Here is a 45059-nt window from a genome sequence, read left to right on the forward strand (position 1 = left end):
CATGAGGATCTGGCATCGCGCAGCTGACGAAGAAGTTCGCCGCTTATCGCGCCCCGTATGAGAACACGGAAGTTAAGCTCGAGCGCCGATGGTAGTTGGGGGATCTCCCCCTGCAAGAGTAGGACGTAGCTGGGCAATGAAGAGAAGCGAGAGACCTGTGGGTTTCTCGCTTTTTTGTATGGTTTTTTTACGTTCGCGGAATTAATCTCAAATTCGCGGAATTATTTAAAATATCGCGGAATAATCGCATGCGAGTAAGCATTTTAATTCTATTTAGCCAGAACGTGGTGCTTAACAAGAATAATTAATTGAAAATTTCGAACCGTATTTCTTGAAATTACTCTCTAGAACACGTACAGTTAATGAAAAAGAATTTTATTAAGGGGAAGGGGAAAATAAATGGATTTTCATTTTGATACAAAAGCAGTACGTTTTCCACGAAAGACGAAAGCAGATACAGTTAGTAAGGTTCAACCGATTTATCAAACCTCTGCCTTTGTGTTTGAAGATCTCGATGATTTGGAATCTTTTTATGAAGGTAAAAAAGACTATTTGTATACGCGTGTTAGCAATCCGAATACAGATGATCTTGGAATGGGTGTAGCAGACCTTGAGGAGGCTCCTAAAGGCATTGCAACTTCTTCAGGTTTATCTGCTATTCTTGCAGGAGTACTTGCTGTTGTTAAGGCTGGCGACCACATTGTGGCTTGTGAAGATCTATACGGAGGTACATACTCTCTTTTTAATGAAGAACTCCCTGACTTCGGCATAGAAGTTTCTTTTGTTGATTTTACTGACATAGAAAAAATTGAGCATGCCATACGTCCAAACACAAAGTTACTTTATACGGAATCAGTAACAAACCCACTATTAAGAGTAGAGGATCTAACCCTTCTTAAAGAACTTGGTGAAAAGCACGAACTAATTACAATGATAGATAATACGTTTGCTACTCCGTATCTTCTTCAACCTTATCAAGTTGGAATTGATCTGGTTGTACATAGCGCAACAAAATACATTGGCGGACATAGTGATGTAACAGCAGGCGTACTAGTAGGCAGAGAAGATCTTATGGCTAAAGCAAAAGCCAAAGTGATTAACCTTGGTGCTAACCTTAGTCCATTCGAAGCGTGGCTAGGGTGCCGTGGGTTAAAAACGATGAGTGTACGAATGGAACGGCATGTTAGGAATGCTGCATTTCTTGCAAGCCAACTGAAAGACGTTAAAGGCATAAAGAATGTATATTATCCAGAATATGTAGCTGAAAGAGGATCTGGGGCAATGGTTTCCATTGAATTAGAGGATGCAACCGATGTGAAAACGTTCTTCAAGTCACTAGGATGGGTGAAGATTATACCGACTCTGGCTGGATTAGATACCACCGTTTCTTATCCCATTGCCACCTCCCACCGAACAGTACCTGAAGATACTAGACAGAAGCTGGGGATCAACAAGCAGCTCGTCCGTATTTCTGTAGGAATTGAAAACGAAAATGATATTGTAGAAGCATTCAAAAATGCTGTGGAAAAATCCCTCTAATAGGGGGTTTTTTTCTTTTTCTCCTAAAGGTTGCATTCATTACATTTATCTGGTATAGTAGTACTTGTGTCCGAGAGACATATTAAGTTCTTTTTTATCGTCGCGGGGTGGAGCAACGAGCGTTACTTCAATGAGACAACATCGAGTTGTTTCGACGGATACGCATCGTAGCATAATCTTGCAGAGGAAGAAACAGTGCACTGTATAAAGAAGCAGGCACAAATTATTTTTTTATATCGTCGCGGGGTGGAGCAGTTCGGTAGCTCGTTGGGCTCATAACCCAAAGGTCGCAGGTTCAAATCCTGCCCCCGCAACCAAAAATTTACCTACGTCGATTAATCTTCCTTGTTAAATTTTTATTGTAGTCCCTTTAGGGGCAACCTAAACTGATAACTTGGTATTATTTCTCACAATCGTAAGTGTATATTGTTCAAACATTGCATAACTTGGTCTCGTGGTGTAGCGGTTAACATGCCTGCCTGTCACGCAGGAGATCGCGGGTTCGATTCCCGTCGAGACCGCCATTTCTAATAGAGCGATAGAATCGCTTTTTTTTTATACTCTAAAATCGTTTTTTTTCTATAAACCTTAGGAAAAATAGAAGTTTTTCTAAACAAACATGTGAATTTGTCGTTAAGTAAGATAAACTGATAGAAAAAGCACCTTAGGATGAAATTCCTAAGGTTTTTTTATAAAATAGAAAGAGAGATGAGTTTGGTGAAAGATGAATTTGCATTTATTCAATCCATTAAGCCAGCTTATACATTTCGTGAAGAATTGATTCAAGGGATTGGAGACGATGCTGCTCTTTATCGTATTGGATCAGACTGGGATGAAATCGCCTGTGCAGATACAATGGTGGAAGGAATCCATTTTAAAAAAAGTACGCTCTCCCCTTTTCAAATTGGCAGAAAAGCGCTTGCCGTCAATATAAGTGATATCGCTGCTATGGGCGGAATTCCGATGTTTTACCTTGTATCGATATCAGTACCTCAGACAGGCTGGTCGTCTAAGCAGCTAAAAGAAATTTATAAAGGTATGAAAGAAATTGCTGATGATTATGAAATAGATATGATCGGCGGAGATACAGTCTCGACGCGAAGCGATCTTCACATTGCAATTACTGTGATTGGTAAAATCGAGAAAGGACGCAAACTTCTGAGAAGTAATGCGCGAGCTGGAGATATTGTCTTTCTTACTGGACCTGTCGGTGGGTCTGCAGCAGGACTTTCTTCTTTGCTTAAAGGGGAAGGGAATGAAGCCCCTTATGTAAAATATCATCAAGAACCTAGTCCACGAATAAAGCAAGGACGTATTCTCGCAAAAAGTGGGTACCGGATTTCATTAAATGATGTTAGTGATGGAATTGCAAGTGAGTCCCATGAGTTAGCTGAAGCAAGTGGCGTTTCTATTATATTGAATCAGGATACGATTCCGGCTCCTGAGGGCTTCGATGCTTATTCTTCCTTTCAGCGGTTAGAATGGATGTTAAATGGTGGAGAAGATTATGAACTTATCGGAACGGTTGCTGAGGAGAATTGGGAAAAGGTTGTAGAACTTTTCGAGGCGCACGATGAAGAAATTTATCGGATTGGTTATGTAGAGGATAAGCGAACAAGTGTATGGATGAATTATAAAGATCAAAAATTCAAACTGGACAAGAAGGGTTACAATCACTTCTCGTCTAAGGAATAGGTGATGACCATGAGTGGATATGCTTTCATCATGAAGTCTCCAGATGAAACGATGGAGTTTGGTAAAAAGCTTGCAGAAAAGCTTAAGCCAGGCAGTGTATTAACACTTGAAGGAGATCTAGGTGCTGGCAAGACAACATTTACAAAAGGAATCGGAAAAGGACTAGGCGTTACGAAAGTGGTAAACAGCCCGACTTTTACGATTATCAAAGAATATGAAGGTACAATTCCTCTGTTTCATATGGACGCATATCGTCTAGAAGAGAGTGATGAAGACCTTGGTTTTAGCGAATACTTTGAAGGTGAAGGGGTCACTGTAGTGGAATGGGCAAAATTCATACAGGATATGCTTCCAAAAGAACTTCTCAGAGTTGAAATTTATCATCAAAGAGAATCAGAACGTCGGCTAATATTGAGACCCTTTGGTCCTTTTTATGAGTCGTTATGTAAGGAGTTGCAACATGAGAGTACTAGCCATTGATTCTTCGAATTATTGTATGGGTGTCTCCGTTATGGTGGAAGGCACGATTGTTGGAGAAATCATAACAAATATAAAGAAAAACCATTCGGTTCGGTTGATGCCTGCTATTGAGCAATTGCTAGAAGAGGTTCAATTAAAGCCTACTGACCTTGATCGTATTGTAGTAGCTGAGGGACCAGGTTCTTATACAGGTCTTCGTATTGGCATTAGTATTGCTAAGACGCTTGCTTGGACATTAAACATTCCACTTGTGGGTGTTTCAAGTTTAGAAGTCCTGGGCCAGAACGGCCGTTATTTTTCTGGAGCCATTATTCCCTTTTTTGATGCTAGACGAGGACAGGTCTATTTGAGCGTATATCGAGCAAATGGAACAGAAGTCGAGAGAGAAACCGACGATCATATCGTCCTATTTGAAGACTGGTTGAAAGAGAATAAAGATCGCTATGAGCGCTTCTTATTTATTAGTGGCGATTTAAATCTGCACAAGGAACAAATCGAAGCGATTTTAGGAGAGAAAGCAACTTTTGCACCGAGTAGCAGTTTGAATGCTCGTCCTTCTGATCTTGCAAGATTAGGGTCTTGTAAAGAACCGGTAGAAGATGTCCATCAGTTTACACCAAACTATGTAAGAATGGCTGAAGCTGAAGCGAAATGGCTGGCTTCACAGAAAAAGTAGGGGATTAACGATGAATGAGACGGTATCGTTTCGATCGATGACGATTGAAGATATAGAAGCTGTCATGCGAATTGAGCATGCAACGTTCCCTACGCCTTGGAGCAAATCCGCTTTCTATAATGAAATTGTAATTAACCATTTTGCTACTTATCTATTGCTCGAGGTTGGGGAAGAAATAGCGGGATATTGTGGTGTGTGGGTCATCATCGATGAAGCGCATATTACAAATATAGCGCTTCATCCGGACTATAGGGGAATGAAGCTAGGAGAAGCACTACTTAAGAAAGCCATTCATTTTGCGAAATTACGCGGAGCGTTGACCATGACTTTGGAAGTTCGCGTATCTAATAAAGTTGCGCAAAACTTGTATCGGAAATTTGGATTTGAAGAAGGCGGCATCCGCAAAAATTATTACACTGATAATCATGAGGATGCGCTAGTTATGTGGGTGAATTTTAATGGAAAATAAAAATGAATTAATACTAGGTATTGAAACGAGCTGTGATGAAACGGCAGTAGCGATTGTAAGAAATGGGAAAGAAGTTTTGGCCAATGTCGTGGCTTCTCAAATTGAAAGTCATAAACGGTTTGGTGGGGTTGTACCAGAAATTGCTTCAAGACATCATGTGGAGCAGATGACGCTGATTTTAGAAGAAGCATTGGACGAGGCAGACGTTACGATGGACGATATTGATGGAATTGCTGTAACGGAAGGCCCAGGACTAGTGGGGGCACTCTTAATAGGTGTGAATACAGCAAAAGCACTTGCTTTCGCTCATCAAAAACCACTAATCGGTACTCATCATATTGCTGGGCACATATACGCAAATCAGCTTGTAGCAGAGCTAACATATCCATTGCTTGCTCTCGTCGTCTCTGGGGGCCATACAGAGCTTGTTTATATGCCATCTGAGGGTGAGTTTGAGGTAATAGGAGAAACGCGTGATGATGCAGCGGGTGAGGCCTATGATAAAGTAGCAAGAACGCTTCAGCTACCTTATCCAGGCGGACCCCATATTGATCGACTAGCTGCGGAAGGCGAGGAATCCGTCCCTCTTCCTCGTGCCTGGCTTGAAAAAGGTTCTTATGATTTTAGTTTTAGTGGCTTGAAATCCGCGGTTATCAATACTGTTCATAATGCAAAGCAAAGAAACGAAGAGTTAAAGCCTGAGGATCTTGCGGCAAGTTTTCAAGCTTCGGTCGTAGAAGTTCTTGTAACTAAAACTTTACGAGCAGCAAAGGAGTATGGAGTGAAACAGGTTGTACTTGCTGGTGGTGTAGCTGCTAATAAAGGACTTAGAAGTTCTTTAACAGAAGCATTCAACGACAGTGAGACAGAGCTTGTGATTCCGCCACTTTATTATTGTACTGATAATGCAGCTATGATTGCAGCGGCTGGAACGATAGCTTATCGGAAAGGGAAGAGATCTAGCTTACAACTTAACGCAAATCCGGGATTAGAACTGGAAATCTAATCCCGGTTTTTTTATTTGAAGAAAAGTCATCCATTTATCAGAAAGCTAAACAGACGTTTTTTCATGTTTAAGGAGAGGTATTTTAATAAGAACAGTTATCCACATGATAGTGGATAATGTGGATATAAGGAGAGGAAAGGGGTTCTTTCGCGTTTTTTTGGGAAGTGGTCATTTTGTGGATAATTGGTTATCGTCCTGTGGATAATGTTGATAGTTTTTACGAAATTAGTCATAACAGGTGATTAATTGTGTATAAGTGTGTGGATAGTGTGAATATGTCGGAAAATTCTCACCTAATAAAAAAACAGTCCACTGTGGACTGTTTTTTATTATGCTTCTTGTAATTGCTCCCATTCTTCCATGAGAGTTTCCGTTTGATGACGAAGATGATCCATTTCTTCATTTAATTTCATTACTTTTTCATGATCTTCAAAAATTTCAGGAATGCAAAGCTCTTCTTCTATTTCTGCGATGCGAACTTCAGCATTGTCGACCTCTTTTTCAATTTCTTCAATTCGTCTTTGCATTTGTCGTTCCTGGCGCTTCGTTTCCTTATCCTGTTGAAAGGTTGATTTAGCAGATGGAGCATCTTGTGTGATATTGTTCTTTTGTTGCTCAAGCGCTGCTAATTCAGCAAGCTCTTGCTTTTTCTCAACATAGTAATCGTAATCACCTAGATAAGGTGTTACGCCATCAGTTGAAAGTTCAATGACGCGCGTCGCGATTCTGTTAATAAAATATCTATCGTGCGAGACAAATAGAATTGTACCAGGAAATTGAATAAGTGCTTCTTCAAGAATTTCCTTACTATCTAGGTCAAGATGGTTTGTTGGCTCATCCAGTATTAGTAGATTTGATTTTTGCATCATCAACTTGGAAAGCGCTAGACGCCCTTTTTCGCCCCCACTTAAATCAGAGACATTCTTCAAAACGTCGTCACCAGTGAAAAGAAAACGTCCTAAAACTGCTCTAATATCTTTCTCATCTGTTAGTGGGAAGTCATCCCATAGTTCTTTCAACACGGTTTTATTCGAGTGAAGATTGGTTTGTTCCTGGTCATAGAAGCCAATTTGAACATTGCTACCATAGTGAATATCACCATTGAGGAGAGTTTCACCTGATACGATCGCTTTAAGTAGAGTTGATTTCCCAATTCCGTTTGGCCCTACAAGCGCAACACTCTCTTGGCGCTTCAAATCAAATGTTAGGTTTTCGTTTATGGTGTTATTTGGATAGCCTATCGCTAGTTCTCTCAGCGTTAAGACATCGTTACCAGTTTGCTTATCGATCCCGAACGTAATATTAGCAGATTTCTCGTCGCCTTTTGGTTTATCTAGTCGCTCCATTCGATCAAGTTGCTTGCGACGACTTTGGGCTCGTTTCGTAGTTGAGGCGCGAACAATATTCTTCTGAACAAACTCCTCAAGCTTGGCAATTTCTTTTTGTTGCTTCTCAAACTCTTTTAATTGCTGTTCATACCGCTGTTCTTTTTCATCAAGGTAGTAACTGTAATTACCTTCAAATCTCTCCGCACGATGACGTGATACTTCATAAACTTTATTTACAATTTTATCGAGGAAATAACGGTCGTGAGAGACGATTAATAAGGCCCCAGAATAGTTTTGAAGATAGCCTTCAAGCCAAGTAAGTGTTTCGATGTCCAGGTGATTAGTGGGCTCATCTAGAATTAGTAATTCTGGTTTTGTTAGTAAAAGCTTACCAAGCGCAAGGCGTGTTTTCTGACCACCACTTAACGTTGAAATTTTTGTGCTGTAATCAAAGTCTTTAAAGTTGAGTCCGTGTAAAACCGTACGAATGTCTGCTTCGTATTTGTAACCGCCCTGATCTTTAAACGCCACTTGAAGTTCATCGTATTCTTTTAAAATTCGTTCGTATTCAGTTTCATTCTCGTAAACATCAGGATTGCCCATCTTCTGCTCGTAACTCCTGAGTTCAGATTCCATTTTCCGCAAACGATTAAAGACGCCAAGCATTTCTTCCCAGATTGATAAATTTGATTCTAAACCTGTATCCTGCGCCATATAGCCGATGGAAACACCTTTCGGCTTAATAATGTCTCCTGAATCATAGGAAAGCTGACCTGTTATCATTTTAAGAAGGGTGGACTTGCCTGCGCCATTACGTCCGACAAGTGCTACACGGTCTCGTGATTGTACTTCTAATTTAATATTCGATAAAATGGTATCAGCACCAAATGATTTGGTGAGTCCATTAACTTGCAATACGATCATGTTCTTTCACCTCTATTTCCTTCCTTAAATCCGTGAAAAACGGTTAGTAAGGAAAGGTTATTTCCTGGTGTATCACCGATAGTTCGGCATTATCCGAGTTTCCTTTAAGTTTACCGCAGAGAGGACGAGCTGAGCAACTAAAGGAATGTGCATGAGTTAACAAAAAAAGTCATCAAAAAAACAGCAAAATCGAAAGAAATGGTGTATAGTCACAAGTAGCAGCATTATCCTTCTATCATCTTCGGATGAGGAAAGGGGCAAATATGAGTTCATTTACTCACTTTAATGAAGAAGGCCGCGCAAGAATGGTCGACATTTCTGATAAAACTCCCTCCGTTCGGACTGCAACAGCACGAACGAGCGTAAAGGTGAGTGAAGACATCTATTCTGGTATTCAATCAGGAACGATGAAGAAAGGCGATGTGCTTCAAGTCGCTCAAATTGCCGGAATTATGGCAGCAAAAAAAACATCTGATCTCATCCCCATGTGTCATCCGATAGCGCTTTCTGGCGTTGACCTTCATTTTAACTGGCAGGAGAAATCGCAAGCCTATGAGCTAATTATTGAGGCTCATGTGAAGACGAGCGGAAGTACTGGCGTTGAAATGGAAGCGCTGACGGCAGCCTCGGCAGCAGCATTGACGGTATATGATATGTGTAAAGCGGTGGATAAAGGCATCGTTATCGGGGAAACCTATCTTGTTACTAAAACAGGAGGTAAAAGCGGGGATTATGCGCGCGAATAACGTGACGATGGAGCGCGGAGATCAATATGGAGGTAGTGTATGGATATTGATCAGACAAAAATTCCGCAGGCGACAGCAAAAAGACTGCCGCTCTATTATCGATATTTAAAAAATTTAAGTGCATCAGGTAAACAACGCGTTTCGTCAGCAGAGCTTAGCGATGCCATCAAGGTCGATTCTGCTACAATTCGAAGAGATTTCAGTTATTTTGGTGCTCTTGGTAAAAAAGGCTATGGGTACAATGTTCATTATTTGTTATCCTTTTTTAGTAAGACGCTTGATCAGGATGAAACGACAAAAGTCGCGCTTATTGGTGTAGGTAATCTTGGAACGGCTTTCCTGCACTACAATTTCATTAAAAATAATAATACAAAGATCGAGCTTGCTTTTGACGCAGACTCTGAAAAAGTAGGACAGGAGATTGGTGGCGTTCCAGTCTATCATATCGACGAGTTTCAAAAGCGGCTGAGAGAAAATGACGTTTCCGTCGTTATCTTAACCGTACCAGTTCATGTTGCTCAATCGATTGCCGATCAGATGGATCAAACAGGAATAAAAGGAATATTAAACTTTACGCCGGCGCGATTAACGGTGCCGGATCACATTCGAGTGCATCATATTGATCTTGCAGTTGAGTTACAAGCACTTGTTTATTTCATGAAACATTATCCAGTATAACGACATGTTAAGGAGGTGACACGCATGGGAATGGGTGGCGCAAGTATCGCTTTAGTTGCTGTGGTTGCTTTAATTATTTTTGGACCTAAGAAATTACCTGAACTCGGTAAAGCTGCAGGAAATACGCTTCGTGAATTTAAAAATGCAACAAAAGGTTTAGCGGATGATGATGATGAACCAAACGAAAAGAAAAATAACGACAAGTAATCGGTTAGGACGGATAGTGAATGGAGGATCAGAAGCAATCCATCTATGATCATTTAGAAGAATTAAGAAAACGGATTATTATTACAGTCGTTTTCTTAATTCTTTCCTTTATTGCGGGGCTGTTTCTGGCTAAGCCAGTCATTGTGTTCTTGCAACATGCTCCTGAAGCGCAGGGTATACCGATGAACGCGTTTCATCTGACTGACCCGTTGAAAGTGTATTTCAGCTTCGCTTTTTTAATTGCTTTTATTATGACATCTCCACTGGCGCTTTATCAGCTGTGGGCATTTATTTCACCAGGATTATTTGAACACGAACGGAAAGTGACACTATCGTATATTCCCGCAGTGTTTATTTTGTTTCTTGGTGGTGTATCCTTTTCCTACTTTGTTTTATTTCCTTTTGTCATCGATTTTGTAGGGAATCTTGCTCAAAGTCTTAACATACAAGAAATGTACGGAGCGAATCAATATTTCAGCTTCTTGTTTCAATTAACGCTCCCATTTGGGTTTGTTTTTCAGTTACCAGTCATCGTTCTTTTCTTTACAAGGCTTGGTATGTTAAATCCAGCTATGCTTGTACAGATTCGAAAGTATGCCTATTTTGTCCTTCTTGTTATAGCGGGGATGATTACACCACCTGAAATCATTTCACATCTTATGGTTACAGTACCGCTGTTACTTCTGTATGAATTTAGTATCATTGTGTCACGATATGGCTACCGTAAAAGATTGCAGGCTGAAGCAAAACGGATTCTTGAGGAAGCTCAGGAAGAGAGCAATAATTAAATGCAAATAAAAAGCGATAGGGGAAGCCCTATCGCTTTTTGTTATCATCTTTTTTCTTTAGTTCCGTTATCCTTCTTTTCAAGACGAAGAAACGAATAGCATAAACAAAATCTACTGTAGCGAGAACCATCAGCAGAATGGTATAAAAACTCCATATTTCCCCGTTACTACTAGCGCTTTGAATCGCCAGGTAGGTGAAGAGGGAGCCAAGTCCCAAGTAGAAAAAACCCATTACAATTGGTGAAAGTTTCATGAAAAGAGTCCTCCAATAAACGATTGCATCTCGTTCAGCTGCTTTTCCATCTCCATAATATCATCAGCAAAATAGACGTTAATTAATACAACAAATGTATTCATCGTCATATGAGCAATGATTGGTACAATCAGACGCTTCGTTTTTACATAAAGAAAAGCGAAGGTGAGTCCCATTGCCGAATAAATAAGAATATGAGAAAAGTCAAAATGAATCGCTGCAAAAATAACAGAGCTGAGTATGCCGGCAATCCAAAAATTAAATCGTTTGTATAACGAACCGAAAATAACTTTTCGGAAAACAATTTCCTCAAGAATTGGTCCGATAATTGATGTCACAATAATAAAAACAGGTGCCGCTTTTGCGACTTCTATCAGCATTTCTGTGTTTTCAGAACCAGGATCAATCCCAAATACGTTCATTTCGATCATTGCAGCAATAATTTGGGAAGCATAAGCCATGAATACGCCTAGAATGCTCCATCCAACCGCCTGACCAGGAGAGACGCGCGTTGAGCGTTCAAAAGGGACGTCCGGAGTGAAGCGGAGAAGAAATAGCATGATAATCAGTGCTGTCAGAAAACTAAACACAGACCAAGTGACGACTGGATCAGGGATGTTTAACTCCTGAAGTAGGGGAACGCCTACTAATCCTGAGAGCTGCATTACAATATAAGTAATCAATATAGTCCAATAATGTTTGGCCAAGAAGCATAACTCCTTTTAATGGTTTGCATGCCGTAAATGGCATTTTGCATACTCGTATTAGTTTAACACACTTTCTTAAGGGAATGCCGTTCATAAGACTTCGTATAACTATTTCATATAGCTATATCGAATATAATCGAAAAACAGGCCATAAGTCTTATCAGTTTATGTCACATGGTGACGAGTTAAGGAGAAAAGAAAAAACTGAAAAAAAAATCAACTTAAGTACTTGCAAAAGAATAGTGAATTATTTATTATATACATGTGTTAGCACTCGACGATGGTGAGTGCTAAAAAACGAATCAAACCATAATTTCCATCTGAGGAGGGTGTTTGAGTTGTTAAAGCCTTTAGGTGATCGAGTAGTCATCGAACCAATTCAATTAGAAGAAAAAACGTCTAGTGGGATCGTACTTCCAGATTCTGCGAAAGAAAAGCCACAGGAAGGTCGCGTCGTTTCTGTAGGTAGCGGTGCACTAACTGATGGTGGAGAGCGTGTAGCTCTTGAAGTATCAGAAGGCGACGCTGTTATTTACAGTAAGTATGCTGGTACTGAAGTGAAGTATGACGGTAAAGAGTATTTGATTCTTCGTGAGAACGATATTCTTGCAGTCGTAGGTAAGTAAAAACAAAAATAAAAAGCACTACATACATTTAGGAGGGTAACAAATGGCAAAAGATATTAAGTTCAGTGAAGAAGCCCGTCGCGCAATGCTTCGCGGTGTTGATTCTCTTGCGAACGCAGTTAAAGTTACACTCGGACCAAAAGGACGTAACGTTGTCCTCGAGAAGAAATTCGGATCTCCACTTATCACGAATGATGGTGTAACGATCGCGAAAGAAATCGAGCTTGAAGATGCATTCGAAAACATGGGAGCAAAGCTTGTCGCTGAAGTAGCTAGCAAAACGAATGACGTTGCCGGTGACGGTACAACAACTGCAACCGTTCTTGCGCAAGCTATGGTACGTGAAGGTCTTAAAAACGTAGCATCTGGTGCGAACCCAATGGTTATCCGTAAAGGAATTGAGAAAGCAACTAGAGCTGCTGTTGAAGAGCTTAAAAACATTTCTAAGCCAATCGAAGGCAAAGAGTCAATCGCACAAGTTGCGTCAATCTCTGCTGCTGACGAAGAAGTAGGTCAATTGATCGCTGAAGCAATGGAGCGCGTTGGTAACGACGGCGTTATCACTGTTGAAGAATCAAAAGGATTTGCTACTGAGCTAGAAGTAGTAGAAGGTATGCAGTTCGATCGTGGATATGCATCTCCTTACATGGTTACAGACTCCGACAAAATGGAAGCTGTCCTAGAAGATCCTTATATCCTTATCACTGATAAGAAAATTGCAAGCATCCAAGATGTTCTTCCAGTACTTGAGCAAGTGGTTCAACAAGGTAAACCACTTCTTATGATTGCTGAAGACGTTGAAGGTGAAGCACTTGCAACACTCGTTGTGAACAAGCTTCGCGGAACGTTTAACGCAGTAGCTGTTAAAGCTCCTGGCTTCGGTGACCGTCGTAAAGCAATGCTTGAAGACATCGGTACACTTACTGGCGCAGAAGTGATCACAGAAGATCTTGGTCTTGACCTTAAGCAAGCGAACATGACTCAGCTTGGTCGCGCTTCTAAAGTTGTTGTAACGAAAGAAAACACAACAATCGTTGAAGGCTCTGGCGAAACAGACAAGATTGCTGGTCGCGTAAACCAAATCAAAGCTCAGCTAGAAGAAACAACTTCTGAGTTCGATAAAGAAAAGCTTCAGGAACGTCTTGCTAAGCTTGCTGGCGGCGTAGCTGTCATCAAAGTTGGTGCGGCAACTGAAACTGAATTGAAAGAGCGTAAACTTCGCATTGAAGATGCTCTTAACTCAACTCGCGCAGCGGTTGAAGAAGGAATCGTATCCGGTGGTGGTACAGCGCTAGTGAACGTCGTTAAGGCTGTTCAAGCTGTAGAAGCTTCTGGAGATGAAGCAACTGGCGTTAAGATTGTTCTTCGTGCACTAGAAGAGCCAATCCGTCAGATCTCTCACAACGCTGGTCTTGAAGGATCTGTTGTGGTTGAGCGCCTTAAAGGCGAGAAAATCGGTATTGGATTTAACGCCCTTACTGGTGAGTGGGTAAACATGGTTGACGCTGGTATCGTTGACCCTACAAAAGTAACTCGTTCTGCTCTACAAAATGCAGCATCCGTATCTGCTATGATTCTTACTACAGAAGCAGTAATCGCTGATAAGCCTGAAGAAAATGCAGGCGGCGGTGGCATGCCTGATATGGGCGGCATGGGTGGAATGGGCGGTATGGGCGGCATGATGTAATCATCCGCTCATAATCCCCTTTATAATAGGGTTTGAAAGGTCTTATACCCCTTAGATATCAACTAGGGGTAACGAACGAGTAACATTTTCTTGAATAAGGACCTAAAATTAGAGGTTTTCCATGAGTTCTCTGAACTTATGGGAGGCCTCTTTTTTCATTTTTTTTGTTACGTGTAGGTAAACATTTTTTGTCGTCGATTCGTCTTTATGCCCTAACCGCTCCATGATTTGCGGAAGACTTACTTCTGCCTCGGCTAAAAGAGATGTGTGAGTATGTCGTAATGAGTGAGGAGTAAGATCTGTATTTAATCCAGCTAGTTTTAACAATCTCGTCATACGGTTTTCCACTTTTTTAATATAAAGCGGGTAACCTGGCAATTCATCATCAACACTTGCAAAAACAAAGCCTTGGTCATGGTATATGTCTCTATGCAACATGATTGTTTCCTTTTGAAGTGCTTTATGCTTTTTTAATTCACTAATCACAGTTTCATCAACATCGATTACACGAACAGATGTGGTAGTTTTAGGTGGTAGCAGCTTATATTCCTTTCTATTATTAGTGGGGTTGTAATAAGTTTTAAAGATACTGATAGTTTGTTCTTCCATATTAATATCTCGCCATTTTAAGGCACATAATTCACCAGACCTCAATCCCGTATAGCTTAGTAATAGGAAGATAGGATAGTCTTGATCTAAACCCAATTTGTCTGCAACTTGAAGAAAATGCTTTAGTTCTTGTTTTTCAAGATATTTCGGTAAATCCTTTTTTCCTTCCAATTCCTCAATTGTCTTCTGATATCTTGGAACATGGGTGAATTCTGTAGGGTCTTTTTTCAAAGTCCCTAATTCTACAGCCTTTCTAAAAATCATTCTACCTGTACGATGTGCTCCGTCTATGGTGTTTTGGGCATATCCTCTATTCTTTAAGTCATTTATAGCGTTTTGGTATTGCTGTCTGGTAACTGTTTTTAATTTTAATTTGGAAAAATAATCTAAGAGACGCTTGATTTCATGTTTACGTATTCGAACGGTACTCTCTTTTACATTCCCGCTTCCCTCATAGATAGAAAGCCACTCATAAGCAAAATCCTTAAATGTCATGTTGGATTCTTCGATATATGTCCCCTGATTTAATTCATTCTTAAGAATTGCAGCCGCCGCTTCGGCTTCTTTTTTTGTACGGAAACCACTTTTTTTCTTTTGTTTTCTTTTTCCGGTTTTTGGGCCGATACCTATATCCTCGATGTATGCCCAGCTTGCTCCACACTTACATTTCTTACCCTTGCATTTACACCGTGGTCTATAATAATGAGTCATAGTCTATCCCTCCGTTTGCTGTTTAACCGCTCTCTGTACGCCTCTTGCTTACAAGCATCCGAACAATACTTTTTACGTCTAGATTTGATAAAGGGTAAGCCACAGCTTTTATTTCCGCAAATAAATATATTCTTATCATCGTTAATCTTCTGCCACAAATCGTAATAGATTGCTGCCAACAAATAAGGTGTATATCTTTGTTCAAGAACTTTAAAACCTTTGGTAGAAGGATTACGAATTAGATCTCCAACGCCTAAATGAATTCCATCTGATATGTGGGAAGCCAATACCTTAGATAAGGTGTATTGTCCGATTTCTAACATTGACTTTTCCTCCATATCTTCCGGTAGCATAAGAATTTGCTCACCTTCCGTCCAATAGACAAAATAACGATCCATCGTTGTTCTATCTTCAGCCAGTGAGCCAAACCTTCCACTGTGCTCTTTAATTTCAATTAACTCATCAACCCGATCATCAAAGCTTTTTCTTACAACATCATATAGCTTCAAGATTTGGCGAACTTCATTTATATGCCAAAACCACAAATCGACAGGTTCAATTACGCTAAACCCGTAAGCGTTGTAAATGAAATGAGGTTGGAAGATAGTCCATACTAACGAGCTTTTGCTGTTTACCTGTTCAGTGTCCGGGGGTTTTACTCCCAACAACCCATACTTTTGTGAGAATGCTTCAATATCTTTTATGTTTTTTAAATGTGAGAATTCATTTATAAGACCATCGATATTAAATACAATTTGATGTGATTCTCTTTCTGTTCCTGCCAGCTTTAAAGCTAACGACAATTCATGTTCCATACCTCTACTCATAGCCTTACTCCAATTATTCACACTGTTTCTTAAGATTTCTTCAGAAGCGTGTCCCACTTGTTCTTCTTCAATAATTAAACGTTTAACGTTGACCAATTCCACAGGATATACATTTATTACTATATTTTGATCAGTAAGTGGATATTGATAGTCCGACAAATTAAATCCCACCTTTTTTAAAAAAGTTACGTTTTGTTACGATATATAGGTTAATAAACAATATTTAACGTAACAAAATGCGTTATGATGATTATATCACCACCACCAACACATAACAACGTAAGGAGGAAAAAAATGAATTATTTCAAAAGAAATTTAGAGATAAGAGAAGCTAAAGGGTCTATCCCTAATTGGTTAGTAGCTGAAAAGTTAGGGATACATGAAAATTCATTTTACCGACTGTTAAGGCAAGAACTACCTGAAGAGAAGAAGGAAGAAATTTTAGGTGTAATCGAAAAAATAAAGTGGGGTCAAGAGGATGAGTGAAAGAGTGCTTTTATTTTTTGAAATTAATTCTTAATAGGAGGTGTGAATTAATGGGAGAACCTAAGCTGCCAGAAATTTTAACGGCTAAAGATATCGCTCTTTATTTAGGGATTTCTAGACGCCGTGTTTATGAGCTTTTACGTATGAATGAAGAAGCAGGCGGAATTAGATGTATTCAAATTGGTTTAACCAAGCGGGTTGAAAAAAAGGACTTTTTTCATTGGATTGATCAGATGAAAAATAAAGAACCGCAGTAATTTGCACATGATTATAAATGATGGAGAGAGGAGGAGGATAAGTTGACTACAGACGTTATGTCACGAAATGGAAAAACCGCTCAAGCATACGCCAGTAAACTAGGCTGGGCAGTTTTCCCGCTTCATACACCTATTGATAAAAGCTGTTCCTGTAATAATCCAAATTGCAGGAGTATAGGGAAGCACCCCCGAATAAAAAACGGTTTAAAGGCTGCGACAACCCAAATAGATATTATAAGAAAATGGTGGAGGCAATGGCCATCCGCTAACATTGGTGTAGTCACAGGAGGGGATAGTGGTTTTGTTGCGTTAGACGTTGATCCCAGGCATGGTGGCGATGATTCACTACGTAAGCTTAATGATAAATACGGTCAGTTTCCTGCCACAATTGAAGCTATTACAGGAGGAGGCGGAAGCCATATATTATTTAAGAATATAGGATATATCAAAAACCGAACCAATATATTACCTGGCCTAGATATTCGAGGGGATGGGGGATATATAGTTGTATCTCCTTCCCTACATCTAAGCGGTAATAAATACGAGTGGGAATTATCAAGCCGACCACTTGAAGTACCGTTAGCAGAAATGCCCAATTGGCTGTTACAGAAAATAACTGAACCAATACAGGAGCCGAAAAGAAAGCCTGATTGTTATTGGTTAGAAGTCATCCAAGGCGTAGGAGAAGGTGAGCGTAATACGTCCGCCGCCTCCTTTGCCGGGTACTTGCTAAGACATGGGATATCAGCACCTGTAGCCTATGAATTATTACTTTTATGGAATGAGAGAAATAACCCACCTGAATCTGTTGAGGTTATAGAAACCACCTTCAATAGCATCTTAAATGCAGAATTGAAGCGGTTGAAGGGAGGGAAAAAGTTTGGGCCTTAACACTGCATTAATTACAGAATACGAGGCTGTAAAAGAGGCAAAGAAAGAGGAAAGAAAGTCCTCGGGTTATAGAGAATGGGGAGCTCCCGTACCATTTGATGAATATACACTTCCCGACTTTCCAATAGAGGTAATTCCAGAATGGTTGCGGGAATACGTGAAGGGTGTAGCAGAATCAACCCAAACACCAGTAGATGCCCCGGGAATGGCAGCTATATCTGTTTTATCGACTGCATTAGCCCAAAAATTCTATGTTCGGTTGACAGGGGAATGGAGTGAATCTTTAAACACATACTCCATTTTAGCATTACCCCCTGGTAATCGAAAAAGTTCTGTCTTTAAGGCATTACAAGAGCCAATTACCGCCTTTGAGAGAGGGGAAAGAGAACGTTTGTCAGTGCAGGTAGCAGAACAAAAAGCAAAGTTTAAAGCAAATCAAAAACGACTGGAACAGCTTGAAAAAGAATATGCCAAAAATGGAGATCAAACCACTTTGAAAGAAATTGTTTCGTTAGCGAACGAAATTGAGAATGAAGAAATATTATCCTTACCCCGCTTTATAACCGAGGATGTGACACCAGAAAAATTAGCAGACTTAATGGCAGAGAACCATGAAAAAATGGCATTATTGTCAGCAGAAGGTGGGGGAATATTCGGCATCATGGCCGGGCGGTACGCTTCAGACGGAAAAGCAAATCTTGAAATATTTTTAAAAGGTTTTAGTGGAGATTATTGTGCTGTTGATCGGATGGGCAGAGAGACAAAAGTTCTGAATGAACCTGCATTAACTATTGGACTTTTCCTTCAACCGGAAGTTGTTCAAGGTGTACCTCCAAGCTTTCAAGAACGAGGATTAATGCCGAGGTTTTTATACTCATTTCCTCGTTCACTGGTTGGACACCGTAAAATCACACCGCTGCCAATAGAAGCAGATATAAAGAGTCGCTATCTATTGAACATTAAAAAGCTATTACAAATGGATACCCATGAGGCTGTCCCAATCACATTTAGCAACAAGGCTAGAGAGCAAGAGGAAAGGTTAAGAGGAGAAATAGAAAAAATGTTTTTAGATGGGGGTGATTTATCGGAAATGAAAGAATGGGGCAGTAAATTAGCTGGACAAATTATCAGGATTGCGGGATTGCTCCATGTTGCCCAACATATTCAAGCCTTAACATTGGAAACATCAAATATGAAGTTGGTACCAAGGCAAATACATGAAGAAACATTCACCAAAGCATGTCAGCTTACCAGTTACTTTATAGAACATGCCAAGGCCGCTTATGGATGTATGGGAGCTGATGAACGTGCTCAAGATGCAGAGTATTTACTGAAAGTAATTAAGCGACAGGATAAGCCAGTTGTTGAATACCGAGAAATTCAAAACCTTACTAGGAAAAGGTTTAAAAAAGCCATGCATTTAAGGTCTACATTTTTTGAATTGGAGGAGAGGGGTTACCTCTATCAGAAGCGGGAAGGAAGAAAAATTGTTTGCGAGGTTAATCCGTGTATTCTAAGTTCTCACAAAAATGCCCACAGTACCCACAAGCACAAAGAAAAGTCAGTAGATAAAGAAAAAGGACGTGGGAAGTCATTAGCCACTTCTACTCACAATACCCACGAATCAGTTGATGAGGATTTAAATGCGGGTAACGTGAATGAAAGTGTACAGGGTGGATCCACACAACAAAACCAACAGGCGCAAGGGATTAAGTCAGAAGTGGGTAATGTGGGTAAAAATCCAAGGATAGAAAACGAAGATGATGAGGACTTGATTATCTAATGGAAGCATAGACTGTTATCCGATCAGCCGAGCAAGCAGGGTGTGAATTAACGGCAGAAGGTGACTGTATTCGAATTATAAACGGCAAACAACTCCTTGATCCACTTAAATCCAGTATGAAATATTATAAAAGTGATATATTGGCCATACTCAAAAGGAATAAAAAAGCAAAGGAAGCGGGTTTAATAATTGGTGTTCCTGGAATGGTATATACGGTTACTATAAGTAATATAAGCAGCGTCTACGTTGAATGTATAAATGGTATATGGAAAGCATGGAGGGAAACACACTACCCGACTCAAAAAAAGCCTGTCAGTACAAAGATAATTGCCACAGGTAGCACGTTTAATTATGTTATTTCAAAATTGAAGCGATACCTTGAATATATTATTCAAAAGAAGGAAGAATGAGAGTTTTGGCGGATACTATTAAACGAGGTGAAGATAATGAAAAATAACAAAACAAAACAAACGTTCATTGAATTAAGAGCGGCTGGATATAGCTTTGACCATATTGCCAAACAGTTAGGTGTCGCTAAATCAACTTTAATTGACTGGTCTAAGGAGTTTCAACATGAGATAGCCAATTTAAAAGCTATTGAAATGGAATCCCTACAAGAGCAATATTACGTCGTAAAAAGAGCCCGTATTGAAATTATTGGGGATCAAACCAAAAAGCTCAAAGAAGAGCTTATAAAGCGTGATCTTGGAGATATACCGACTGAAAAGCTGTATGATCTCCTACTTAAATATATGCAGTGGTTAAAGCAGGAAGAAGTGGAGCCCGTTTTTCAAAGACAGAAAGAGGATGATGTAGAAGATATGATAAAAAACACACTTACAACAGTAGAACGGTGGAAGGCGAACTAAAACCCGACTAAAATTGACCGATATTGTAGGCAATTTGTATGCTTTATGTCTCTATCAATGATAATTAAGCACTCTTAACGGGTGCTTAATTATATCTGGGAATTATTTTAAAGTAACCACCTTATATACGACCCAAGCCCTTTGTGGTTTCGGTTGCTTTTTTATTTTATAAACTTCAAATAAAATTTCAGCGCTAGGAAAATTTTCAACTGGTTGACCAACGCACAGTCCTTTCGCTCCTACAGGCTCTCAACCATTTTGGTTGGGGTCTTCTTTAAATTCGAATATGACTTTTGACCACGTAATGATTATATATTCATCAATCATAGTTCGATGTACCATTGGAACTTCTGCGCTGTTTGCTCTTTTAAATAGTCTGTTACGTGCGTGTAGATGTTCATTTTCATTTGGATATCTCTGAACCCAGCCGCTCTTGAACCTCTTTAATGCTTGATCAAGACTCAAATAGGAGGGATGCATGTGTATGTCGTAGTCCATGGATAGTAATCTTGTGAAAGTTGAACTTTTTAATAATGATATTAAGCTTCTCATTTAAGTAGGCTAATCTAATATTGGGTGAAATTTTGCAATTGGAATAAATGTTCCATGTGCTTAAATAGAGAAGCCTTTAATTATTATCAAGAAAGAAGCTTAGCCCAGAGAAAACTTTCTATACAGGAAAGACTTACTAGAGAATATTATTACAAAGGGTATGAAGATGTATTTCACTTCAAAAAAATTTTAGATTCAAACAATATGACACATAATCTTTTGATCATGGGAAATCCGGGAACCGGTAAAACACATTTATGTGTACCGGTTGCAAGTACACATAGAGACAGTGGCTATACAGGTGGTTTTTTAACTACGGGACAATTACTTGCTAAAGTTAAACCGACTTACAATAATGCATCAATAAATACAGAGAAAGCTGTTATTAGTGACCTTAATGAAGTTGATATTCTAATCTTAGACGATCTAGGCTCAGAAGCAATGGGAGGAAATGAGGATTGGAGAAAAACTATGATTTTTGAAGTGGTATAGAGCCGGAGTGGTAAAACGACTATCTACACAAGTAACTTGACAGATAGAGATCTGCCCGCCACTGTGGGAGTAAGAGTCTCTAGTCGTTTACACAATAATACCAAATTTATTGACCTCTTTACAGATCTAGAGAAACCGGTGGGGAAAATAGGATAATCAGTATTTATTGATAATGGAATTTAAAGTATTAGTTTAATGAGAAAAATTATTGGGAATTTAGATAGGGCAGAAGGGTTTTTCTATGAATAAAGAGAACTATTGTTAATATGTTTAAAGACAAGGGTATTTTTGTTCTCGAAATTCCCCATAATAATTAATGCGATGAGAACACCTTTTCCCTTGTGGAGTAATAAACTATATTGTAAGATGTTGTAAGTACATTTTTATTTTGGAGGTTTACATATGAATATCAGAGAATGGTTTGGTTACACAGGCGAATATAATAAGGAATCAAGTATCAACGCATGCATAGATGGACTTTTAGAAATGTATGCAGAAGCCATTAAACAGTATTTTTCTGTCGACCATGCTCAAAGCTTTCATGATATTCAAGACGTAGATCGTACTAATTTAAATAATGGCGAAATATTATTTCTAGATTGGTTAGAAGAAAAAGGATTCCCTTATTTAGTAAGTCTTGCTAACAAGCACTTACCTGATGATGAAGAATTGATTGCACAAATAGATTATGATAAGTATATTCTTGAAGAAGAAATGGACTTTGAATTTCCAGAGGATGTTCGTTCAAGTTTAATAGCAGTAGTTACAGACATGCCCGAGTATATTCAATCCTCTTTAGAAGTTTCGGTCACTGTAAATGTTAATGAATTTTGGGATGATTGGAGCACATGGGTAACTGAAACTCAAACAAGTGATTTCGAATGGTCTTATGAAAACACAACTCATTATGAAATAAAAGGAAATGAATATCTTGTGTCGAATTATAAAGAGTCCGCAAAAGCGGGCTCTTTATTTTTATACAGGGGGTACTTTAATGGAAACTTTGGACTATTACAAATTGATAAGGAATCATGTTCAAATCTATAAGGCTGAGCTTGTCTCAATGAATTGTTTAAAGCGATATGTAGAAAAGAAGAGTGAAAAGAGTGAAGTGCAAATATTATTGAGTCGTGAAGTGAATTTGGTTACAGAAAAGCGTGTGGAAATAATTTTGCACTCAATAGTAAGTATTCCAGATGGTCCATTTGAGTTTGATATTGTATACAAAGGTTTTTGTGGAACAAATGCCGAGTTGGATAGCGCCCAATTGGAACAGTATGCTTATGATCAGGTTGTTCCTTTATTACTTCCTTATGTAAGGGAATGCGTGGCTAGTACTATGGCTAGAATGGGATTACCAATTTTTACTCTACCTACAATGGATGTTTTAGACGCTATTGAGGCGAATAGGACTCCAGAAGAAGAGCAGGAATAATTTTTGGCTAAGTTAAACTTAGGGCGTATTTCATTTACACGAACTGATTTTTCTATACCTAGCCACATAGAACAGTTTGGTAAAGATTACGCAGATCATTTTAAAACACCTCGTAACTATGTTCCTCAGTTTTGTAAATTGATACAAACATCAAAGCGGTGGGAAATGGCCAATTTACAAGCTAAATTAAAGTATTGGGAATCAAATTTTTCCCGTATTGGTAGAGTAGAAAAGATTATCGATTTAGTAAAAAGAAGTTTTAATAGTTGTCAATGCGATGATGAAATAAGTGATCTAAGGGGTGTAATGGTTGAAGCGTTGATCATTGGTAGAAATGGAGGATCGGCTATACTCACTAAACAAAATTATGGCTGGGGTGCACGAGTTGATCTTCATTTGCCTACTGAAACAGTTGCAGTGAAATATAACTGCTTAACCCCTCAGTCTCAAGGTTGTAGAAGACGATCTACAGTTGATTTTGGTTATTGGGATGGAATTCATGGTCAGTTTTATGAGTGCAAAGCCCAGCCCAGAGGTATTGGGTGTAAAGAGGTAAAGTATATGCAGAAGTTGAAACATGAGTTGGAGCAAGAAGAGATAAGCCATGAAATCTTTTTTGTGTGCGCTGCTCCTCATGAAGAGGTGAAAATACGACTTGAAGAAGATTTTGGTCTCAGACCAATATATCATCCTTTTGGCATTGAAGATATTAGATCGATGATGGGGGCTTGATTTTTAATTTAATGGAATGTTAACAAAAGGACTCTTCCTCATTTGAGGGGAGAGTCCTTTAAATCCTTATCTTAGGGGAAACTTAAAACTTTAATGCATGGGATAACGCTTGATGATCAAACAACAGCGGGATGTATAGGTTGTATCCCGGGGATAAAAATATTGTTCTCAATTCATCATCTGAAGAGAAGCGTTTGTCTTAAACAATGCGGTGTTAACTCTTCATTCAGTCAAGCGATCTTAAGCAACCTTTTCATACGGTCTCGTACATTTTTAAGCGTGAAGAATACCTGTACCATAAGTAACTGCGAAGTTAACATTGAAAACTTTAACACCGATATAACAAGAGAGGCAAAAAAAACCACTTTAAGCATTTATTATTTAATGTTGGAGTTTAAATATAGTATTCATACCTAACACGACCTTACATTATTGTAAGGTCTTCTCTATTTTTCGTTTGATAAAGTGATATAATATGACTATCTTTTTTTACATAGCTAAGGAGGACTTGGTATGGTTATAAGCTATGATAAATTGTGGAAGCACTTGATTGACAAGAAAATCAATAAAACGGAGTTGAAGGAGCAGGCTGGAATCACTTACAACATATTAGCTCGCCTAGGAAAATGCCAACCTGTAAATCTAGAAAGCTTATATAAAATTTGCAAGTGCCTCGATTGTAAGATTGGAGACATTATGGAATTTGAAATAGAATAAGCGATTTTGTGGAAAATAGGGTGAAGGGGCTGAGCTAATGGGAAAGAGAAATTTATCTGAAGAAGATATCAAAGCTAGATATATCACACCGGCAATCACTAATGCGGGCTGGGACATAAATAAGCAAGTTCGACTTGAATACGCCTTTACGGCTGGTAGAATCATACTTCGTGGTAATGTAACTGCAAGAGGAAAAAAGAAAAGAGCGGACTATGTACTTTTTTACAAAAATAACTTTCCTTTAGCAGTCATAGAGGCCAAAGATAATAATCATCCGGTAGGTGGAGGTTTGCAACAAGGGATCGACTATGCGAAAGCACTGGACATATCCTATGTCTACGCTTCTAATGGGGATTCCTTTGTCGAGCAGAACTTGATTACTGGTGAGGTAAGAGAACTTAGACTGGAAGAGTTTCCATCGCCAGAAGAGTTATATCAAAGATATTTAGTTGATAAAAATATCAATGAGGCTGAAGAAAAGGTTATCTTAGAGCCATATTATTATGTGCCAAATTACAAGACACCAAGATATTATCAAAGAGTCGCAATCAATCGAACAGTAGATGCGGTTGCCAAAGGACAAGACCGTGTGCTTCTAGTGAGTGCCACAGGTACCGGTAAGACCTATATGACCTTCCAAATGATCTATAGGTTGTGGAAATCTGGTTTAAAGAAAAGAATCCTTTTCTTAGCAGACCGCAATGTACTGGTTGACCAGACTATTTCAGGAGATTTCAAGCCTTTTAGCGGGAAAATGACAAAGGTGAAAAATAAAGATCTTGATAGTTCCTACGAGATTTATTTAGCTCTGTATCAGCAGCTTACTGGTGACGATGGAGAAGAGACGTTCCGTCAGTTCCAGCCGAACTTTTTTGATTTAATTGTGATCGATGAGTGCCACAGAGGGAGTGCAAAAGAAGAATCAGCATGGAGAAAGGTTTTAGATTATTTTTCATCGGCTACTCACATTGGTTGTACAGCAACACCAATCGAAACAAAAGAAGCTTCAAGCCAGACATACTTTGGCGAGCCTATTTATGAGTACTCTTTAAAACAAGGAATTAATGATGGCTTCTTGGCGCCATATAAAGTCATCAGAATTGGTCTTGATAAAGATTTAGAAGGTTATCGACCGGAAGCAGGAAAGATTGATAAATATGGCTATGAAATTGAGGATCGAGAGTACAATGCAAAAGATTTTGAACGATCTCTTGTGATTGATGATCGCACCCGAGTTATAGCCTCTAAAATCACAGAGTTCTTAAAGAAAACTGAACGCTTTAGTAAAACCATCGTATTCTGTGTGGACATTGAACACGCCGAGCGTATGAGACAAGCACTTATCAATGAGAATAAAGACTTGTATGCGGAAAATCACAAATACATCATGCGTATTACGGGGGATAATGATGAAGGAAAAGCCCAACTGGAACATTTTATTGATGAAGAAAGCCCTTATCCGGTTATTGCAGTAACCAGTAAGCTGATGACGACCGGTGTGGATGCGAAAATGTGTAAGTTGATTGTTTTGGAAAATAACATTAATAGCATGACCGAATTTAAGCAGATTATTGGTCGTGGTACAAGACTTCTTGAAGAATACGGTAAGACATATTTTACGATTATGGACTTTCGTAATTCCAGCCGACTATTTGCTGACCCTGCCTTTGATGGCAGACCAGAAGTGGTTATTGACCTTGATGGGGATGATCCGGTGGATGAACCAGACCCACCGACAGATGGAGGAGAAGAAGGTACTGGAGAAGATGCTGGGAATGATGGTGTCAAAGAAGATAATGGTGAGTATGGAACTGGAGACACACCACCTTTTAATGATGAGGGTGAGGATAAACCTCGCAAATATTATATAGGCGATGTTACTGTTCGAGTTCTTTCAGAGAGAGTCCAGTATGTCGATAAGGATGGGAAGCTCATCACTGAAAGTCTGACTGACTACACAAAGAAAAATATCCTGCAGCAATATGCAAGGCTGGATGATTTCTTGAGGACATGGACAGAGGCGGAGAAAAAGCAAGCCATCATTGATGAATTACAAGACAGTGGGGTACTGCTAGATGCAATTAGAGAAGAATTGGGCAAAACGGAGCTAGATGATTTTGATCTCATCTGTCACTTGGCGTACGATAAACCACCTTTGACAAAAAAAGAGCGAGCGGAAAATGTGAAGAAACGTCACTATCTGTTCAAGTATTCCGATACTGCTCAGCAGGTCATTGAAGCACTACTTGATAAGTATGCCAATGATGGCATTAAAGAAATCGAAGACACAAAAGTACTTCAATTGAAAGAATTTGCTAAGATTGGTAGTCCAATGAAAATAGTCAAAGCTTTTGGTGGAAAAGAAGCCTACATGAAGGCAGTAAAAGAACTAGAGAATGAGATTTATTACGCATAAAATAAACTAACAATAGTAGACAAGGCAGGTATATGTTATGGCGATTAGTAATTTTGTTAAGAGAATTCAAGATGTTATGCGGAATGACTCGGGTGTTAATGGAGATGCCCAGAGAATCGAGCAAATCGTGTGGATTCTTTTCTTAAAAATATATGATGCGAAGGAAGAAGCGTGGGAACTTTATGATGACAACTACAAGTCCATTATACCAGAAGGCTTAAAGTGGAGAGATTGGGCAGTCGATCTAAAAGACGGAGAAGCACTTACAGGTGACTCTTTACTGAATTTTGTAAATAACAAACTGTTTCCTACGCTTAAGAAACTAGAAATTGATGAAGAAACACCAATGAGCCAAATCATCGTAAAAACCGCTTTTGAAGATGCTAACAATTATCAAAAAGACGGAGTACTGCTTCGGCAAGTTATTAATATCATTGATGAGATCGATTTCACAGAATATAAGGAGCGCCATGAATTCGGTACAATCTATGAATCGTTCCTAAAGGACTTACAGAGTGCAGGAAATGCCGGTGAGTTTTACACGCCAAGAGCTGTCACAGACTTTATGGTAGAAGTGGTTAAGCCGGGATTAGGAGAAAAAATTGGAGACTTCGCATGTGGTACTGGGGGCTTCTTGACATCTGCTTTAGCTGCACTGGATAAACAAGTTGGTAACTCTCTTGAAAATAGAGAAATCTATAACAAATCTGTTTATGGAATTGAAAAGAAAGCATTGCCGCATATGCTGAGTGTGACCAATATGCTGATTCATGATATTGATGATCCAGACATTCTTCATGGGAATGCATTAGAAACAGACTATAAAGAACTTCGAAAAATGGAGCCTTTTGATGTAATTCTGATGAATCCGCCTTACGGTGGAAGTGAAAAGGAGAGCGTCAAAGTCAACTTCCCAACAGAACTAAGAAGTTCTGAAACTGCTGATTTATTTATGAATGTAATCATGTATCGTTTGAAGAAAAATGGTCGAGCAGCAGTTATTATTCCGGATGGATTTCTGTTCGGAACGGATAATGCCAAATTCAATATTAAGAAGAAATTATTCAGTGAATTTAATGTCCACACAGTAATAAGGATGCCTCATAGCGTTTTTGCGCCTTATACGTCTATCCGGACTAATATCTTGTTTTTTGAGAACAGCAAACCCACGGAGGAAACTTGGTTCTATCGTGTAGATATGCCGGAAGGATATAAGAACTTCTCAAAGACCAGACCGATGAAGCTGGAACACTTCAATGAAGCTCTAGCATGGTGGGAAAACCGAGAAGATATTGAAGTTGACGGTTATCCAAAAGCGAAGAAATATACCGTTGATGAAATCGTAGAAAGAAGTTACAACATTGATCTTTGTGGCTTTCCTCACGAGGAAGAAGTGATTCTAGAGCCAATGGATTTGATTCAAGAATATCAAGAGAAGCGAGCGTCTCTTAATGCGGAAATCGATCAGGTGTTAGACCAGATTACTTCTATGCTTGGAGGTAATTAAGATGAATTCACAGGACTTAAAAAACAGCATTCTGCAGTTAGCGATTAAAGGGAAACTTGGTGAACAGAGAAAAGAAGAAGGAACTGCAAAAGAACTGCTTGAGCAGATTAAAGCAGCAAAAGATCAGCTTATAAAAGAGAAGAAGATTAAAAAGCAAAAAGCACTTCCAGAGATAAAGGAAGATGAAATTCCTTTTGATATTCCAGAAAGTTGGGTATGGGTTAGATTTGGTGAAATTGTAAATGTTGTATCAGCTAGGCGTATCCACCAATCTGATTGGAGAAAGGAAGGTATTCCTTTTTACAGAGCTAGGGAAATTGGTAAATTAGCTGAGTTTGGTAATGTAGATAACGAGTTATTTATTGACGAAGAATTATTCAATAAATTTGCGGAATCTGGAGTACCAAAGGCAGGAGATTTAATGGTTACTGCTGTAGGAACTCTTGGCAAAACTTACATCGTTCAAGATGATGATATATTCTACTATAAAGATGCAAGTGTAATTTGTTTAGAAAATTTTTACGATGTGTCCTCAGAGTATATTAAATTAATTATGGAATCAAAACTCATGGAGAAACAAATAAAAAGTAATTCAGGAGGTACAACAGTATCGACCTTAACAATGGCAAGGATGAATATGTACTGTCTGCCACTCCCTCCACTTGAAGAACAAAAGCGTATCGTAGCAAAGATTGAAGAGCTATTGCCTTATGTGGATAAATACGATGTAGCTTATTCTGAAGTGGAGGAGCTGAATAAAAAGTTCCCGGAGGATATGCAAAAGTCTATTTTGCAATATGCCGTCCAAGGCAAGCTGGTTGAACAGAGAGAAGAAGAGGGTACAGCTGAAGATCTGTATCAGCAGATTCAAGAAGAAAAAGAAAAACTGGTTAAGGAAGGCAAGGTTAAAAAGACGAAGGCACTTCCAGAAATCGCTGAAGATGAGATACCATATGACATCCCTGGGAATTGGAAATGGGTTAGACTAGGAGATATCTTTGAAATTAATCCTCGAAATTCTGTGAATGATGGTACTACTGTATCCTTTATTCCAATGGCACTAATAGAAGATGGATATAGAAGTGAATTTTCATATGAAACCAAGTCTTGGGGTGAAGTGAAGAAAGGCTACACGCATTTTAGAGATGGCGATATAGTGATGGCAAAGATAACTCCCTGCTTTCAAAACTTAAAATCTGCAATAATGTTAAATCTTGAGAATGATGTAGGAGCCGGTACGACAGAGCTTCATGTACTAAGAGCCTACAATGATATCTGCTTGGAGTTTTTCCTGTGGTTTATTAAAAGCCCTATCTTCGTTTCAACTTGTGTATCCAAGATGACAGGAACCGCAGGACAACAAAGAGTTGGTACAGCTACAATTACAAATTATGTTACCCCTCTCCCACCACTAGAAGAACAAAGACGGATAGTCTCAAAGATAGAAGAAATACTACCTCATTGCAAACAGCTGGTTAAGTAGATTTATTGTGGTACCCTAGGGGAGGTCAAATCTCTACACCTTTCAAAATGACGACTGCGTCCGGGCCGCACGAAATCTAATTAAAACGGAATTGGAGAAAATGGCGATATGAAAATGTCAAAGACGGGTTGGTCTCTTGCTGCAGCAGCGGCAACGATAGTTCTTGGGTATGGTGCTAAAAAGGGGGAAATACCTTTTATTTCATCTAAGGTAGTTTCTGACATGGCAAAAGTTGCTTCTGATGCTGTAATTAATGAAGAAAAATCATTTGGTGGACTTAAAGAGAGCGTGATAAATGGGATAGCTACAAATACTAATAAAGGTGTGAAAGCATTTATTGACGGCAATGAATTAGTGTACAAGTTTAGATCTAATTCGAATAAAACGATTCTAGAGTCGAGATTTATAATAGATTCTGGAAAGTTAGTTATGACTTTTGTATCGGGAAGGTATGGAAATCAACCTAATGCACCATGGTTTTTTAGAGATAGTTTAGTAGACGCAATGAATAAAGCCAATGAGAATTTGTAAAATGATTATATGATGGAATTTATGTCTGTGAAATTCACTCGGGTATACCGAATGTATTTCACACTTTTGTTTGTAAAACTAAGATTTAAACTTTCCTGCTCGAATAGCGGTCCATATCTTCTACGGACAACCGGTTTTTATCATTTTTTGTGCGGAGCTCCAAAATGATATCTTCAATTCCAGGTCTCTTTGTTCATACACAAATGACTTGCTTTTTTGTGGCTTCAGAGTTATATATGGTGTAACCAAAAAACGAAACAAATAAAAGCAATCAATTTATCTCATTAATTGGATTGGTTGATGGGGAAAAACAGGTTATTTATGATCGTAAAAAAGTAATTGCAGAGAAGATATCAAGAAATTAAAAGGCTGCTTGGAATGTCATGTAGAAGCAGTTTGAAGGCTAAGTAATGAGTCCAAAGATTTGGGGTAATTGGTGCAAAATGATAGCCCACCAATAAAAGGTGGGCTCGCTCTTTAAAAAGGAGTAACAGAAGAGTAACATAGTCATGTGATAAGTCGTTAATTAGCATTAAAGATGTTACAGTTCAACTTATATCAAAACGCCTAAATGACGCACTTTAATCAACAATCGTGCAATAGAGTGAACCATGTTTCTAATCTACGGAAATATGGGCGGCATGATGTAATTCATGCTCCCCTTCCGTCCGGTATTTCCGGATTGAAGTTCAAAAGCATTCTCTTGGTGATGAGCCAAGAGAATGCTTTTTGTTTTGTTCCAAAAGGAATTTTTTTCTAAATCAGTCTTAAGACGGAGTACTTATCAAACTGAGGGTCATCGTCTAGATTTCTATGATTCGATACACTTAAAGTATCAAAACAGCAGGGGTGTTAGTAATGGCGATGAAAGAAAATGTTATGGAAAGAATGCCGGATGTAAAATCAGATAAGATTGACTCCATATTTAAAAATGAAAATTTCCTTCTTTTATGGGCTGCAGCGTTTTTATCAAGCTTTGGCATTTCCTTCTTTCTTTTTGCTGAGAGCTGGTACGTGGTGAATGTTTTAAATCTTGAAGCTTCACTCGGACTCATTTACATTGCTTCAAGTATTCCAAGACTAGTATTTATGGTGATAAGTGGAACAGTAGCGGATCGTATGAGTAAGACGAAGATCATGTTCTTATCTGATTTTTCAAGAGGGGTCCTTCTTGGTGGTTTAGTGCTCTGGTTTATATTTGGAGATATCACTCTTTGGACATTTGTCGGAGTTGCCTTCTTCTTTGGGATTCTGGATGCTTTTTTCTGGGCAGCAGAGAGCGCTGTGATCCCATCGATTATTCGAAAAGAAAATCTGACTCGAGGCAATTCAATTATTCAAATGACCAATCAGGCATCGTTTATTATTGCACCTATGCTCGCAGGATTACTTATTGCTTTTGGAAGCTATGAATTCGTCTTCGCTGTAACAGCGCTAATGCTTTTTCTTGGAAGCGTATTGATTTATTTGATGAAAATCCCAAAACAAGAAGCAGGACAGGATAATCAAGACCAAACTTTTATTGAAACTTTTAAAGAAGGTCTTCTCTATGTGAAAGAGTCTAGGATTCTGGTAGTAGTTGTACTAACAACGGTCTTTATGAATCTATTTCTCGTTGGACCACTTTCCATGGGGCTACCTCTTTTTGTGAAAACAGTCTTAAATGGAGATGCATTTGCTTTCAGTTTAATGGAAGCCGGGGCGGCGATTGGAATGTTAATTGGGGCAGTAGTAATCGGTATCCTTAATCTAACGAAAGGACGAGGAAAAGTAGCTTTGCTTGCGTTAATCGTTTCTGGTTGTGCTTTTATAGGTCTGAGTTTCTCAACAGAGCTGTGGATGAGTATTGTCATGCTCGTTATTTTTGGAGCGTGTCTCTCTGGAAGTAACATCCCTTTATTTTCTGCAATTCAGTCATTGATTCCAGAGAATGTGCTAGGGCGAGTAATGGGTTTGCTGTCTTTAGCTTCAATGGGGCTTATTCCTGTTAGCTATGCGATGACTTCCCTTCTTCTCTCAGCAGGAATTGGCATTCAACATATCATGTCAGGCGGTGCGTTTCTAGTTGTTTTGTATGCTTGCTTCGTCTATATGAAATATCACGAATTGAGAAATGTAGATTAATGCGATGATGGTTTCATAGACCAACCAGATTGAATAATCGAGCATAGTAATGAATATCTAATAATCTAAAATATGGTTTGATCTTACTTTATTCGGGGAACCTTCTTATATAAGAATTTACATATATTAGCGGGAGGTATTACTGTGAGTGAAGATAATAAGAAAAAAGAACAACTAGAACAATATAGCACAAATGATAAAGGGAAAATGACGACAAATCAGGGCTTGAAAGTTTCGGAAGATGAATTTTCCCTTAAAGCCGGTGAACGCGGACCGACATTGATGGAAGATTTTCATTTCAGAGAAAAAATGACGCATTTCGACCATGAGCGTATCCCTGAACGTGTCGTACACGCAAGAGGATTTTCCGCTCACGGTGAATTTGAAGTATATGATTCATTGGAAGAGTATACAGATGCTGAATTCTTAAAAGATCCTTCTAGAAAAACGCCAGTATTTGTTCGGTTTTCAACGGTGGCAGGTTCAAAAGGTTCTTCTGAAACGGTTCGAGATGTTAGAGGATTCTCAACGCGTTTCTATACAGATGAAGGGAACTACGATTTAGTTGGGAATAACATGCCAGTCTTTTTCATTCAAGATGCCATTAAATTCCCTGACTTAATTCATGCGGTCAAACCTGAACCTCATAACGGTATGCCGCAAGCTGCCTCTGCTCATGATACGTTCTGGGACTTTATTGCAAATAATCAGGAGTCAGCGCACATGGCATTGTGGGCGATGTCAGACAGAGCGATTCCTCGAAGTTTTCGCATGATGGAAGGCTTTGGCGTTCATACTTTCCGTTTTGTAAATGCAAAAGGAGAAGCGCGGTTTATTAAGTTCCACTGGAAACCAAAGTTGGGGGTCCATTCACTCGTATGGGATGAAGCCCAGAAGCTCTCAGGTAAAGATGCTGATTTCCACCGCGGCGATTTATATGAGTCCATTGAAAATGGCGACTATCCTGAGTGGGAATTAGGCGTGCAAATTATCAAAGAAGAAGATGAATTTAACTTTGACTTTGATGTTCTTGATCCAACTAAGATTTGGCCAGAAGAAGATATCCCTGTTAAAATCGTTGGGAAAATGACTTTAAACCGAAATGTCGAGAACGTATTTGCTGAAAACGAACAGGTTGCTTTTCATCCTGGTAATGTCGTAAAAGGCATCGACTTTTCCAATGACCCGCTACTTCAAGGGCGTTTGTTCTCTTATACAGACACACAAATCAACCGTTTCGGAAGTGCGAATTATCATGAATTACCGATTAATCGACCTGTTTGCCCATTCTTTAACAATCAGCGTGATGGCTTTATGCGTCAAACAATTAACAAAGGTCAAGTAAGCTATCACAAAAATTCTCTTGCAGACAATCAGCCAGAACCAGCTACAGAAGAAGAGGGTGGCTATGTTCATTATCAGGAGAAAGTAGAAGGCCATAAGGTTCGCGCACGCAGTGAAAGTTTTAAAGATCATTTCTCTCAAGCGGTTCTTTTCTATAACAGCATGAGTGATGTGGAGAAAGAACATATCAAGAATGCCTTTAGCTTTGAGCTCGGCAAGCTAAAGAGTAAGTCAGTTCAGCAACAAGTGGTCGATATGCTTTCGAATATCAATCTTGACCTTGCTCAAACCGTTGCTCAGAATGTTGGAGCTAAAGAACCTACAAAAGGTGGATCAAATATCACGAAGAAATCACCTGCGCTTAGCCAACTAAATACAACGTTTACGGCGGATACTAGAAAAGTAGGTGTCATTGTAGACGATGGATTTAATGGAGAAGAACTCATACAAGTGCTTAATGAGCTTAAAGAAAAAGGCATTAAGCCTGAGCTCATTAGTGACAAGCGTGGTGTAAAAAAAGCCACTGACGGAGCCGAGGCTGAAATTGATCATACGTTCCTTACAAGCGAATCCGTTTTATTTGATGCTATTTATGCGGTTGGTGGAAATCAGGAAAGCAAAGGCTTCTATCAATCCGCTAATTACTTTATCAATGAAGCATTCTCACACTTTAAACCGATCGGTGGAACGCATGAAGGGATGAAGTGGCTAGAGAATAACGACTTTGTAGGTCAACCAGGAGTAGTCATTGGTAAAGATATGAATACATTCGTGAAAGAATTCAGTGAAGCTATTGCAACACATCGTCACTGGGATCGTGAGCTAGTATGATGGAATAGAATGAAGGAAGAGAGGATTAGATCCTCTCTTTTTTTAGTGGAATAAGTGAAAATCCTTGTTCAACCCTCAATCATTTCTTTTAACACTACCGCGTGATTATGCTCCATGTCCTTTGCGCCAAATAAAAGAACGAGTCTTTCGTTTGTAGCCATTTTCTTTAGTTCTTGTAATTTTGTCTGTGCCGTCTTACTTCCATTGATTTCTTCTTGATATGCTTTCTTAAAGTCTTCAAACTTATCAGGATCATGATCAAACCATTTTCGTAACGAAGGGCTTGGTGAGATTTCCTTCATCCATTCATTTAATTTGGCTTTTTCTTTTGAAATGCCTCTCGGCCATACGCGGTCAATCAGAATACGATTTCCTTCAAGCGGGTGTTCTTCTCCATAAATTCGTCTAAGAATAACTGACATTTAAACCACCTTCCGGATTTATTGGCTTCGTATTAGTAGTATATAACTTAAAAAAAGAAGTCAATCCTAGCGATTAGGATTGGCTTCTTTTTGATTTTACCTTCTTAACATCCCATGTGGATCAATGACGAACTTTTTTGATACACCACTATCAAATTCGTTATACCCTTGAGGTGCTTCATCGAGACTGATAACGGTTGCATTTACAGCTTTAGCGATATCCGCTTTTCCATTTAAAATCGCCATCATTAATTGACGGTGATACTGCATGACAGGTGTTTGTCCTGTAACAAAATGGTGGGCTTTTGACCAGCCAAGTCCAAATCTTACTTTAAGTGAGCCTTGCTTAGCATCTTTGTCATCTGCTCCTGGGTCCTCTGTTACATATAACCCTGGGATCCCCATCTTTCCTCCAGCTTCTACAACATCCATCATCGTATTTAGCACAATTGCCGGCTGCTCTTCGTTATCTGTTCCATGACCATAAGCTTCGAAACCAACTGCATCGATCGCACAATCCACTTCAGGTAAACCGAGTATTTGTTCGATTTGTTCGCCGGGATCGCTGTGTTCTTTTAGATTAATCGTTTCACACCCGAAACTCCGTGCTTGAGCGAGACGTTCTTCTTTTAAATCGCCAACGATCACAACAGCAGCACCAAGCAACTGAGCAGAATGGGCTGCAGCGAGTCCAACTGGTCCTGCTCCAGCGACATACACAGTGGACCCTGTCGTTACTCCTGCACTAATCGCTCCGTGGTAGCCGGTAGGAAAAATATCCGATAGCATCGTTAAGTCGAGGATTTTCTCCATCGCTTTCTCTTTATCGGGAAAGGCTAGTAATTGAAAGTCTGCATAAGGAACCATCACATATTCGGACTGGCCACCAACCCAGCCGCCCATATCAACGTATCCGTAAGCTGCGCCCGGACGTTCAGGGTTTACGTTTTGACAAATATGAGTGTCCTGACGCTTACACATTTTGCATCGACCGCAAGCAACATTGAATGGAACAGAGACAATATCTCCTTTTTTAATGAATTCAACATCTCGTCCAACCTCAATCACTTCTCCGGTAATTTCATGGCCGAGAACTAAACCAGAAGGAGCAGTTGTGCGACCGCGCACCATATGCTGATCGCTCCCGCATATATTCGTCACGATATTCTTCAAGATTACTCCATGTTCACATTTACGGCCGACATTACTCTTGGGAACGCCTGGACCCTCACGAAGAACTAAATCCGGATAGCTAATATCCTGAACTTCTACACGACCTGCACCTGTATAAACGACACCGCGATTACCTACCATTTAATTTCCTCCTTTTCGTTTTAGACGAGTGGGACGAGAGGCATAGCGTAATCTTATGTACTCACCTCATTGTAATGGTTTGAAGATTCAGGATTCTTTTGGTGTTTTCATCTGAAAATTGTATTCCCTTTTTCATCCAGTATGAAACGATTTGCGATGTAGCTAGTCATATCTTTATTTGGATCAATAATGAAATTATAGGAAAACTCGCTTCTTATTAACGTGCCTAAAGTATTTTTTGTTACAATAAGGTTATGAGTATTCAGACATTTACTCTTGCTAATTTGTTGGAAAATTGATAGGTAAAGAGGCCTGTTTTTAAAATAAAAATTTTGAGAGTGACTATTGGAGGAATCAGCTATGAGTTCATCGTACCAATTTGATGCGTACCACCCGGCTGTCAAACAAGTGATTGAAAATATTGAGAAGGTGATGGTTGGTAAGCGAGATGTAACAGAATTAAGCCTGGTTGCCCTGCTTGCTGGAAGTCATGTCCTTCTGGAGGATGTGCCGGGTGTTGGGAAAACGATGATGGTTCGTGCTCTTGCAAAATCAGTAGGTGCAAAGTTTAATCGAATACAATTCACACCAGACTTACTTCCGTCTGATTTAACAGGGGTATCCATTTTTAATCAACGTGAGATGAAATTCGAATTTCGTAAGGGGCCGTTATTAGGCAATATTATTTTAGCAGATGAAATTAACCGAACGTCACCTAAAACACAGTCGGCTCTTCTAGAAGGAATGGAAGAGGGGAATGTAACGGTTGATGGAGAAACGCACATTCTTCCACAGCCGTTTTTTGTTATGGCGACTCAGAATCCGATCGAATATGAGGGAACGTATCCTCTGCCGGAAGCTCAGCTTGATCGCTTTTTATTGAAGTTACGTATGGGCTATCCATCTCCTGAAGAAGAACTTGAAGTATTGAATCGTACGGAACACGCGCATCCAATTGACTCGATTGGGACGGCCCTTGAGCTAGAAGACCTTCTTGAGATGCAGAAAAAGGTGAAAGCTGTGTTTGTTGAAGGGTCTGTAAAACAGTACATTATCGATATCGTGAGTAGAACGAGAAATAACTCATCCATTTATCTTGGAGCTAGTCCACGCGGGTCACTCTCACTAATGAAAGCGTGTCAGGCATATGCGTTCATGCGCAATCGCGATTATGTACTACCTGACGATGTGAAATTCTTAGCTCCTTTTGTATTATCCCATCGCATCATTCTTAAATCTGAGGCTGCGTTTGAAGGACAGAAGCCTGAGGAGATTATTAAGGAGATTCTTCATCGTGTAAGAGTTCCTATTCAAAAGGAAGAGAAAGTGAAATGAGAGAGAAGCTAGCGAATAACAGAGTGTTAAAGTTTTTCTTTTTAGCACTGCTTTTCCTGATTACTTTTTCGTATGCGATGTTTCAGGGAGGTTTTGTGAGCTGGTTCTTGTTCTATAGTTTTTTACCTTTCGTTATCTATTCTATCCTTCTTATTTTCTATCCCTTGAGCGCAATCAAGATGACGCGATCGATCAGTCATTCTGAATTAACGGATGGACAGGAGTTAACTGTTACGATTCAGATAGAGCGGAAAAGTCACTTTCCTCTTTTTTATTTAGTTGTTGAAGATATGCTTCCAGATCGGTTAGCTCCGTTTGCTAAAGAAGCTTCCTCAAGGTATCAAAAACGATCACTTGCCTTGCTGCTACCTATGTTCAAAAGAGAGTTAACTTATCGCTATACCATCAAGCCAATTCCGAGAGGAGAATACCATTTTAAGAAACTACGCTGTCGAACGGGGGACCTCTTTGGATTCGTCCAACATGAGAATATGATAGAGAACGATCAAGCGGTTTATGTTCTACCGCAATATCAAGAAATATCATGGTCTCCCTATAATCAGCAGCTCTCTGGGACGAGACCTTCTCCACGTAAAGCAGATTTAGATTATTCTACGGCAGTTAGTGTTCGAGATTATGTACCAGGAGATAAATTGTCATGGATTGATTGGAAAGCAACCGCGCGAGGTTCGAAACTATTAACCAAGCAATTTGAACAACAAATTAGCCAGGATTATATGATCTTCCTCGATCGAGAGACCGATCACTATGGTCGTGTAGATTCGCCTTTATTCGAGAAGGGTGTAAGACTAGCTGCTTCTGTGACGAACGCTGCTTTAAAGCAGAATGCGATGATCGGCCTTGTTTCCTCAGGAAAAGATCATTCTGTTCTGAATATTAATGGTGGAAGAGCACAACGAAGGAGAGTATTTCATCATCTCGCACGAGTACAAGCTAATGGGATGACAACGTTTGATACAGTTGTTAAAAGAGAGGCTCATCATTTCCCTGCTGGAACAGGTGTTATGATCATTAGTCCTTCGCTTGATGGGGCATTCACTTCTACATTAAAAGAGCTTGTTGCACGAAAGGTTCAAGTGGAATTCTTTTATGTTACTGAGCACATTACGTTAGCGCAACAGGCTGAGCTTAGTCAGCTTACTCAATTCGGTGTTAAAGCACACGTGATTGCGGGAGAATCGTTTAATGAAGAATTAAAAGGGGGTGGGAAGCGTGCAACAAGGTAATGAAAAAACAGACTGGCTTTACGCGCTTCTCCTCTATGGATTGGGTTTTCTTCTGTTCTGGGAATGGCTACGACCTCTTTCGATCATTTCAGATACAGGTCAAACAGAAATTTTCATTCTATTTACGGCATTTTTATTTTTGCTTTCTTATTTTCAGCTACCTTTTTGGCTATCTTTCCCGATTAAAGGAGTGGCGCTAATATATGCTCTACATGCCATGTTTTTTCCGGGACCGTTCTTTGAATCTCTGTGGATAGATTACTTTCTATCAGACTTTTCACAGAACGTCGATTTTCTATTTGATGGTAGTTTTGATCGTTTGTCAAATGTATTTCGAACCTTCTTGTTTTTCATATTGCTTTGGCTTATAAGCTATTTAATGCAATACTGGTTAATTCAAACAAGACGGATTTTTTTATTTCTATTAGTGACGATCGTTTACATTTCGGTTATTGATACGTTTACAACTTATCAAGCGGATAATGCGATTATTCGTATTGTGATCATTGGTTTTGTGTTACTAGGTCTCCTTCAAATTCTGCGAATTCAAGAACAAGAGGGAGTTATTTTTTCAAAAGGTCGCTTCCCTGTCTATTGGCTTATGCCACTAGTTGTTGTTATTGCTTTTTCTTCTATAGTCGGTTATATCGCTCCGAAGGCTGAGCCGCAATGGCCGGATCCGGTACCTTTCCTGAAGAAAACGACTGGAGATGGTGACGGAGAAGGAAGAAATGGCAACGGAATTAGTAAGATTGGATACGGAGAAGATGACTCACAACTTGGCGGCCCTTTCGTCATGGACGATACTGCTGTCTTTACTGCACAAATTAAAGATAGAGGGTACTGGCGGGTTGAAACGAAAGATGTGTATACCGGTAAAGGCTGGGAATCTTCCGTGCAGGATCGAGTTATTTTTGAAGGTAGCACAGAAACATTATTTGAAGATGGTGTTGAGTTAGAAGCCTTTGATATGAAGATGAATATGACTGGGAATGAGAAATTTGATTTTATTGTCCATCCAGGACAAGTAACAAACATCGAAACGGGCACAGAAGTTCAACTACTTGAAAACCCTCTGACTGGAAAAGTGTTTACACAAAATCTTGGCGAGTCTATTGTGCTTGATAATTATAATTTAGATTACGAATCCCCTACCTTTTCTGAAAAGATGTTACGAGAAGCACCAGTTAATTATCCAGATCGGTTGGCAAATACGTACCTTCAATTACCGGAGACTCTTCCTGAGAGAGTCAGTGATCTTGCTGAAGAGATTACGGTAGAAGAAGAGAATTCTTATGATAAAGCGAGAGCGATCGAAAATTACTTCGTAGGGAATGGTTTTGTATATGAAACAACGGACGTTGCCGTTCCTGGGGAGAATGATGATTATGTCGATCAATTTCTTTTCGAAACGCAGCTAGGTTATTGCGATAATTTCTCTAGTTCGATGACCGTTCTTTTAAGAAGTCTCGGGATTCCGGCAAGATGGGTCAAAGGATTTACCGAGGGAGAATTTGTGGCAACTGCTGGAGACTATCGAGAGTATGAAGTAACAAATAACAACGCACACTCGTGGGTTGAGGCATACTTCCCGGGTGTCGGTTGGGTTCCTTTTGAACCAACTCGAGGATTCACTAACCAGGCTGATTTTGTTAGCGATTATAGTGATGATGAAGCGACAAATTCTGAAGCACCTGATCCTGCACAAACTGAAGAAGAGCAGGCGCAGCAGCAGGAACAAACACCAGAGGAACAGGCATCATCAGGTTCATCATCTGTATCGTTTGAATGGACAGTGTGGTATACCGTTGTGCTTGTGCTTATTCTATTGTTACTTGGATACGTCGTATTTAAGAATTATAAGAAATGGTTGAAGAGATTGGTTATTTCAAGATATAAGAGACGAGATGACGGAAAGGTGTTATCTGAAGCGTATTTTCGACTGCTATGGTTGCTAGAATTACATGGCATTAAGCGTGGGAAAGATCAGACTTTGCGGGAATATGCTGTTCAAGTTGACAGCAAGCTTCAAACAGAGGATATGAAGGAATTAACACGTCGCTATGAAGAAAATTACTATCGTGGAAAAGCGAACAGTGATGGTTGGGATGAAATGAAGGAATTATGGGAAAATTTAATTAAAAAGATGCAATCTTGACCGCTGTATAGACGGTTGATAGAATGAATCCATAGTTTGAACAACAAGTTGTAACCTTCGTATATCCCTGGGAATAAGGCCCAGAAGTCTCTACCGGATCACCGTAAATGATCTGACTATGAAGGCAGATACTCCTAGTATAAGCCAGGATTCTGCCTTTGTACCATGGCAGGGTTCTGGCTTTTTTTATATGACCTTGGATGAAAGAGATCGAAAAGCTTGTTAATCCTCTTTTTTTCGATTCGATTTCGGCAATGCTACTAGAGACTAAATAGAAGTGAGGGAATTAGATGTTAGAAGAACAGGAATCCATTATTGTCCTCGATTTCGGTGGACAGTACAATCAACTAATTGCTAGACGTATTCGTGACCTTGGTGTGTTTAGTGAATTGCACCCGAACACGATTACTGCTGAAGAAGTAAAGAAAATTAATCCAAAGGGGATCATCTTCTCAGGTGGACCGAACAGCGTATATGGTGAAGGCGCGCCGCGCTGCGATGAAGAAATTTTCGAGCTTGGCATTCCGGTTCTTGGCATCTGTTACGGCATGCAGCTGATGACACATCACTTTGGTGGAAGTGTAGAAGCGGCGAAACACCGTGAGTATGGTAAAGCGATGCTGACAATCAAGGATAAATCCCCATTATATGATGGTCTACCAGAAGAACAATCTGTATGGATGAGTCACGGTGATCTTGTTAAAGCTCCACCTGAAGGATTTGAAGTGGCTGCAACAAACCCATCTTGCCCAGTTGCGGCAATGAGCGATGCTTCTCGCCACCTATATGGCGTTCAGTTCCACCCGGAAGTTCGTCATACTGAGCACGGAAATGAACTATTGAAAAACTTTGTTTATAAAGTGTGTGAGTGTGATGGTAACTGGTCAATGGAAAACTTCATCGATGAACAAATTAATGAAATCCGTGAAGCTGTTGGTCATAAAAAAGTTCTATGCGCTCTTAGTGGTGGAGTTGACTCTTCTGTAGTTGCTGCCCTTATTCATAGAGCTATTGGTGACCAGCTAACATGTATGTTTGTCGATCATGGTCTTCTTCGCAAAGGCGAAGCAGACAGCGTAATGAAAACATTTGGTGAAGGCTTCGATATGAACTTGATCAAAATTGACGCAGCTGATCGATTCCTTACAAAGCTCAAAGGCGTAACCGATCCAGAGAAGAAACGAAAAATCATAGGTAACGAGTTTATCTATGTGTTTGAGGAAGAGTCTGAAAAGCTTGAAGACATGTCCTTCTTAGCACAAGGAACACTTTACACAGATATCGTTGAGAGTGGAACGGCGACTGCTCAAACCATCAAGTCCCACCACAACGTAGGCGGACTGCCTGAAGATATGAAGCTCGATTTGATTGAGCCCTTAAATATGCTTTTCAAAGATGAAGTTCGTAAAGTAGGTACAGAGCTTGGTCTTCCAGACGAAATTGTATGGAGACAGCCGTTCCCGGGACCGGGTCTTGGTATCCGTGTAATCGGAGAAGTGACAGAAGAAAAGTTAAAAGTTGTACGTGAATCTGACGCGATTCTTCGTGACGAAATTAAAAAAGCAGGCCTTGATCGTGATATCTGGCAATATTTCACGGCGCTTCCTGATTTCCGTAGTGTTGGTGTTATGGGTGATGCAAGAACGTATGACTACACAATTGGTGTTCGTGCTGTAACATCAATCGATGGCATGACATCTGACTGGGCGCGTATCCCATTTGAAGTTCTTGAGATTATCTCTACAAGAATTGTTAACGAAGTGGATCACGTTAACCGCGTTGTGTATGACATTACTTCTAAGCCGCCCGCTACAATTGAGTGGGAATAAACACGAACAAAATATAAATAAATAGATAAAATGTTCGTGTTTTGTGTTGACGGCTTGTGAGAAAGCTGATACACTACAAAAGTAAATAAATAGAACGACCATCCATCGTATAACATCGGGAATAAGGCCCGAAAGTCTCTACCAGGTTACCGTAAATAACCTGACTACGAAGGAAATAGGGAAAGTATTGAAACGTCTTGCTCATGTAGCGACTCGTGGAGAACCTTCTCTTTTCCTATTAGTCCGCTCCGGGTAGAGAACCCGGAGCTTTTTTCTTTTTATGAATAGTTAACCTAAATGAATCAAGAATAAAAAAAGAAAGGTTACTAACCGTTAGAAAGATGGATGAAGGGGAATAAGGGGGACTTAAAGAAATGGATCGTTTTTTTCGTTTTCATGAGCATAATACAACATATAGAAAAGAAACTATTGCTGGATTAACGACGTTCTTATCAATGGCTTACATTCTATTTGTGAATCCGGCTGTTTTGGCCGATGCAGGAATGGATCAAGGAGCTGTCTTTACTGCTACAGCACTTGCTGCTGCGCTCGGTACATTAATTATGGGTGTTCTAGCGGGATATCCAATCGCTCTGGCGCCAGGAATGGGATTGAATGCGTTCTTCACCTATTCTGTTGTCACCGTTATGGGCGTACCGTGGGAAACAGCACTTGCGGGGGTACTTGTTTCAGGAATTATCTTTATTATTATTACCATTTTTAAAATTAGAGAAATGATCATCAACGCGATTCCGATGGAATTAAAATACGCGGCAGCGAGCGGGATTGGACTTTTTATAGCATTTATCGGTCTTCAAAGCGCAGGAATTGTTCAAAACAATGATTCTACACTTGTTCAACTAGGTAATCTTCTCGCCGGGCCGACGTTACTTGCAGTCTTCGGATTAATTATTACTGTTATCTTAATGGTTCGTAACGTAACTGGCGGTATTTTCTACGGAATGGTGATTACAGCCATCGTAGGTATGATCTTTAACCAGGTGCCGATTCCAAGCGGGGTTGTGGGTAGCGTACCAAGTCTTGAACCAACTTTCGGCGTTGCTTTGGGTCACCTTGATGATTTGTTTACAATTGACATGCTTGTCGTTGTTCTCACGTTCTTATTCGTCGATTTCTTCGACACAGCGGGTACTTTAATAGCTGTTGCGACGCAGGCAGGCATAATGAAAGACAACAAACTTCCAAGAGCAGGGAAAGCATTGTTTGCTGATTCATCCGCAACTGTTCTTGGCGCTGTACTTGGTACGTCAACAACTACAGCCTACATTGAATCTTCATCAGGAGTAGCGGCAGGTGGTCGAACTGGTTTTACATCTGTTGTAACAGCAGGATTTTTCTTGTTAGCACTATTCTTCTCTCCGTTACTAGCAGTGGTCACACCTTCAGTTACAGCGCCAGTCTTGATTATAGTCGGTGTCCTGATGGTGAGCGTACTCGGTAACATTGAGTGGAAACGATTTGAGATTGCGGTTCCAGCATTCTTAACGATTGTTGCAATGCCATTAACATACAGTATTGCAACAGGGATTGCGTTAGGATTTGTAATGTACCCGATCACTATGGTCGTAAAAGGTGAGGGGAAGAATATTCATCCAATCATGTATGGTTTGTTCTTTGTATTTATCGCATATTTCGTGTTTTTAGCATAGTTCGTTTTGAAGCAGTCGAGAAATCGGCTGCTTTTTTTATATAGCGATACTCTCCGGTTTGTTCCATTATTAAGGTGAGATCAAGTTTCGTAACCGAAGTGAGAGAGTACTTTTTGTTGCTTAAGTAGAACGAGGTGAGGAAATTCATTTTGTTAGTTAAAAGGTTAATTAAACGTTTGTTTAACCTTGAATATAGTGCTTTTAAATCTCCGTAAAAAAAAGCTTCATTATAGGGGATTCTTTAGACGTGAATACTTGCCAATATTAATGTGACTTTCTAAACAAGCTATGTCATATTGATTTAATTAATTTGAAAAATACTATTGACCATATCATTCTTTACTGATAAAGTAGAGAACGTTGTTAAGAAAACAACAACAAACGCATGAAAAAAGTGATTGACATCATTTCGCACTTCATGTATTATGAATAACGGTGCCGCTAAAACAAGTAGGTAACACTAAAAAAACATTTCAAATTAGTTGTTGACATTAAACGAAACAACATGATATATTAGTTGGGTCGCTGAAAACGACAACGAAAGAAACGAATCGATCTTTGAAAACTGAACGAAACGCCATGTAAGTAGTTGTTTCTACGGAAACAAAACATTGTTTTAAAGCTAGATTAAGCTTTCTATCGGAGAGTTTGATCCTGGCTCAGGACGAACGCTGGCGG

The 45059-nt window shown here is 39.5% G+C and carries 40 protein-coding genes, 2 tRNA genes and 2 riboswitches; of the genes, 35 read left to right on the top strand and 7 right to left on the bottom strand.

Annotated features, from left to right (window positions below; all coding sequences use genetic code 11):
* The first annotated feature begins 399 nt into the window (after positions 1 to 399).
* The 8 genes from ABVF21_RS21380 to tsaD all read left to right on the top strand — a co-directional run bounded on the left by ABVF21_RS21380 (position 400) and on the right by tsaD (position 5865).
* Positions 400 to 1539, top strand: coding sequence for a trans-sulfuration enzyme family protein (locus ABVF21_RS21380; RefSeq protein ID WP_283153174.1), 1140 nt, complete (start codon positions 400 to 402; stop codon positions 1537 to 1539).
* A 240-nt stretch (positions 1540 to 1779) separates the two neighbouring features.
* A tRNA-Met gene (locus tag ABVF21_RS21385) sits at positions 1780 to 1856 on the top strand.
* A gap of 131 nt (positions 1857 to 1987) precedes the next feature.
* Positions 1988 to 2063 (top strand) — tRNA-Asp (locus ABVF21_RS21390).
* A 184-nt stretch (positions 2064 to 2247) separates the two neighbouring features.
* The gene (thiL, locus tag ABVF21_RS21395; protein ID WP_371018931.1) at positions 2248 to 3234 is read left to right on the top strand and encodes a thiamine-phosphate kinase; all 987 of its coding nucleotides are present in this window, start codon (positions 2248 to 2250) and stop codon (positions 3232 to 3234) included.
* 9 nt (positions 3235 to 3243) lie between these two features.
* A complete protein-coding gene (gene tsaE, locus ABVF21_RS21400) occupies positions 3244 to 3714 on the top strand; it encodes a tRNA (adenosine(37)-N6)-threonylcarbamoyltransferase complex ATPase subunit type 1 TsaE (RefSeq protein ID WP_226616879.1) in 471 nt (156 codons plus the stop codon).
* A complete protein-coding gene (tsaB, locus tag ABVF21_RS21405; RefSeq protein ID WP_303536376.1) occupies positions 3695 to 4390 on the top strand; it encodes a tRNA (adenosine(37)-N6)-threonylcarbamoyltransferase complex dimerization subunit type 1 TsaB in 696 nt (231 codons plus the stop codon). The genes tsaE and tsaB overlap by 20 nt, the downstream gene beginning before the upstream one ends.
* Before the next feature lie 10 nt (positions 4391 to 4400).
* A complete protein-coding gene (gene rimI / locus ABVF21_RS21410; RefSeq protein ID WP_194222486.1) occupies positions 4401 to 4859 on the top strand; it encodes a ribosomal protein S18-alanine N-acetyltransferase in 459 nt (152 codons plus the stop codon).
* Complete coding sequence (gene tsaD, locus ABVF21_RS21415; protein ID WP_303536378.1) at positions 4849 to 5865, top strand: tRNA (adenosine(37)-N6)-threonylcarbamoyltransferase complex transferase subunit TsaD; 1017 nt, start codon at positions 4849 to 4851, stop codon at positions 5863 to 5865. Before rimI ends, tsaD begins: the two co-directional genes overlap by 11 nt.
* Before the next feature lie 329 nt (positions 5866 to 6194).
* Here the strand turns inward: tsaD and ABVF21_RS21420 are convergent, their stop codons facing one another.
* Complete coding sequence (locus ABVF21_RS21420) at positions 6195 to 8117, bottom strand: ABC-F family ATP-binding cassette domain-containing protein (RefSeq protein ID WP_303536380.1); 1923 nt, start codon at positions 8115 to 8117, stop codon at positions 6195 to 6197.
* Positions 8118 to 8380: 263 nt separating this feature from the next.
* Here ABVF21_RS21420 and moaC point away from each other — a divergent pair, with 263 nt between their 5' ends.
* From moaC to tatC, 4 genes are read left to right on the top strand one after another with little or no spacing between them, the layout of a single operon-like run.
* On the top strand, positions 8381 to 8863 hold the full coding sequence (gene moaC, locus ABVF21_RS21425; RefSeq protein WP_303536383.1) for a cyclic pyranopterin monophosphate synthase MoaC: 483 nt from the start codon (positions 8381 to 8383) through the stop codon (positions 8861 to 8863).
* A gap of 45 nt (positions 8864 to 8908) precedes the next feature.
* Positions 8909 to 9541 carry a redox-sensing transcriptional repressor Rex gene (locus tag ABVF21_RS21430; protein ID WP_194222549.1) on the top strand — a complete coding sequence of 211 codons (633 nt, stop codon included), beginning with the start codon at positions 8909 to 8911 and terminating at the stop codon, positions 9539 to 9541.
* A 24-nt stretch (positions 9542 to 9565) separates the two neighbouring features.
* Positions 9566 to 9748, top strand: a complete 183-nt coding sequence (locus ABVF21_RS21435; RefSeq protein WP_194222482.1) for a twin-arginine translocase TatA/TatE family subunit — start codon at positions 9566 to 9568, stop codon at positions 9746 to 9748.
* A gap of 20 nt (positions 9749 to 9768) precedes the next feature.
* The gene (gene tatC, locus ABVF21_RS21440) at positions 9769 to 10536 is read left to right on the top strand and encodes a twin-arginine translocase subunit TatC (protein WP_194222481.1); all 768 of its coding nucleotides are present in this window, start codon (positions 9769 to 9771) and stop codon (positions 10534 to 10536) included.
* A 28-nt stretch (positions 10537 to 10564) separates the two neighbouring features.
* Here the strand turns inward: tatC and ABVF21_RS21445 are convergent, their stop codons facing one another.
* The gene (locus ABVF21_RS21445) at positions 10565 to 10789 is read right to left on the bottom strand and encodes a YdiK family protein (RefSeq protein WP_303536388.1); all 225 of its coding nucleotides are present in this window, start codon (positions 10787 to 10789) and stop codon (positions 10565 to 10567) included.
* On the bottom strand, positions 10786 to 11496 hold the full coding sequence (locus ABVF21_RS21450) for a CPBP family intramembrane glutamic endopeptidase (RefSeq protein WP_371018932.1): 711 nt from the start codon (positions 11494 to 11496) through the stop codon (positions 10786 to 10788). Before ABVF21_RS21450 ends, ABVF21_RS21445 begins: the two co-directional genes overlap by 4 nt.
* 338 nt (positions 11497 to 11834) lie before the next feature.
* On the opposite strand from ABVF21_RS21450, the gene groES reads away from it, so the two are divergent.
* Both groES and groL read left to right on the top strand, forming a co-directional pair.
* Entirely contained in the window at positions 11835 to 12122 is a 288-nt protein-coding gene (gene groES / locus ABVF21_RS21455) for a co-chaperone GroES (RefSeq protein ID WP_048313430.1), read from the top strand.
* Positions 12123 to 12165: 43 nt separating this feature from the next.
* Positions 12166 to 13809 carry a chaperonin GroEL gene (gene groL / locus ABVF21_RS21460; protein ID WP_194222478.1) on the top strand — a complete coding sequence of 548 codons (1644 nt, stop codon included), beginning with the start codon at positions 12166 to 12168 and terminating at the stop codon, positions 13807 to 13809.
* 108 nt (positions 13810 to 13917) lie between these two features.
* Here the strand turns inward: groL and ABVF21_RS21465 are convergent, their stop codons facing one another.
* On the bottom strand, positions 13918 to 15129 hold the full coding sequence (locus ABVF21_RS21465) for a tyrosine-type recombinase/integrase (protein ID WP_371018933.1): 1212 nt from the start codon (positions 15127 to 15129) through the stop codon (positions 13918 to 13920).
* On the bottom strand, positions 15126 to 16115 hold the full coding sequence (locus ABVF21_RS21470) for a hypothetical protein (protein ID WP_371018934.1): 990 nt from the start codon (positions 16113 to 16115) through the stop codon (positions 15126 to 15128). Before ABVF21_RS21470 ends, ABVF21_RS21465 begins: the two co-directional genes overlap by 4 nt.
* A gap of 135 nt (positions 16116 to 16250) precedes the next feature.
* On the opposite strand from ABVF21_RS21470, the gene ABVF21_RS21475 reads away from it, so the two are divergent.
* The 16 genes from ABVF21_RS21475 to ABVF21_RS21550 all read left to right on the top strand — a co-directional run bounded on the left by ABVF21_RS21475 (position 16251) and on the right by ABVF21_RS21550 (position 34406).
* Positions 16251 to 16442, top strand: coding sequence for a hypothetical protein (locus ABVF21_RS21475; RefSeq protein WP_371018935.1), 192 nt, complete (start codon positions 16251 to 16253; stop codon positions 16440 to 16442).
* Positions 16443 to 16492: 50 nt separating this feature from the next.
* Positions 16493 to 16699, top strand: a complete 207-nt coding sequence (locus tag ABVF21_RS21480; protein WP_371018936.1) for a helix-turn-helix domain-containing protein — start codon at positions 16493 to 16495, stop codon at positions 16697 to 16699.
* 42 nt (positions 16700 to 16741) lie between these two features.
* Positions 16742 to 17590, top strand: a complete 849-nt coding sequence (locus ABVF21_RS21485) for a bifunctional DNA primase/polymerase (RefSeq protein ID WP_371018937.1) — start codon at positions 16742 to 16744, stop codon at positions 17588 to 17590.
* Positions 17580 to 19373 (top strand): YfjI family protein, encoded by a 1794-nt coding sequence (locus ABVF21_RS21490; protein WP_371018938.1) that lies wholly within the window; start codon positions 17580 to 17582, stop codon positions 19371 to 19373. Before ABVF21_RS21485 ends, ABVF21_RS21490 begins: the two co-directional genes overlap by 11 nt.
* Positions 19374 to 19819: 446 nt before the next feature.
* Entirely contained in the window at positions 19820 to 20242 is a 423-nt protein-coding gene (locus ABVF21_RS21495; RefSeq protein WP_371018939.1) for a helix-turn-helix domain-containing protein, read from the top strand.
* A 606-nt stretch (positions 20243 to 20848) separates the two neighbouring features.
* Complete coding sequence (locus tag ABVF21_RS21500) at positions 20849 to 21286, top strand: ATP-binding protein (RefSeq protein WP_371018940.1); 438 nt, start codon at positions 20849 to 20851, stop codon at positions 21284 to 21286.
* 402 nt (positions 21287 to 21688) lie between these two features.
* Positions 21689 to 22333 carry a hypothetical protein gene (locus tag ABVF21_RS21505; protein ID WP_371018941.1) on the top strand — a complete coding sequence of 215 codons (645 nt, stop codon included), beginning with the start codon at positions 21689 to 21691 and terminating at the stop codon, positions 22331 to 22333.
* The gene (locus tag ABVF21_RS21510; protein WP_371018942.1) at positions 22281 to 22721 is read left to right on the top strand and encodes a hypothetical protein; all 441 of its coding nucleotides are present in this window, start codon (positions 22281 to 22283) and stop codon (positions 22719 to 22721) included. The genes ABVF21_RS21505 and ABVF21_RS21510 overlap by 53 nt, the downstream gene beginning before the upstream one ends.
* A 3-nt stretch (positions 22722 to 22724) precedes the next feature.
* Complete coding sequence (locus ABVF21_RS21515) at positions 22725 to 23453, top strand: hypothetical protein (protein WP_371018943.1); 729 nt, start codon at positions 22725 to 22727, stop codon at positions 23451 to 23453.
* 513 nt (positions 23454 to 23966) lie between these two features.
* Positions 23967 to 24170, top strand: a complete 204-nt coding sequence (locus ABVF21_RS21520; protein WP_371018944.1) for a helix-turn-helix domain-containing protein — start codon at positions 23967 to 23969, stop codon at positions 24168 to 24170.
* 37 nt (positions 24171 to 24207) lie between these two features.
* Complete coding sequence (gene hsdR, locus ABVF21_RS21525) at positions 24208 to 26586, top strand: EcoAI/FtnUII family type I restriction enzme subunit R (RefSeq protein WP_371018945.1); 2379 nt, start codon at positions 24208 to 24210, stop codon at positions 26584 to 26586.
* Between the two features lie 37 nt (positions 26587 to 26623).
* Complete coding sequence (locus ABVF21_RS21530; protein WP_371018946.1) at positions 26624 to 28093, top strand: N-6 DNA methylase; 1470 nt, start codon at positions 26624 to 26626, stop codon at positions 28091 to 28093.
* 1 nt (position 28094) lies between these two features.
* Positions 28095 to 29576 carry a restriction endonuclease subunit S gene (locus tag ABVF21_RS21535; protein WP_371018947.1) on the top strand — a complete coding sequence of 494 codons (1482 nt, stop codon included), beginning with the start codon at positions 28095 to 28097 and terminating at the stop codon, positions 29574 to 29576.
* A 108-nt stretch (positions 29577 to 29684) separates the two neighbouring features.
* Positions 29685 to 30107 (top strand): hypothetical protein, encoded by a 423-nt coding sequence (locus tag ABVF21_RS21540; protein WP_371018948.1) that lies wholly within the window; start codon positions 29685 to 29687, stop codon positions 30105 to 30107.
* Between the two features lie 858 nt (positions 30108 to 30965).
* Positions 30966 to 32231, top strand: a complete 1266-nt coding sequence (locus tag ABVF21_RS21545) for an MFS transporter (protein WP_371018949.1) — start codon at positions 30966 to 30968, stop codon at positions 32229 to 32231.
* 144 nt (positions 32232 to 32375) lie between these two features.
* Positions 32376 to 34406 carry a catalase gene (locus ABVF21_RS21550; RefSeq protein WP_371018950.1) on the top strand — a complete coding sequence of 677 codons (2031 nt, stop codon included), beginning with the start codon at positions 32376 to 32378 and terminating at the stop codon, positions 34404 to 34406.
* Between the two features lie 68 nt (positions 34407 to 34474).
* Here the strand turns inward: ABVF21_RS21550 and ABVF21_RS21555 are convergent, their stop codons facing one another.
* Positions 34475 to 34828, bottom strand: coding sequence for a DUF488 domain-containing protein (locus ABVF21_RS21555; RefSeq protein ID WP_371018951.1), 354 nt, complete (start codon positions 34826 to 34828; stop codon positions 34475 to 34477).
* Between the two features lie 96 nt (positions 34829 to 34924).
* Complete coding sequence (fdhA, locus tag ABVF21_RS21560) at positions 34925 to 36142, bottom strand: formaldehyde dehydrogenase, glutathione-independent (RefSeq protein WP_371018952.1); 1218 nt, start codon at positions 36140 to 36142, stop codon at positions 34925 to 34927.
* Between the two features lie 360 nt (positions 36143 to 36502).
* On the opposite strand from fdhA, the gene ABVF21_RS21565 reads away from it, so the two are divergent.
* The 5 genes from ABVF21_RS21565 (at position 36503) to ABVF21_RS21585 (ending at position 44381) form a co-directional block, all read left to right on the top strand.
* The gene (locus ABVF21_RS21565; protein WP_303536406.1) at positions 36503 to 37477 is read left to right on the top strand and encodes an AAA family ATPase; all 975 of its coding nucleotides are present in this window, start codon (positions 36503 to 36505) and stop codon (positions 37475 to 37477) included.
* Positions 37474 to 38724: a DUF58 domain-containing protein gene (locus tag ABVF21_RS21570; RefSeq protein ID WP_371018953.1), complete on the top strand. Its 1251-nt coding sequence runs from the start codon at positions 37474 to 37476 to the stop codon at positions 38722 to 38724. Before ABVF21_RS21565 ends, ABVF21_RS21570 begins: the two co-directional genes overlap by 4 nt.
* The gene (locus tag ABVF21_RS21575) at positions 38711 to 40882 is read left to right on the top strand and encodes a transglutaminase TgpA family protein (protein WP_371018954.1); all 2172 of its coding nucleotides are present in this window, start codon (positions 38711 to 38713) and stop codon (positions 40880 to 40882) included. The genes ABVF21_RS21570 and ABVF21_RS21575 overlap by 14 nt, the downstream gene beginning before the upstream one ends.
* Positions 40883 to 40919: 37 nt before the next feature.
* Positions 40920 to 41021, top strand: a riboswitch (purine riboswitch).
* Positions 41022 to 41172: 151 nt separating this feature from the next.
* Entirely contained in the window at positions 41173 to 42711 is a 1539-nt protein-coding gene (gene guaA / locus ABVF21_RS21580; RefSeq protein WP_303536413.1) for a glutamine-hydrolyzing GMP synthase, read from the top strand.
* Between the two features lie 85 nt (positions 42712 to 42796).
* Positions 42797 to 42898, top strand: a riboswitch (purine riboswitch).
* A gap of 187 nt (positions 42899 to 43085) precedes the next feature.
* Complete coding sequence (locus ABVF21_RS21585; protein ID WP_303536415.1) at positions 43086 to 44381, top strand: NCS2 family permease; 1296 nt, start codon at positions 43086 to 43088, stop codon at positions 44379 to 44381.
* Positions 44382 to 45059 lie beyond the last annotated feature (678 nt).

The sequence above is a fragment of the Pseudalkalibacillus sp. JSM 102089 genome, assembly GCF_041366475.1.
Lineage (GTDB): Bacteria > Bacillota > Bacilli > Bacillales > Guptibacillaceae > Guptibacillus > Guptibacillus hwajinpoensis_B.

What these genes read in the sequence shown, in the direction of transcription:
- ABVF21_RS21380 (WP_283153174.1), top strand. Translation starts at nt 400, where the DNA reads ATGGATTTTCATTTTGATACAAAAGCAGTACGTTTTCCACGAAAGACG.
- thiL (WP_371018931.1), top strand. Translation starts at nt 2,248, where the DNA reads ATGAGTTTGGTGAAAGATGAATTTGCATTTATTCAATCCATTAAGCCA.
- tsaE (WP_226616879.1), top strand. Translation starts at nt 3,244, where the DNA reads ATGAGTGGATATGCTTTCATCATGAAGTCTCCAGATGAAACGATGGAG.
- tsaB (WP_303536376.1), top strand. Translation starts at nt 3,695, where the DNA reads ATGAGAGTACTAGCCATTGATTCTTCGAATTATTGTATGGGTGTCTCC.
- rimI (WP_194222486.1), top strand. Translation starts at nt 4,401, where the DNA reads ATGAATGAGACGGTATCGTTTCGATCGATGACGATTGAAGATATAGAA.
- tsaD (WP_303536378.1), top strand. Translation starts at nt 4,849, where the DNA reads ATGGAAAATAAAAATGAATTAATACTAGGTATTGAAACGAGCTGTGAT.
- ABVF21_RS21420 (WP_303536380.1), bottom strand. Translation starts at nt 8,117, where the DNA reads ATGATCGTATTGCAAGTTAATGGACTCACCAAATCATTTGGTGCTGAT.
- moaC (WP_303536383.1), top strand. Translation starts at nt 8,381, where the DNA reads ATGAGTTCATTTACTCACTTTAATGAAGAAGGCCGCGCAAGAATGGTC.
- ABVF21_RS21435 (WP_194222482.1), top strand. Translation starts at nt 9,566, where the DNA reads ATGGGAATGGGTGGCGCAAGTATCGCTTTAGTTGCTGTGGTTGCTTTA.
- tatC (WP_194222481.1), top strand. Translation starts at nt 9,769, where the DNA reads ATGGAGGATCAGAAGCAATCCATCTATGATCATTTAGAAGAATTAAGA.
- ABVF21_RS21445 (WP_303536388.1), bottom strand. Translation starts at nt 10,789, where the DNA reads ATGAAACTTTCACCAATTGTAATGGGTTTTTTCTACTTGGGACTTGGC.
- groL (WP_194222478.1), top strand. Translation starts at nt 12,166, where the DNA reads ATGGCAAAAGATATTAAGTTCAGTGAAGAAGCCCGTCGCGCAATGCTT.
- ABVF21_RS21465 (WP_371018933.1), bottom strand. Translation starts at nt 15,129, where the DNA reads ATGACTCATTATTATAGACCACGGTGTAAATGCAAGGGTAAGAAATGT.
- ABVF21_RS21475 (WP_371018935.1), top strand. Translation starts at nt 16,251, where the DNA reads ATGAATTATTTCAAAAGAAATTTAGAGATAAGAGAAGCTAAAGGGTCT.
- ABVF21_RS21480 (WP_371018936.1), top strand. Translation starts at nt 16,493, where the DNA reads ATGGGAGAACCTAAGCTGCCAGAAATTTTAACGGCTAAAGATATCGCT.
- ABVF21_RS21495 (WP_371018939.1), top strand. Translation starts at nt 19,820, where the DNA reads ATGAAAAATAACAAAACAAAACAAACGTTCATTGAATTAAGAGCGGCT.
- ABVF21_RS21500 (WP_371018940.1), top strand. Translation starts at nt 20,849, where the DNA reads ATGTGCTTAAATAGAGAAGCCTTTAATTATTATCAAGAAAGAAGCTTA.
- ABVF21_RS21505 (WP_371018941.1), top strand. Translation starts at nt 21,689, where the DNA reads ATGAATATCAGAGAATGGTTTGGTTACACAGGCGAATATAATAAGGAA.
- ABVF21_RS21510 (WP_371018942.1), top strand. Translation starts at nt 22,281, where the DNA reads ATGGAAACTTTGGACTATTACAAATTGATAAGGAATCATGTTCAAATC.
- ABVF21_RS21520 (WP_371018944.1), top strand. Translation starts at nt 23,967, where the DNA reads ATGGTTATAAGCTATGATAAATTGTGGAAGCACTTGATTGACAAGAAA.
- hsdR (WP_371018945.1), top strand. Translation starts at nt 24,208, where the DNA reads ATGGGAAAGAGAAATTTATCTGAAGAAGATATCAAAGCTAGATATATC.
- ABVF21_RS21530 (WP_371018946.1), top strand. Translation starts at nt 26,624, where the DNA reads ATGGCGATTAGTAATTTTGTTAAGAGAATTCAAGATGTTATGCGGAAT.
- ABVF21_RS21535 (WP_371018947.1), top strand. Translation starts at nt 28,095, where the DNA reads ATGAATTCACAGGACTTAAAAAACAGCATTCTGCAGTTAGCGATTAAA.
- ABVF21_RS21540 (WP_371018948.1), top strand. Translation starts at nt 29,685, where the DNA reads ATGAAAATGTCAAAGACGGGTTGGTCTCTTGCTGCAGCAGCGGCAACG.
- ABVF21_RS21545 (WP_371018949.1), top strand. Translation starts at nt 30,966, where the DNA reads ATGGCGATGAAAGAAAATGTTATGGAAAGAATGCCGGATGTAAAATCA.
- ABVF21_RS21555 (WP_371018951.1), bottom strand. Translation starts at nt 34,828, where the DNA reads ATGTCAGTTATTCTTAGACGAATTTATGGAGAAGAACACCCGCTTGAA.
- fdhA (WP_371018952.1), bottom strand. Translation starts at nt 36,142, where the DNA reads ATGGTAGGTAATCGCGGTGTCGTTTATACAGGTGCAGGTCGTGTAGAA.
- ABVF21_RS21565 (WP_303536406.1), top strand. Translation starts at nt 36,503, where the DNA reads ATGAGTTCATCGTACCAATTTGATGCGTACCACCCGGCTGTCAAACAA.
- ABVF21_RS21570 (WP_371018953.1), top strand. Translation starts at nt 37,474, where the DNA reads ATGAGAGAGAAGCTAGCGAATAACAGAGTGTTAAAGTTTTTCTTTTTA.
- guaA (WP_303536413.1), top strand. Translation starts at nt 41,173, where the DNA reads ATGTTAGAAGAACAGGAATCCATTATTGTCCTCGATTTCGGTGGACAG.
- ABVF21_RS21585 (WP_303536415.1), top strand. Translation starts at nt 43,086, where the DNA reads ATGGATCGTTTTTTTCGTTTTCATGAGCATAATACAACATATAGAAAA.